This is a genomic window from Streptomyces polyrhachis, assembly GCF_042663125.1.
GTDB classification, from domain to species: domain Bacteria; phylum Actinomycetota; class Actinomycetes; order Streptomycetales; family Streptomycetaceae; genus Streptomyces; species Streptomyces polyrhachii.
Genome location: NZ_JBHSZO010000002.1, coordinates 197,940 through 246,630, shown reverse-complemented (window position 1 = coordinate 246,630; position 48,691 = coordinate 197,940). Strand labels below are relative to the sequence as shown.

Below are 48,691 nucleotides of genomic sequence, written 5' to 3'. Positions count from 1 at the left end.
TCGCCGACCCCGACACCCTGCACCACACCCCCATCGGCGTGCTGCGCTCCGTCGACCGGCCGGCGTACGACGTGCTGATGACCGCGCAACTCGACACCGCCGTGGAGCAGAACGGCAAGGGCGATCTCGCCTCCCTCCTGACCGGCAACGACACCTGGACCGTGGAGGACACCCATGACATACGTCATCACGCAGCCCTGCGTTGATGTGAAGGACAAGGCCTGCGTCGACGAATGCCCCGTCGACTGCATCTACGAAGGCCCCCGCAAGATGTACATCAATCCGGACGAATGCGTGGACTGCGGGGCCTGCGAACCCGTGTGCCCCGTCGAGGCGATCTTCTTCGAGGACGACACCCCGCAGGAGTGGGCGGACTTCCGCACCGCGGACACCGAGTTCTTCACCGAGCTGGGCTCGCCCGGCGGAGCCGCCGTCCTCGGCCCGCTCGCACACGACCACCCCATCGTGGCCGGCGCCCCGTTGCCCACCGCATGAGGGTCTGTACGGCAGGCGGCTACGGCTGTCGGTGACGGCGTCTGGACGGGGGCGCGGGCGCCGGTGCTGTTGGTCCGGTAGTCGAGGACGCGGTTGTGGTCGCAGGCGAACGCGTTGATGTCGATCAGACGGGGTCTTCTGGTTTTCGGGGCGTCAGCCCGGGCGCGGGGGCTCAGGCGTCGTGATCTCGGATGCGGTCCAGCTGGCCAGGACCTGCAGGGCCTGCGCGGTTTCGGAGCCCGGTTCGACGTTGTAGACGCACAGGGTCTGCTCCGGGTCGCCGGGGGCCTGGAAGGACTCGTAGGAGAAGTGCAGGTCGCCGACGAGGGGATGCCGGTAGCGCTTGGCTCCGTGGGTGCGGCGCAGCACGCGGTGGTCGTTCCACCAGCCGGTGAACTCGGGTGACTGGAGGGTGAGTTCGCCGATGAGGTCGGCGAGTTGCCGGTCGCGGGGGTAGCGGCCTGCTTCGAGCCGGAGGATGGCCACCGTCTCTGCGGCGATCCGTTCCCAGTCGCCCACGCGCTCCCGGGCCCGCGGGTCCAGGAGGTAATAGCGGGCCAGACTGCGGCGGGTGGCGGGTAGGGCGTCGAAGTCGGTGAGGACGGCCCTGGCGAGCCGGTTGGAGGCCAGCACGTCGGTGCGGCGGCCCAGGACGAAGGCCGGGACCTGGTCGAGGGTCTCCAGCATCAGGTGCAGCCCCGGGCGGACCCGCTGGGCCCTGGCCGGGGCGCGGCGTATGGTCCGGGTGCCGGACCGCAGCAGGTCGGTGAAGTGTTCGCGTTCGGTCTCGTCAAGGCGCAACGTGCGGGCGATCGCTTCGATGACCTCGGCGGAGGGGTTGCCCGCGCGCCCTTGCTCCAGGCGCGTGTAGTACTCCGTGCTCACGCCGGCCAGGCGGGCCACCTCGTCCCTGCGCAGGCCCGGTACACGGCGTACGCGTCCGTCGGGGGGCAGGCCGGTGTCTTCCGGGGTGATGCCCGCGCGCCGTGAACGTAGAAAGCCGGAGATTTCCCTGGTGCCGTCCATGACTCAAGTGTGACCACCTCAGCGGTGCCGTGCGGCTCCAGGGTGGTTCTGCCGGTACCTGTTTCGGCAGGACCGGTTATGGCGTCCAGCGAGGTTGGCGCGGGTGGTGTTCTAAAGGTGCGGCCGGTAGTCGCCGACCGCGGTCCATCCCCCTCCCTTATCGCTTGGAAGGTGCACATCATGGCCACGAACACCACCTCACGTCCCCTGGCCGGTCGCGTCGCCGTCGTCACCGGTGCCTCCAGTGGCATCGGCGAGGCCTCCGCCGAGGAGCTGGCGTCCCTGGGGGCCCGCGTCGTCGTCCTGGCGCGGCGTGCCGACCGGTTGGCGGACCTGGTCTCCCGGATCGAGAAGGACGGCGGGAGCGCGGTGGCGATTGCCGCCGACGTCACCGACGCCGTCGCGGTGCAACGCGCCGCCGATCGGACGGAGGCCGAGTTCGGCGGTGCCGACCTGCTCCTGAACAATGCCGGAGTCATGCTTCCCGCTCCGGTCGAGGAACTGACAACCGGCCAGTGGAAGCAGCAGATCGACCTGAACATCACCGGTCTGATGAACGCGATCGGCGCCTTCACACCGCAGTTGGTCAAGGCCGCTGCCGAGCACGGTGTAGCCGACCTGATCAACACGTCCTCGATCGCAGCGCAGAACATCTTCCCGAACTTCGCCGTCTACTCCGCCACGAAGGCGTACGTCACCCACCTCTCCCGTCACCTGCGGGCCGAGCTGGGCGCGAAGCACGTCCGCGTCTCGGCGCTCGAGCCGGGCATCGTCGCCACCGAGCTGCAGAGCCACGTCACCGACCAGGGCGCCCGGGAGTGGCTGGCCGGCTCCAGGGACACGGTGGAGTGGCTCACGGCGCAGGACGTCGCGAAGACCGTCGGCTTCGTTGCCTCGCTGCCGCCGCGGGTGAACCTCCAGCAGGTCACCATCATGCCCACCGGTCAGGCTGCCTGACCGGTGCTTCACCGGTGGGGCATCGGCCGCGGGGGACGATCATTCGGCGGACGGGCAGCGATCAAAGGCGGTTCCCCCGATCAGCCGGCCGGGGGCGCTGGTCTTCCTCGTCTCTGCCGGACGGTCCCTGTTCCACTCCCCCAACCACCGTCTTGACCGATCGATACGTGATGATCTTGATCGAACTGGAAGCGCCCGTTCCCGGAGCGCGGCCGGGACGGTACGGATCGAGCAGGTGCCCGATGTCCACGACGCGGCGCTCCGCAGAGCTGAGCCGTCAGGCAGCCGCACAGACCGCTCCGCCCGCCCCGGACGCCACCGCGTCCGGGGCTTTTTATTTGAACAGGCAGGAATTCACGATCCACGGGGCGGGCTGAGGGCGACGCGGCAGGGCCGTCCGCGTCTCCGTCGTACCCCGTACCCTTGACGTGCATGGAGCCACTGCCCTACGTAGACGACCAGGACCGGGTGATCCACGCACCACCGGAGCAGGTGTGGCCCGCGCTCCTCGCCACCGTCCGCCCGAACGGTACCTCGCCGCCGGGGCCGATCGCGCGGGTGATGCGCCCGTTCCCCGCCGCGTACGGCGGGGGCTGGTCACTCCCCGAGGCTGGCGACTCCGTGCCCGGCTTCCAGGTGACAGCGGTCGAGCCGCTGCGGCGCGTCGAACTGCGCGGCGGGCACTGGGTGATCGTGGGGCGCATGCTGCGCGATGTCGAGCGGCGGGTGGCGGCATGATCAGCAGCCCGTTCTCCTGGCACTCGACATCCGCGGAGGAGCGGCGGGCGCTGCCCTGTGACAGCCTCCTGCCGGCGGCGACGGTGCGCGCGCATCGCGCGGTCACCGTCGCCGCGCCGCGGGCGACCGTCTTTCGCTGGCTGTGCCAACTGCGTGCGGCCCCCTACAGCTACGACCTGCTCGACAACCTGGGCCGGCGCAGCCCCCGTACCCTGACGCCGGGGCTGGACGAACTGGAGCGCGGCCAGCGCTTCATGGGAAGCTTCACCCTGGATTCCTTCGAGCGCGACCGCCACCTCACGCTGGCCGCCGACCGGGTCGCCGTCACCTACGCGGTGGACGACACCATCGACGAGCAGGGCGAAGCCGCAACCCGGCTGCTCGTCCGGGTCAGTGCGCGAGTGCCCGCCGCACGGGTGCTCGGGCCCGTACTCGCACTCGGTGATCTGCTGATGATGCGCAAGCAGCTACTGGTGCTCAAAGGACTCGCCGAACGCACCCCCCGCCCCGCATCGCCTTGAGCGGGGCAGGCGTAGAGCGCCGTCAACCGCTCAGGTCTCCCAGCAGGTGGTCCAGGACGGCCTCCTCCTCCACCCGTACGTCCGCTCGTGGAGTGCGGATGCCAGTTCCAGCTCCCCGCTGGTGGGTGTCGGCCTGCCCGGCAAGGGCTGCGCGGACAAGCCCGGTTTGCGGGTGCTCCCCCTCCCACTCGGCCCCGGGCTTGAGCCGGACCGTCAGCGGCCGGCCCGGTGACCTGGACGCGGCGGCCCGGCATCTCGGCTCTTCCTTCGGCCGATGAGTTTCGCGGCGCCCGGCTGTCTACCTCTTCGCAAGCCCGAGGAACCCAGCATCCGCCCCGGAAGGGTGAGGAACATGAAGTACATGATCCAGATCAACGTCCCCGCCGATCAGTGCGACGCCATCATGGCGTCCTACTCCAAGGACGACATGGAAGCCATGTTCGCCCACATGAACGCCCTCAACAACGACCTCCACTCCGCTGGCGAGTGGGTGGACGGACAGGGACTCGCCGGCCCCTCACTGGTCAAGACAGTACGAGCCGCAAGCAACGGACAACCGCAGGTAACCGACGGACCCGCCCGCGAGGGACACATCCTGGTCGGATACTGGGTCGTCGACGTCAAGAACGAGGACCGCGCCCTGGAAATCGCCGCACGCGCCTCGGCATGCCCCGGCCCCGACGGGAAACCCGGCAACGACCCGATCGAAGTACACCCCATCCCCGAGGGCCCGACACCAGCCTGAAACCCAGACCCCGGCGGGCGCGCCCCCGCCCGGCGGAGCACCTCTTGGTCGTCGCACAGGACCCGTGGGCAGATCGGCACCCAGCACCGCCGTGCACAGCCGGCGCCGCCCGTCCATCCGACGGGCGGCGCCAGCACGGTGGTCTGGAATCCGACGCGTCGTGCAGATTACCGATGTCCGAGTTGGGAATCGCGGGACGCACCTGGTAGGTGGTGCCGCTCGGGGAGACCAGGTCAAGGGCGAGGTCACCCGACCTGGGGTGAACGAGGTCGCTCCCATCCGCCGGGCTCTCGCAAGGTCGAATCCCTCTGATTTTTCTGCTGGTCAGTGCGGGATCCGGCACGATGACGGGCAGAAAGGTCGAGTTGCCGATGTGGAGGAGTACGGTCGCGGCGCCGGTGACCAGAGCGGTGAGCAGCAGGTGCGGTAGCCGAGCCGGTCAAGCCACCAGGCGAGCGGAAGTGATCCGACGGCGGCGAACCGTACGAGATCGAGGGGGACCTGGAGGCGGCGGCCCAGTAGCGCCGGAAGCTCGACGCGCTCCAGGAGGAGCTGGGCACCTCCCGCAAGGTGCTGACCGAGCGCCTCGCACACCTGGTGGAAGCGGAAATCCTGGAGAAGGTCCCGTATCAGAGCGGCACGGCCGACCAGGAGAGCGCCAAGGCGCTGCGGGTGGCGGGCCTGGTCGGCGAGCAGTTGCCGCGCCTGGAACTGCCGGGGCACCAGGACGGTGAGCCACTGGACCCGGCGGCCGAGACCGCGGCCACCGTCCTGTTCTGCTACCCGGCGCCCGGCCGTCCGGGCCCGCTGCCGGACGGCTGGGTCGACATCCCGGGCGCCATCGGCCGCACCCTGGAGAACCGGCTGTTCCGGGACGCGTACGACGCCTTCCGCGCGGCGGGCGCCAAGGTACGCGGCGTGAGCACTCAACGCCCGGACAAGCAGCGGGTGTTCGCCCTCAAGGAGGGCATCCCCTTCACCCTCCTCTCAGACGTCGACCTGCGCCTTGCCGCCGCTCTGCGGCTACCGGTCTTCCGCGCCGGACAGGTACTGCGGCTGAAGCGGGCGGTACTGGTCGTGGACCACGAACGCGTGGTGCACCAGGCACGCTTCCCGGTGACGGACATCCCGGGAGCAGTACGCGAAGCACTGGCGGTGGTACGGCAAGTGGCGGCGCCCTGAAGGACGCAGACGCGGCGACAGCCACCCACATGTGACCGGCGCGGCCAGGAGCCCCTTCCCCGGACCTCGCAGGGGCCTGGTCGACGGCCGGACGAAGCGGAGGGGCCGGCCGTCGGAGCCGTAGGGGCAACGTCAACACGCACGTACACGCCCCATCCCTAGCCCCAACCTCATCCTCATCCTCATCCTCATCCTCATCCTCATCCGACGAAGCGTGGAGGGGAAGCAGATGGCATTCGTACGGGGAACAGCGAGGGTCCTGGCGACCGCCCCGGTGAGAGCGCTCGCCGTACTGGGCGCCCCGCGCCATCTGCCCCGCCACGAATCGAAGGAGACAGCAGTGCGGTTGACGAAGAAGCGCCACGACCTCAGCAGCCCCCTCGCACAACCCGCCCGCGGCGAAGGTGAGCAGCGGACGCGGCGTCCCGATGGCGCCTCTGGGCGCGAGGCCCTGTGGGGTCAGGCCGGTTCGGTCTTCTCCAGCGCGGTGCGGACCGTGTCGACCATCAGCCGGGGCCGCTTGGCACGCAGACGGCGGCGAGGCGTCCGAAGAAGATCAGCCGGCACCGGCGGCAGCGCAACGCCCGCCCGGGCAGGGCGCGTTAAGCTCTGGCCCAAACGTGGGCCGAGAGCAAGGTGGGGCTGTGGCGCTGCTGAACGGGGACCCGGAAAGCATCGGCGGCTACCGGTTGTTGGACCGCCTCGGTGCGGGTGGCATGGGCACCGTGTTCCTGGCGCAGGCCGAGTCCGGGCGCCTGGTCGCGGTGAAGGTGGTACACCAGCAGTTCGCCGAGGACTTCGAGTTCCGCACCCGCTTCCGCCAGGAGGTCGCCGCCGCCCGGCAGGTATCGGGCGCCTTCACCGCCCCGGTGGTGGACGCCGACGCCGACGCGCCGCGCCCGTGGATGGCCACCTCGTACGTACCCGCCACCACGCTCGGCGCCCGGGTCCGGCGCGAAGGAGCGCTGACCGAACCGGGCGAACTGCGGCTGCTTGCTGTCGGCTTGGTCGAAGCCCTGCGTGAGCTGCACCGGGCCGGGGTGATCCACCGCGACCTCAAACCCGACAACGTACTGCTCACCGATGATGGCCCGCGGGTCATCGACTTCGGTATCTCCCGCTGCGCCGACCACCAGACCCTCACCGTCACCGGCCGGGTCCTGGGCACCCCGCCGTACATGTCGCCCGAGCAGCTCATCGCCCCGCACCGGGTCACACCGGCCTCGGACGTCTTCTCGCTCGGCGCGGTGCTGGTGTACGCAACGACCGGGCGTGGCCCGTTCGACGCCGAAAGCCCCTACCTGACGGCCTACAACGTCGTCCACGAACCCCCCGCGGTGGCCGCCCTGTCCGGCACCGTACGAGAGATCATCCAGTGGTGCCTGGCCAAGGAGCCTTCCGAGCGGCCCGGAACCGATGCCCTGCTTGCCGCGTTTCGGGCGGCGCCCGAGGCCGAATGGGGGACCCGGCCCGCCGCCGGCCCGGTCCGTGACGACGGCTCGGGCAGTGCCGCCCCGCGCGTCTGGTGGCGCCGGCGCAGCATTGCCCTGCTCACGGTGGCCGCCACCGTCGCTGCCACCGCAGGCGGCACCTGGGGTATGGGACTGTGGGAAGACGAAGGGACCCCACCCCGTTCTCCTAGTTCCCGGTCCGCGGGTCCGGGCAGTGCGCCGTCGCCTACCGCCGCACCGCTGGTCGAGAAGACCGCCGCGCTCCAGCCGGACGGATGGGCGCTGTGGCAGACCAAGCTCACCGGGAAGGACGAGAACCTCCGGTACTGCAATCCGTCGCCGCGAGCATTGGTGTGCGCCTCCAGCAGTAGCACCGGCAAACTGGCAGCCTTTGATCCACGCACCGGCAAGCAACTGTGGAGGCGCCCGGTCAGCTACACCGAGGGGAGCAGCGCACCGGCTCAGGTCGAACTGCTCGGCGTCTCCGGCTCTGGCCGCACGGCCTACTACACGGAGGCGACCGGCCAGGGAGTCGGACGCCTCCGGGCTGTCGACACGGTGACGGGGCGCGCCCTGTGGTCCACTCCCTCCGGGTCGCACCACCCGTATCAGCAAGCGGCGTACCTCGGTTCGGTCATCGTCACGTCTGACCTCAATGAGCTCCATGCCTGGGATGCGGCCTCGGGGCGCCGCCTGTGGGACGCGGAGGCGGGCGGGTTCCTCCATGTCACCCGTAACCAGCTGTATCTGGAAGAGCAGTCGGTGTTCACCGGGAAGACCGAGCTGTACAGGATCGCTCTTGAGAATGGGAAGAAGACGCTGTTCGGGGAATTTGGCGCGGCCCGTCTGGTCGCTTTCGCAAAGAACGTGGTGTTGCTGCGTGAAACCGACGGCACACTCACCCTTGGCAGTCCGAACGGCTCCCGACGTGCAACGAAACTGCCCGACATCTCCTACACCGAATCCGACGGCATCGTCTACGGCCGCGACATCGAAGGCACGATCATCGCGGCCGACACACAAACGGGACAGCGCCGCTGGACCACCAAGACCAATCTCACCACCGATGAGATGGACGGCAAGGTGGCACCGGTCATAGCCGACGGCCGGATCTACCTGTCATCATCCGACGGCCGCATCGCATGCCTCTCCGCCAAGAACGGGGCCCTGCTGTGGCGGAGCGCGCCCCGTAAGCAATACAACGAGCTTGGCAACGTTGCGGTTTCCGTTCGCGACCAGACCATCTACGCGGTCCATAGCCGTCTGGTATACGCACTGCGCCCGCCTGCCTAGTGCGTACGGCGCGGACGAGGTCGACGAAGCCGCCGTGGGCTCGGCCACCCCAGGCGCCGGCCTTCGCCCGGACAGGACTGGGGACGACTTACTGTGGATCATCCCGATGTCCGTCCCGTCGAGGTCATTGCAGTTCGACTGGTCTGCTCGGCGTCGTCGTGCTTGACCTGATGGAGAGGGGGCACTGGCGAAGAAGTCGATATCGGGCCAGGGGTGGGAGTCGTTTCCTGATCGTTCCCCATCGCCGACGCCCCATCCTCCGCGCCCGGAACTCGGGGCCGGATTCGAGCCCGAGAACCCCGGCCTAAGAACCGCTCACGGACCGCCCGGCGCACTCGCCCCCGCGTAGGTCGGCGGGCAGCATCCCGATCAGAACCGGAACCAACACCCACGTAGGGTTTGAGGCATGGGACGTCACATGCGTACACGCCTGTTCGCCTGCGCTGCGGCGTTCTTGACCGTGGCGGCGGGTCTGGGGATCAGGGCCGTCATGACGGGCGACACCGCCAAGTACGCGGGGGACGCGCTCTACACGGTCTTGATCTACGTGCTGGTGGTGCTGATCGCGCCCGCGGTGAAGCCGGTGGTGGCCGCGGGCGTGGCCATGGGCTTCAGCTGCGCGGTGGAACTGCTCCAACTTACCGGCCTCGTCGGTGATCTTGCCGCTCATCATCTCGCCGCCAGGCTCGTCCTGGGCACCACTTTCAACGCGCCCGACCTGATCTGGTACGCGGTCGGCGCCATCCTGTCCGCACTCATCCACTCCGCGGCGCGGCGCCCCGTCCTCACCGCCGTGCGGCCCGTCGAGTGCTCCCGCGGAAGGTGACGGCTGGGGCCCTGGCAGCGGTGCGTGGCGCAACAACGGTGCGACCGCCCGGCCGGGGTCTCACCCGGTCGTCGCCCCGGTCGCGGTCAGGACGAGGCGGTGGAAGTCCTCGGGGCGGCTGACGTTGATGAAGTGGTCGGCCGCCGGGACCACGATCAGGTCGGCGTCCGGGGCGCCGGAAGCGATCCGCTCGGCGCAGTGATGGGTGTACGGCGTGTCGTGGCTTCCTACCAGCACCAGCACAGGTGCCTTGATCTCCGCGAGGTGGGCGATGCCGGGGCGGTTCGGCTCGATCGGTTCGACGGGGCTGCCTTGCAGGAAGGCCGGGGAGTCGGCGTAGATCTCGGCGAGACGGGCCCGCTGCGGCGGGGTGAGGCATGGAGCCCAGACCGCCAGGTCGGCGGCAACGGCGGCCGGAAGGTCACCGCGCTCCACGGCCTCCGAACGCGGCACAAGAGCGGTCAACAGGGCTTCCAGCGCCGCCTGTTCGGCGTGGTCGGGGTGGGGCAGGGCAAGGGCGCACCCGGTCAGGACCAGGCGTTCGACCCGCTCCGGATGCTCCACTGCGAAGTCGAGGGCCTTGCGCCCGCCGTCGGAGGCTCCGACGAGGGTGGCTCGTTCGACACCCCAGTGATCGAGCACCGCCAGCAGGTCCGCGCTGTACGACCACGGCGCGCCGGCCGGCGAGGAGTGCCGCCCGACGTTTCGGTCGTCGTAGCGGATCACCCGGTGGCGGGCCGTCAGCGCGGCCATGTTCGACTCCCACATCCGCAGGTCCGCGGAGCCCGCGTTGAGCAGCACCAGCGCGGTCCCCTCCCCCGCGCACTCGCTGTGCAGGTGCCCGCCCGGTACCTGGATGTCACCCGTTGTGCCAACCATCGCTCAACCCCGTTCCTCTCCTGTCTTGGCCGTCAGCCTGCCAGGCCACCACATCCGGTTGATCGCGATCAACCGAGATCAGTGGGTGCCGGCGTCCCTGTGCTCTGCCAAGGGGGCATCGATTACCGGGCGGTGGGCCCGTCGGAGGCGGCAGTAGTCTCGCCGGATGATCGACATCCTGATACCGGCTCCCTATCAAGTGGATGAGCACGGTCTTCGCCGAGTGGCTGTGGACGAGCTTCTTTCCTGTGTGCTCGACGCGGAGAGTCCTTGGTGGAGGCGCGACCCGTGTGCGGTCGCGCTGATCGGGCGCGTACCAAAGGAGCGTGTTCCCGCACTGATGGAGCGTGTCCGCGACGCGGACTGCGAGCGTGGCATTCGTGCCGCCCTCCTTGAGGTTCTCAGCGACAGGGTGGAACTCCTGCCGTGTCTCGCATCCGGCACTCAGCAGGATGTGCGACACGAACGGGAGGCGACGATCCTCAAGATGCGTGCGTTGCTCGGCGATCGTTCGGCGCTGCCCGCACTGGCGGGCACCGTGGGCAGCTCCGAAGTGCGCGCGGCGCGATTGTGCGGGGCGGGATTGGACGCGCTGGTCGCGCGGTACGGGCTGGACGCGCTCCTCACCGACTTCGACGACCGGCTGCCGCAGGACCGGATCCGTGCTCTTCGGGTACGTCATCGTGCCGGCGAGGATGTGACCGACGCCTTGGCCGACCCGGACAGGGAGGTCGCCCAGGAGGCTGCGCGCACCTGCCGGCTCGACGTGGACCGGCTCCGCGCCTACCTCGATCACGCTCCGACGCCGGAGGCGAAACTCTGGGCCACGTACGCCCTGGCCTGCACCGCCCGGGGCGAGGCGTACGCGGATGAGGTCTACGGTGCCCTGGGGCCGGTGGAGGTCGCCGGCCTTGACGATGAGATCTGCCGTGCCATCGTCCACACGTACGAGGTATGGAGCGGGAGTCGTACGGGCCCTCGGTGGCGGCTTGAGGCCCTGTACAGCGAGCCACCCGCCCCGGTCGACGAGGAGGGGCAGCTGCTTCGGGTGGCGGCAGCGCTGGCGGCGGCGGGGCTGTCACCCCAGCCCCCGTCGTCCGGCGCCCACGACCACGGGGGAGGCGGGCGGGCCACCTACCATGCCATCGGTTTCGCAGACGGCCGCAGTCGCCTTCTCGTCAGCACCCTGGGCCGGTTCGTCACGGGTGAAGACCCTGGCCGTACCGACTCCGCGGTCCGCCGAGCGCTCGAATCAGAGGGATTCCGTTGGATCGACGACGCCACCGGTGCTGTTGCAGTCCCCGACCTTGCCGTCGGCGTCCTCGACCACCATCCGGATCTCAGCGTGCGTGACGTGCTGTTCTTCTGGACCGGGTGCGAGCCGTCCTGCTGGTGAGGCCGGGTCGGCGAGGGGGGTGCCCACGGGAACCAGGCTCCTGCGCAAACCGCTTGTCCGAAGGCCGCCGACCGAAGATGATCATCGAGCACGGGTGGAGGTTTCTTCCAGGGGAGGTTGCCGGTGAGGGCGACGACAAGAGCCGGCCGTACGGACAGTTTCGACACGGGCGCCTTGGAGGAGACCGTCGCCAAGGCGGCGGCCTGCGAAGGGTTCTCCGGTACGGTCCGCGTGACGCAGAGCGGGGAGGCGCTGTTCACCCGGGCGTTCGGGTCGGCGTCACGGCGATGGGGCGTGGCGAACACACCCGGCACGCGTTTTCGGGTGGCGTCGGTGTCCAAGATGTTCACGGCGGTGGCCGTCCTGCAACTCGTCGAGCGCCGGCAAATCCGCCTGGACGACGCGCTGGTGGACCATGTCAGGGAGCACGTACCGCAGCTGGATCCGCGGGTCACAGTCCATCACGCCCTGACGATGACCTCGGGTATCGGGGACTGGTTCGAGGAGGGCGGCGGGGACTGGGAGGCGCAGTGGGCCGCGTTGATCGCGGCCCATCCGCTGTACCTGCTGCGTGGCAACAAGGACTACGTGCCCCTGTTCGCCGACAAGAAGCCCCACTTCCCGCCCGGCGAGCGCCACCTCTACAACGGCGCCGGCTACATCCTGCTCGGCCTGCTCGTCGAAGCCGTGACCAGCCGTTCCTTCGAGGAGGTCGTCACCGACGAGGTCTTCGCCCGCGCCGGCATGAGCACGGCGGGCTTCCCGGCCCTGGACGAGTTGGGACCCGGCGTCGCCGAGGGGTACCTCACCGCCGCCGACGGCCCCGCCCCGTACCGGACCAACCACTACGCGACCACGCCCCGCGCAGCGGCCGACGGAGGGGCCACCTGCGCGGCCGCCGACCTGACGGCCTTCGCCCACGCCCTGCGCCACGGTCGGCTGCTGGGCGAGGAGACCACGCGCCTGGCGCTGACCCCGCAGGTCGCCGAGCGCGAGGAGAAGGTCCGCGGCTACCGGTGGATGTACGGCTTCGGCCTCACCCACCTCCTCGACGACGAGTCGGGCATCGTCCGATGGGGCCACACGGGCGAAGAGGACGGGGTCAGTGCACGCCTCTACCACTATCCGCGGCACGACCTGGACGTGGCCGTCCTGGCGAACGTGAGCTGGTCGGCCGGGAGCATGGGCTGGGCTGTTCACGACACCATCGTCGGTGCCTGAGGCGAGGCAGCCGAGCGGCATCCCGGCGTCGTTTCAGGAGCGGAGTGGAAGGCCCCGGTCCGGTGCAGCCGGCGGTGCGAAGCCGCCAGCGACCCGCGGGGCGCCCGCCGGGAGGCAGGGCTTCGGCGGACCCGGGTCGAGGGCTCCGGCCGGTGGCGTACTGCCGTACCGGCGCGATGGCCGTCATATTCAAGAGAGCCGACAGCAGACCGACCGCCACATCCGATCACCCGACGACGGCCGTGTGCACGGATCATCCGCCGCCGGCACGGCCTACCCCTCTTGGAGGTTTCGTGACCGACCCGTCGACCGCCACGACCGACTCCGCCGGCGCCGCCCGCGCTTACTACCGTGCCCACCCCGCGCCACTGGTCACCGCGACCGCCCTCGTCCTGGACGAGCGGCACCGGCTCCTCGTCCTCACCCCGACCTACAAGGATCACCTCGAACTGCCCGGCGGTCTGCTGGAGGACGGGGAGATGCCGGAGGAAGCCCTGGCGCGCGAGTTGGCCGAGGAGATCGATCTGCGGGTGCCGGTCGGCCGGCTCCTCGCGGTGGACTCGCTGCCTGCGCAGCGGCACGGCCGGGTGGTCATCGCGCACATCCACGCCGTGGGCCCGCTCCCCGAGGCCCGTACCCGCGAGATCTCCTTCCCCGACGGGGAGATCGGCGCCGCGCGCTGGATGACGGCCGACGAAACGACGGCGGTGCTGCCGCCGGTGCTGGCGCGCCGGGTACGGGCCGCGCTGGCCGCCTGGTACGCGGGCGGGGTGGCGCATCTGGTCGCCGGCGTGCCGCAGACCGGTTCCTCGGCCGCGTTCCCGCCCGAACGGCGCTCCGCGCTGGAGGCGGCGCACGCGCTGGACCCCTCCTCCTTCGTCGCGGGCCGGCCGAAGGTGGTGATCGGGGCGACGGTCCTGTGTACCCACGCCGACGGGCGCGTGCTGCTCGTACGGCCGGGTTACCGCGACGACGGCCTGTGGCGGTTGCCCGGCGGCTGCGTCGACAGCGACACCGGCGAGACCCCGCGCACCGCGGCCCGCCGCGAACTCCTGGAGGAGCTGGGCTGGTGCCCTCCCCTGGGACGCCTCCTCGCCGTCAACTGGCGCACCAACGCCCCTTACCCGGCGGGCATTCACTACGTCTACGACGGCGGCACCGTCACGGAAGACCAGGTCGCCCGTCTCACCCCGGATCCCTCGGAGATCGCCGAGGCCGCTCTGATCGACCCGCGGTCGGCAGGCGCGCGCCTTGGGCCGGACCTGCGCGCGGGCCTGGGCACGGTCGTGGCCGCTCAGCGCGACGGCGTGGCAGCCCTGGAGTTCTACGACGGGCGCCCCGCGATCGCCGGCTGAGAGGATGCCTACGCTCTATCGGAATCGGCGGCAGCCGGACGCCGCACTCCGAGCCGTTGAGGACGCCGTTGCCGGACTCTTTCACCGAATGCCGTCAACGCGAACACGAAGCAGAGGAGCGGCCACGCTCCAAGGAGCAGCATGAGCCGCCCCTGTGCAGCAGCTTCGTAGCCGCTCAGCGCCATGACAAGCATCGCCATGATCGTCCCCTGGCACTGGCGACTCCATCGGGCGGTGTCGTGCTCGGAGCTGGTCGGGTCCGCCCGCGAAGGGGCACCGCTCGAAGCCACCGAAGCTCCCGCCGGTGAGAACGTCGTCGTCACCGTCGAGTGGATCGACCGCTCCGACCTCCACCCGCGACCGCCGGCTCACCACCCGGGTGCGGCCGAGCCGGCCATCAGGTCTACGAACCCCTGGCCGACTGCGACTGCGCGGGTCGTCGGCGCCCTCCCGCGTGCGGAATTCGCAGACGCCGTCCGCCGCGCCCGGCGTGGCAGGAGGGGTGGTGCGTGCTCTAGCCGTACGGGTTGAGGGCCCGCAATCGGACGGTGTCGCTGCGGCGGTCGAACCACAGGCTGGTGGAGTGCTCTCCGCTGTCACGGTCGAGCTCGCGGGAGCGGATCCACTGCGGGGTCTCCGGCCCTTCGCCCTTGAGCGGCTTCTCGAACCACGAGGAGAAGTCCTCGGGCGGCCCCTCGGAGACGAAGGGGTGTGCGGCCGTCAGTTCGGCGAGCTTCCCCGGTGCCAGTCGCGCGAAGCCCGAGATCGCCAGATCCGGTGACGGGAGGAGTCGTTCGTCGTCCCGGCTGCTGACCCACTGGGCGTCGGAGAGCGCCCCGAGCATGGGGAACGCCTGCTCCAGCGGGGCGGTGTCGGTGTGCCAGTCCCCCTTGGCCCCGTCCTGCCCCCTACGCGGGCCGCACCCGGCGCCGAGGACCGTCAGCCCCGCCGCGATCGCTATCAGCTTCCGTCGCTCCACGGTGATCCACCCGCCCCTGATCTCCCGACGCCCCCGCTGGGGCGACCCTCCCACCCCGATCCCCGCAAGTCGCTACGCACCCCGGCCACCGCAGCGAGGGCGCAGGGCACGCAGGAGGCCCGGGACTCCGCCGCGTCCACCCCGCTCAGAGCCGACTCCACAGCCACCGCGTCCCGCAGGCCAGGGAACGAGGACGTTTGACCTGGAGCGCACTCCAGGTTCTATGGTTCCTGCATGGCCAGTGGAACACAACTCCCCCAGGACGGGCGGACCTTCACGATCGCCGAGGTCTCCGAACAAACCGGGCTGTCTCCTGACACCTTGCGCTACTACGAACGGGCCGGCCTGATCGAAGGGGTCGGCCGTACCACGGGCAACCAGCGCCGCTACGCAGCCGCCGACCTGGACTGGCTGGCGTTCCTGCTGAGGCTGCGGGAGACCGGCATGCCGATCGCCGGCATGCAGCGTTTCGCCCGGCTCCGCGGCGCCGGAGAACGGACCGTGGCCGACCGGCTGGCCATGCTGCGCAAGCACCGCGGCTCGCTGGAGGAGCACATCCGGCACCTGCGGCGCAACGCCAGGGCACTGGACGACAAGATCAACCACTATGAGCGGCTGCTCGACGGGCAGCAGGAAACGGAGCACCCATGACCGAGGCCGCCGCCAGCGCGCAGACCCGCCAGGACCGCTTCGAGCGGGGCATGCGGGTACTCACCGAGATCGACGGCGAAAGCGGCCGGAAGGTGATCGATTCGCTCGCCGACATCTCGCCCGAGCTTGGCCACCAGATCGTCGCCTGGGCCTTCGGCGACATCTACCGCCGCCCCGGCCTCGCCCCCCGGGACCGCCAACTGGTCACCCTCGGCATGCTGACCGCCCTCGGCGGTTGCGAACCCCAGCTGGATGTCCACATCAACGCCGCCCTGAACGTCGGCCTCACCCCGCACGAGATCACTGAGGCGCTCCTGCACTCCGCGGTCTACTGCGGTATGCCCAAGGCCCTGAACGCCACCTTCGTCGCGAAGAAGGTCTTCGCCGAGCGCAACCTGCTCCCGGTCGACTCCGCGTAGGGGCATCGGAGCGCTCCCTCACGTCCCGTCGCCCAGCATGGCCGCCGCTACGGCGCGTGCTTCCGCGGCCGGGGCGGGCGTGCGCTCCCGCAGTGCGGTGACGATCGCCCCGTCCATCAGCAGGACGAACCGTCGTGCGAGCACCTCGGCGTCCTCGCGGCCGCTGCCGGCGAGCAGATCCGCGACGTACGCGGTGACGCGCTCTTTGTGCCCGGCCGCGACCCGGTACGCGGGGCTGGCCGTGTCGGCGGTTCCGGCTTCGCCTGCGTAGCGCGTACTCTCCGCCCTGGACGAAACCGCCGTGGAGCCTCTGCCAGTGAGCGGCCACGAAGTTCCCGGGCAGGGCCTGGGACGACTTACCGGGAGCCATCTAGATGTTCGTCCCGCGAAGGTCATTTCCTGGCGGGAAATGCCTCGTCGAGCGTGGGGACGACGAGGTGGCCGCACGACAGTGCGTTGCGGACGTCGCCGACAGGCAGATACCGACCCTGCTGGATCACCGGCGTGATCCTTTCGATCGTGTCGATCTCGCTGAGGTAGAAGACCGTCCACGGCTTTCGGGATGCGTCCAACGTCTCGCCGTCGCGCACGATGCTCCGGGTCGCCCAAGACGCTTCCCGGGTTCCGGGGACCTTCTGGTGGATGGTCTCCACCGCAGTGACGTCGAAGACCCGGCCCCGGCCGCCCTGCCGGTACATCACGAGGAGCCGGGGGCGGGCGAGTCCCACGTGGCTGCTGCTGAGCGGGCAGAAGTAGGCGCTGTACCTGGCGAGTTCCTTCTCAGCCAGGTCATGGGCGGGCACGACCACCGCGTGCTCGTGCAGTGTGCGAAACCAGTCCATCGCGGGCTGCTCCTCCCAGACGAACTTCCCGCGGTTGCGGTGGGTCGGATCCGCGATGAGCCCACGGCCGGCCATCAGCTCGATACTGCGCGGTTCACGCCCCACCGCGGAGGCGAAGTCGGACCGGGTGAGGACTTCCGGCAGGCTCTCAGACCACGACATACAACTGACCTCGCATGAAGCAACGTTGGGGTTCCTGACTCTCCCAGCCACCATAGAGAATTCGGAAACGGGCATCCGATTTTCGGGAACTTCATCCGTCGAAAGTGTTCACGGCAGGCATATGCGTGTTCCGTCTTGCATCACCGGCCGGTCGGGATCGATAACCCGACGACAGCCAAGCACGTCGGCGGCCAACTGCTGGCACTACCAGGCCGTTGACACACGTGGCGACCATCCCGTCCAGCGGCTGGCAGGTCAGATCCGCCGGGAGCGCACACGGTCGGCGGCCGCGTAGACGTCGCTCTTGCCTGCGAGGATGTCGCGGACGAGGTCGACCAGGGTGTGCAAGAGCGCCGCTGCCCGCCAGGCGGCGTCGAGGGCCGAGTAGTCGCGGGTGGGCAAGCGGGGAGGGGCGGGTGGACAACTCGGATGGCCTGAGCGCAGTTCGCTGCCGACTCCGTACGGACCACCCGCGCGACTCCGGCGTCCGCTGGGGATTCTCACGCCTCCTCGACCCCGAGTCCATGTCCCGCAGCGGCGACGCGTTTGCCGAGGCGGCCTGCGCGGCCGATCCCGATGTGGTGCCCAGGAGGAGTCTGGCGGCGAGATGGTGAGCTGCTAGATCACCGGCCATGTCGGTAAGTTGGAGCAGTTCCACCGCGCAGCTGAAGCCCAGGGTCACGCCCGCGGCCGCCATCGGCTTCACCGGGGGCGCGATCAGCACCACCAGCACGTAGATCAAGACCGTGTAGAGCGCGCCCCCGCGTACTTGGCGGTGCCGCCCGTCATGACGGCCCTGATCCCCAGGCCCGCCGCCGTGCAGAGCGCGATCAGGTCGGGTTTCGGGCTCTTCGGCCGCACTGTCATGGGGTTTCTCGCTACTCCACCGCGCGGCCGATGAGTTTACGGCTTCCGGCCGGTCCAAACTCGTGACAGCCCAGGAAAGGACACCGTCATGTCGGAGCTCCTCGTCGACTTCATCACCTCCCTCGACGGCTACGCATCAGGAGAGGGCTGGCCCGGCTTCTGGGGGCTCGAAGGCCCCGAGTACCTCGCCTGGCTCGGCGAGCAGCCCCAGGCCACCTACCTGATGGGAGCCAACACCTACCGCCTCATGTCGGGCTTCGCCACAGGCAGACTGCCCGATGGGCAAGACGAGTTCCGGCCCGAAGAGGAAGCATCCGTCGACGAACTCACCCAAGCCACCAAGATCGTCTTCTCCTCCACACTTCCAGCCCCCCTGACGTGGGCCAACTCAACCCTCGTCCGCGACGACGCCATCGAAGCAGTCCGCGCCATGAAAGCCAGCGGTACGGGGCTCCTCAGCACGATCGGCAGCCTGTCCCTGGCCCGCTCCCTGCTCCAGGCCGGACTCGTCGACCGCTTCCGCGTCGTGATGTTCCCCGTCATCACCGGCGCCACCGGCGAAGAACGCATCTACGACGGCTACCCCGACATCGCCCTCGACATGACCGACCACCGTACCTTCGACGGCCGCCTCCAACTGGTCGAATACACACCCCGGGTCCTCAAGCACCCGCCCCTCGCCACCCCCGCCTGAAGCCGGGGCCCTGTTGCCCGGCATCCCCCTGGGGGCGGGAAACGTGGCGGTGGTGACGTCACTGATGGTCGCGGCCTTCGTGGTGATGCTTCTCACCCAGCTCATCTACATCGGCCCGTCCGGTCGTGTTCCGGCTCTGATGCTCCTGGCGTTCGGTGGGGCCGGATTCGTACAGGACTCACTCATCTGGTGGCTGCTCTCCTGGCTGGGCGGGCGGCTCTCCGAGCTTGAGGTCGAGGGCTTCGCCACGATTGTGCTCGCGGGGCTGGTAACGCGTGCCGCGATCCTCGCGTTCGCCCTGATCGGCACCAGGTCGACAGCAGAACCGATTGCGGAGCCGGCTGCGGACTGACGCCCTGAGCAGCACCAGCATGAACCAGGCGAGGGCGGCGGCGTGTCCTCAGTCGCAGTGCTTCTGGTCCAGGGGGCCGGCGCCGGCCCCGATGACTTCCGCGAAGGGGTCGGTCAGGAGGGGGGCAGTGGTCCGGGAAGGATCGAGCTGACGTGTGCCTTCATGTCTTATCTCCTTGTCAAGGGGCGGTCATGTGGTGCGTGGGTGGTTGTGCGTCAGGTCGGGTGGCCCGGTCGGGCCCGGACGCTGCCGTGGCGCGGGTGTTCGCCGGTGCAACCGGTCGTGAGCGTGGTGTTCAGTGGTCGGCGAACCACGTGCCGTCGGTCATGAGGTCGCGGCCGGTGAGTTCGTTCGCCTCGCGCCAGGCCCGTACCTGGCGCGGGGCGAGGCGGAAGTAGGGGTAGGCGCTGCGTTGTTCGCGGGGGTCGAAGCCGGTTTTGGCGGCGAAGGCGTCGCCGGTCTCGTCCGGTATGTCGGCGGTGGGGATCGTCTCGCGGAGTTCGGCGTCGATGAGGACGACGTCGCGGGTGTGGCCGAGCGCGATCTTGATCGTGCCGGTCGCTTCCAGGAAGCGGGCGGTGGGGTTGGTTCGGGCGGTGGAGATGAGCAGGGTGTGGCCGTCCCACAGGAACGACAGCGGCATGAGGTACGGCAGGCCGGTCGGGTCGGCGGTGGCGAACCAGGCATCGATGTCGTGTTCGAGCCGGTCCAGGGTGTCGCGTGTCCGCTGGGCCTGGGGGCGGGCCGGGGGGTGGGTCATGCTCAGCTCCGTAAGTGGAAGGAAGGGGGCGGGCGTTGGGCTGGCGGGTTCACCGGGTGGAGCGGTGGGTGTCCTCCCAGGTGAACCCGTCCGGGTCGATGAAGGCGTCGGTGTCGGCGTCGATGGTGAGCCGGTGCGATCCGGTTCCCTCGATGGGAACGCCGGCCTCCTTGGCGGCGGCGCGGCGGCTGTAGAGGGCCAGCGTGACGGGCGCGGTGGCGAACTCGACGTACTTGCGACCGAAGCTCCTGGTTACCGGCAGGCCGCGCTCGACGTAGAAGCGCTTGGTGGCGGCTACGTCGTCGACGCCCAGCAGGAGCACGATGTCGTCGATGTCGCGGGTGGCGGGTCCGGTGTCCTTCTTTTCCGACGTGGCGATCTTCCAGAGTGCGCCGTACGGGTCGCGCAGGACACCGCTGTACCCCCAGAAGCTCTTCGCGGGTGGCTTCAGGGTGGTCGCGCCGCCCTGGAGGGCGGTGTCGAAGAGGCTGTCCACTGTGCTCGGTTGGGATACCACCAGTGACATGAGGTATCCGCGAAAGCCGGTCGTGGGCGCTTGCGCGGCGCGGGTGAGCACGTGGGCTCCCGTGCCGAAGGCAGTGGCGTAGAAGTCGTCGGCGGCCGCGGTGTCGGGGACGTCGAAGGTGATGGAGTGAATGGAGGTCATTGTCTTTTTCCTTTTCCGGTCAGTCCTGGATGAGGCCGAGGACGTTGCCGTCGGGGTCGGTGAAAGTGGCCACCATGCGGCCGCCGCCGACGTCGTGCGCCGCCTCGTGCACCGTGGCCCCCGCGGCGGTCACGGCGGCGAGCCTCGCCTCGATGTCCGGTACGTGCCAGTAGGTCACCGGGGCGGTCATGCCCTGGGGTCCGCCGTTGGGTACCAGCCCGATGTGCTGGCCGCCGGCCTCGAAGCCGACGTAGTAGGGGGTGTCGTTCTCGGGGGGAAGGCCGAGGAGGGCTGCGTAGACCTCCTTGGCCTTGGTCAGGTCGGACACGGGGTGCAGCACGGTCTTGATCACGATTGCTCCTGTGGGTGCGCTCTGTTGTGTCCCCAGCTTGCGTCCGGGCCCGGTCGGTGGGCATCCGTGGTGACCACGGAACGGACCACGGAGACAGCCACGGAAGCGACCACGGAAGCGACCACGGATCGCCGGCCCGGAGGGGGCCGCGGAGTGGATGCGACAGAATGCGGTCATGGCGAAAGACGGCGGTATCTCCCCAAGGGAGGCTGAGGTGTTGGCGCTCCTCGGCTCCCACTTCAGCAACGCGGAGATCGCGGCGCGGCTGTTCCTCTCGGTACGTACCGTCGAGAGTCACGTCTCCTCGCTGCTGCGCAAGTTGGACGTGCCGGATCGGCGGGCCCTCGCCCAGCGCGCAGTCGTCGATCGGCCTCGCCAGGAACCACTCCCCCTGCCGGCCCCGCTGACCTCGTTCGTCGGCCGGGCCCAGGAGCGGGCAGAGTTGGCTGAGCTGATCGCGGTGCATCGTCAGGTGAGCGCGGTCGGTCCCGGCGGCGTGGGCAAGACCCGGCTCGTCTTGGCGGTGGCGGCGGAGGTCGCCGACCGGTATGCCGACGGTGTGTGGTTCGTCGACCTGATCCCGGTCACCGATCCCGGCCTGCTCGCAACCGCGCTCGCTGGTGCGCTGGGGCTCGGCGAGCAGCCCGGCCGCGACCTGGGCGAGTCGGTGCTCGCCGCGCTGGCGGAGCGGCAGGCGTTGCTGGTGTTCGACAACTGCGAGCATGTGGTGGATGCGGTGGCGCTGTTTCTCGAGCGGCTGCTCGCGGCCTGTCCCCGCGTGCGTGTGCTGGCGACCAGTCAGGCCCGGTTGATGGTGCCGTTCGAACGGGTCTACCAGGTCCCGCCGTTGTCGCTGGCCGGCGAGTCGGACGCGGTCGCGCTGTTCGTGGAGCGGGCGCAGGCGGCCGGCTGGTCGCTGGAGTCGCCCCAGCACGACCAGGTCGCCGCGATCTGTGCGCGCCTGGACGGTATGGCGCTGGCGATCGAGCTGGCCGCGGCCCGCTTCGCGACGCTCGGTCTTGACGGCATCACCGCCGCGGTGTCCCACCCGCTGCGGATGCTCACCGGCGGCTCCCGCGCCGATAAGCGCCACCGCTCGGTGCGGGCGGTGCTGGACTGGAGTCACGCCCTGCTGGAGCCGGTCGACCAGGAGCTCCTGCACCGGGTGTCCGTCTTCGTGGCGCCCTTCACCGCATCGGCAGCGGCTGAGGTCGCCGGGGCCGACGCGGGCCTGGTCGCGGACGGGCTGGCCCGGCTTGCCGAGCAGAGCCTGCTGGGGGTGAGCGCATCCCCGACGGGCACCCGTTACCGGGCCTTGGAGACCATCCGCCAGTACGGTACGGAACGGCTCGACCAGCGCGGTGAGTTGGCCGACGCCCGGGCCCGGCACCTGCGCTGGTGCCTCACCCAGGCCGTCGACCTGGCGGTGGCCGGGCCGGGCTGGCGGGCCCGCTTCGACGCGGTCGCCGATGACCTGCGCGCCTCGCTGAGATGGGCGGCCGACGAGCCCGAGCAGCGCGCGGACGCCTACCGTCTGGCCCGACATGTGGCCGAGCTGACGTTCACCCGCCATCTGCTCGGGGAGTCGCAGCAGCGCTACGAGCAGGCGTCCGTGCTCGCCGACGACCCCGCTGCCACCGCCGCCATGCTCCGGCAGGCCGCGGGGGTGGCCGGCTGCCGTACGCGCGGCGATGACACGTACCGCCTCTACCGCGCCGCCGCGGCTGCCGCCCGCCGTAGCGGGGACCGGGCCGGCGCCGCCGTGGACCTGGCCACCGCCGCCACCGTCGCCTACCGCTTCTCGAGTACGTTCGCGCAGACGCCGCCCGAGGAGGAGGCGATCGCGCTGGTCGGCGAAGCTCGGGAACTGGGGAGCGGGGATCGGGCCGCCGAGGCGGCGGTGGCGCTGGCGGAGGCGGGGGTGCTCAGCGATGCGTTCGGCGCGGTTCAGGGCCCGGCCGACAACGCCGTACCGCAGACGCTTGCGCGCGCCGAACGCGCGGTCGAGCTGGCCGGCCGTACCGGCGACCCGCTCGCACAGTCCGCGGCGCTCGACGCGCTCACCGCGGCGCACGCCTGGGCCGGTGACACGTTCGCCTGCGCGGCCACCGCCGGGCGCCGGATCACGCTGCTCTCCTCCACGGACAACCGGCTGGAGACGCCGGGCGGTATCCACGAACTGATCGACGGGCTCGGCATGGCCGCACAGACAAGCCTCGGCGTGGGGAACCTGCCCGGCGCCCTGCGCAGCGGACGCCAGTTGGCCGACCATCCGGCGCTGGCCGAGGTGGGCCATCGGGCCACGAGTTGGCTGCTGGTCGCCGACGCGCTGGCGGGCAATGTCGAGGAACTGCTCGGCGCCGGCACCCGCTTCCTCGATGCGTGGCGGCGGGCGGGGAGCCCGGCCATAGCGGCCCTGGGTCCGGCGGCTGCTGCGGTGGCGATGATCCACGACCTCCGCGGCGACCAGGACGCCGAGCGCGAATGGCAGGCGGTCTGGGATCGACTCGGCGACTCGGCCGAGCGCACGTACGGCTACGGGGCGCTTTTCGACGCGATGCGGATGCTCCACCACGGGCGCGCCGAGGAGGCCATGGAACGGATGGCGCCCGAGCCCGGCGAGGTGTGGAAGTGGGTGACCTGGATCTGGCTCCACTGGTACGTGGCGATACGTGCCGAGGCCGCCGTCCTCGCGGGAAGCCCCCTGGCACGCGAGCGCCTGGCCGACGCCCGTACCCTCACTGCCGGCAACCCGGTCGCCGGCGCCCTCGTGGAACGGGCGCAGTCCCTCCTCGACCAGGACCACGAGCGCCTGCTCGCCACCGCGGACGTGTTCGAGGCGGCCGGCTGCCGCTACCAGGCAGCGCGGACGTTGGTGCTGGCCGGCGGCGAGCACGCCGCCCGTGGCGCTGCCGCCCTGGCCGCTCTCCTGGACCCCGGTGAGACGGGACGCGGCCTGCCCCCGTCGCCGGTGGCCTCAGCGGTATAGCCGGGGTTTCAGTCCCGGGCCGCGGGTGCGAAGAGGGTTTTGGCGAGGGTGGCCACGCCGTCCTGCGGCGCCTCGGGGAGCGGGACGTAGCCCTGTTCCTTGTAGAAGGCGAGGTTTCGGCTGCTGGCGGCGCCGGTGTGCAGGACGGCGCGCCGGCAGCCCTCCCCCGCGCTCTCGGCCGTACGCAGCAGCCATCGGCCCAGGCCCAGTCCGCGCAGGTCGGGGACGACGCCGAGCCGCCCCACCCGCAGGTCGGCGCCGTCGCGGCGCGTCCGTACCATCCCCAGGAGCCGTCCGTCGCGCCACAGGCCCGTCGCGTCCCAGTCGGCCAGCCAGGCACGCACCTGGTCGGGCGACTCGTGCAGGGCCGGGATCGTCAGGACGTCGTTGACGAGGGCCTCCTCGGTCCAGCAGCAGCGCTGCAGCACCGTCACCTCGGGCGCGTCGCCTGGGGTGAGGCGGCGGGCGTACGAGCCGGCGAGGGGTCCCGTGAGCGCGTCCGCGTGCGCGCGCTCGCGCAGCGGTGCCAGGGCGTGGGCGACGCGTACCAGTTCCGCGAGCATCCCCTCGGCCGCGTCGGCGAGGCGCGCGGCGGGCTGGAAGCGGCCTTCCCGCATCGCGTCCGCGATGCGGATCGCGACGGTCGAGCCGAGGGGGACCAGGCGCAGGGTGGTCACCACCTGCTTGGCATGCTGGACCGCCCGGGTGCCGGCCGAGGTGTTGCCGTAACTGACGAAGCCGACCGGCTTCCAGGCCCACTCGGGTCCCAGGTAGTCGAGGGCGTTCTTCAGGGTCGCGGGCATCCCGTAGTTGTACTCCGGCGTCACGACGATGAAGCCGTCGGCCTCTCCGGCGAGCGCGCTCCAGCGCCGCGTGTGCTCGTGGTGGTAGATGCCGCTCGAAGGGTGCTCCTCCTCGTCCAGGAAGGGCAGGTGCAGATCGCCGAGGGCCAGCGATACGAGCTCCGCGTCCAGCGTGCGGGCGCTGGACGCGAGCGTCTCGGTCAGCCACTCGCCGACGGCCGGGCCGAGCGCGTGGGGGCGGGTGCTGCAGATCAGGACGAGGATGCGCGCCTTTTTCGTTGTCATGGAAACGAAGCTAGCTGGTAGATTGATTACATGTCAACGAAAAAGTCGGGTGAGACGGTCCGCTGGCTGGAACCCGAGGAGGAACGCGCCTGGCGGGCGTACCGCCGCATGGTCATCGCCGTACAGGCCCGCACCGCACAGGACCTGGCCGAACTCGGCCTCTCCGAAGCCGACTACGAGGTGCTCAGCACCCTGTCCGAACGCACCGGCACCACCAGCACCCTGCACGAGCAGGCCGCCAAGATGGAGTGGTCGCGAAGCCGCCTGTCCCGCCACGCCACCCGCATGGAGGCCCGCGGACTCATCCGCCGCGCACCCGACCCCGCCGACGGAAGAGGCTGCCTCCTGATCCTCACCGAGGAGGGAATGGACACCCTCCGACAAGCCGCTCCCGTCCATGTCGCCTCGGTACGACGCCACTTCGTCGACCGCCTCGACCCCCGCGAACTCGCCGCGCTCGGCCGCACCGCGGCCAGGATCGCCGAACCCGGGAGCTCACCCGGTACCTAGAGCAGACCGCGTCAGCAGGAACCTCCGAACACCGCGGCCTGTTGCACTGACGCGAAGACGCCCGGGGCCCGCGCCACGATCACCTGCGGGCGGGTGGCACCGGATCGCGAAAGCCCCGGCGTCGAGCCGCGCCGGGACGGCAGCGCAGCAGGCGTCCCGGGATCAGTCGACCGCCACGCAGGGCACCATGGCGGTGGAGCGCCCGCACCGCGTAGGTGGAGCAGCTCGGGGTGCCGGAGCAGCCGCGGCACGGCTGGGAACCGGGAACTCCTCGTGCGCACAGGTTCATTGGCGGAGGATCCGCAGCAGGTCCGTCCGTACCGGCCCGCCGGGCGCCAGGGCGGTGTCGCGGAGAAGAGCCGACGGATGGCGCCGCCGGAGCAGAGGAGTCCTCGAACGGCGAAAATGATGATGCTGCCGCGGAGGATGCCGTCCGTTGTCCGATGGCGCCTGCCCCGTACGCCCGTACCCTTGGCGTACATGGAGCCGCTGCCCTACGTAGACGACCAGGACCGGGTGATCCACGCATCGCCGGAGCAGGTGTGGCCCGCACTCCTCGCCACCGCCCGCGCGAACGGCACCTCGCCACCGGGGCCGATCGCGCGGGCGATGCGTCTGGCGCCCGCCGTGCGCGGCGGGGACTGGTCGCTCCCCCAGGTCGGCGACTCGGTGCCCGGCTTCCAGGTGACGGCCATCGAGCCGCTGCGGCGCGTCGAACTGCGCGGCGGGCACCGCTTCTCCACCTACCGCCTGGACTTCACCCTCGACGACCTCGACGGGCACGTACGCCTCCACGCGACGACCTGGGCCGCGTTCCCCGGGGTCGGCGGGCGGATCTACCGGGCGCTCGTGATCGGCAGCGGCGGGCACCGCATGATCGTGGGGCGGATGCTGCGCGATGTCGAGCAGCGGGTGGCGGCATGATCAGCCCGTTCTCCTGGCACTCGACACCCGCGGAGGAGCGGCGGGCGCTGCCCTGTGACAGCCTCCTGCCGGCGGCGACGGTGCGCGCGCACCGCGCGGTCACCGTCGCCGCGCCGCGGGCGATCGTCTTTCGCTGGCTGTGCCAACTGCGTACGGCCCCCTACAGCTACGACCTGCTCGACAACCTGGGCCGGCGCAGCCCCCGTACCCTGACGCCGGGGCTGGACGAACTGGAGCGCGGCCAGCGCTTCATGGGAAGCTTCACCCTGGATTCCTTCGAGCGCGACCGCCACCTCACGCTGGCCGCCGACCGGGTCGCCGTCACCTACGCGGTGGACGACACCATCGACGAGCAGGGCAGGACCGCAACCCGGCTGCTCGTCCGGGTCAGTGCGCGCGTGCCTGCCGCGCGGGTGCTCGGGCCCGTACTCGCACTCGGTGATCTGCTGATGATGCGCAAGCAACTACTGGTACTCAAAGGACTCGCCGAACGCACCCCCCGCCCCGCATCGCCCTGGGCATAGCACGTCAGCGGACGTGCACCGAACCGGCGTGCGTATCCGCCTCGCGCTGAGGCGAAGAACGGCTCCCCCGTCACCTGGTAGACGCCAGTGGCGGCGTCGGGGTCGGTGACGGTGGTGACCTCGGCAAGGGTGCGGGTAGCCACGACGCGCACCACGGTGGCGGGTGGCATGACGGCGGCGACGTGGGCGCTGCTGCTCCTCCCGTGATGCTCAGGAACTCCCCGGGCGGGTCTTCTTTCCGTCCAGCCAGAGCGTGTCGGACTCGTCCCGGTGCGTACCGCTCGAACCGACGTGCTTCGAGTCGATCTTCGCGCCGTTCCTGAAGACGTGCACCAGCGCCATCCCATGCCCGCGGCCCAGGCCGTAGTCCTGCTTGAGCCACTCCAAAACCGGCCCTGCCTTGACGGCCGGGTCGTCGTAGCCGCGCTCGTGCGCGAGCGCGATGAACTCCCGCGGCGTCAGGCCGGTCTTGTCCTCGATGGTGTCCAAGTACGCCTGAAACGACATGTGTTCCTCCCTCTCCCAGGGCCGTATCGCCCGTTCGGTTCTCGAAAGGTAGACCGCACCCGGGTGTGAAACTCATCGCTCCCTGCCTGAGGCCTTCGCGTGCACGCTGCGCGAGGTTCTTGACGCCGCGAGTTGACGCCCCACGGGCGAGGACGTCAGGGAGCGGCTCGGCAGAGGCGACCGACCGGTGGTCCGGGCCGCCGGGCACGCCGAAGTGGCCAGGGGTTTCGGTCGGCGCCTGCGCGCCTTGTGTGCCGGCCGGGCCGTGGTCATGGATCGTCATGCGCCTGCCGCCGCGCTGCCCGGTGCGTCGGCGAACTCGCGGGCGGTCGCCCAGGGTGCACGGCGGGCGATCATGGCCCGGTATTTCATGATCTTCCGGGGTTGGTTGAGTGTCAGTGCCCCGACGACGCGGTCGCCCCGCCGGTAGAGGGCCGCCCAAAAGTCGCTCTGCGGGTCGCCTGCGACGGCGTCAGACCTCGCTTCCGGCAAGGGGAGGGCGTGCGCCGCAGCGCTGCCGGCGCGTGCGGCGGGACTGCGGCTCGGTGCGGGGCGGTCGCGTCGATGCGCCGGTACGGGGAGCCCAGCGGCGGGCGTGGATCGGGCTCGCCCTTGTTCGGCCACAGCGACATCGCCCGTTCGGCCTGCGCGGTGATCGTCAGGGACGGGTTGACGCCGAGGTCGGCGGAGATCGTCGACCCGTCGACGATGTGGAGTCCGGTGGAGTGCCAGAGGCGGTGGTACGGGTCGATGACGCCGTGGGCGGGATCGTCGGAGATCGCGCAGCCGCCGATGAAGTGCGCCGTCATCGGGATATCGCGTTGCTGCCCCTGCCGTAGCGGACCGGCTCGATGTGCGTGTGCTCGTCGGGGTGGATCGACGAGGTGACGGCCACGCCGCGGGTGAAGTCGACGTCCTTGCGCGAGGACTTCGCGCCGGGAATCGACTCGGAGTTCGTACGCGTCAAGTGGCCCAGGCTCGCCGGGAGTTGCGGCAGTGATCCCGTGGCGCGGGCCTGGTGCAGCTGCGTACGGCGCGGACCGGCCTCCAGCACCACGACCCGGTGGCCCTTCTCCGCCGGCCTCAGCGCGCTCACCGAGCCGCCGAACCCCGATCCGATGACGAGGACGTCGGCGTCGGACCCGTCCTCTCCGGCCGTCTCCGGCGCCGTCGCCGCGGGGGCGGGAGCGGGGGCGCTGTCGGGCATGCGGTCCTCCGGGGGGTCGTCGCGAAGAAGTCCGGGCGTGTACGCACGCACCCGCGACCGCAAGTCTTCGCCGCACTCCCCGACGGGTTATCGGTCTGCGGAACGGATCCGCCGGACACGGCTGTTCCGCAGCACAGGCAGCGCGCTCGACCGCTGCCCTATCGACAGGCCCGGGGCGTCTGGCTGCGGTGGGAGTGGCCGCGTTCCGGACCGAGTCCGAAGTAGTGGCGGAAGTTGTAGATCAGCGGGCTCCACGCGGCGGGGTCGATGTGGTCGGTGCCGGGGACGACGATGCGGGCGTCGGCATGGACCGTGCATACGGCCGCCTCGACGATGACGAACTCCCCGGAGACATCCGGTCCCACCCGCTGCGCGCGGGCCTCCAACTGGATCGGGCACTCGGCGACGCGAGGCGGCCGCACCAGGTGGGACGGTGCGCCGGTCAGGCCGGCCGCGGCGAACTTGTCCGGCTCGAAGCGGTAGCCCTCGGCCTTGGCCAAGGGCACTGGATCGCGGCCGGTCAGCGGCGCCAGCCTCTCCACCGCCGGCCACTGGGCGGGGGCCGGCAGGCTGATCACCAACTCGGGGCGGCGGGCGAGGTTGTACGCGGTCTGCCCCTCGCGGCCCAGCCCGATCACGACCGTCTGCCCGAGCGCCCAGGCGGACGATATCGGGGCGAGGTTGAACGAGCCGTCCTGGTTCTCCGTCGACAGGAGTGCCACCGGCGTCCCGAAGTACAGGATGCTCGGCTCGATCTCCAGGTGCGTGGCGCCAGGCCCCGCGGACAGGGTGCTGGGAAGTGTGGTGTGCATGGCGGGGAGCCTAGGATCGCGATACTTCGGCGGCGGCCGAAGTATCGCGGGCGACAATGGACCGCATGGACCTACGGCGCACACCCGGGGCCGGCCCCGATCTGGCCTCCGTGGCCAAGCTCCTGGCCGACGGCACCCGCGCGGCCTTCTGCCTGGCCCTGCTGGACGGCCGGGCGTGGACGGCAGCGGAACTGGCGCGCCATGCGGGGGTGGCGCCCCCGACCGCGACCGAGCACCTGCACGCGCTCGTACGCGGAAACCTCCTCGCCGAGGAACGGCAGGGCCGCCACCGCTACGTACGCCTGGCCGGCCCGTACGTAGCCGAACTGATCGAGAGCCTCGCCGCGTTGGCGCCCGACCGCTCCCCCGCCCCCCGCTCCCTGTCGGCGGCCGGCCGCCGGCAGGCGCTCGCCCACGCCCGCACCTGCTACGACCACCTTGCCGGAACCGTCGGGGTCGCGATCACCGACGCCATGACCGGGGAAGGGCTGCTGGACCTCGGGCACGGCCTCCGGCTCACCAGCGCCGGAGCGGCGTGGCTGGAACACCTCGGCGTCACCGTCCCGACCGGCACGCGCCGACCGTCCGTGCGCTCGTGCCTGGACTGGACCGAACGCCGCCCGCACCTGGCCGGCGCTGTCGGCGCCGCCCTGTGCCGCCACGCCTTCGACGCGGGTTGGATCACCCCCATCGGCACCACGCGCGCCGTGGCCGTCACCGCCGCCGGCCGGCAGGCACTGCGCCGCCATCTCGGCCTGCCCGAGGATCTCCTTGCCGGCCTGTAACAATCCGCTCCCCCGCACCATTACCCCCTGACAGCAGCAACCCGAGGGGACGGAGGTACGGGCGTGGCCGATGCCACGAGGCGTTTTACCCAGATGTACGACGCGCACCGACAGCAGGTGTGGGCCTACGCGGTCAGCAGGGCCGGACGGCAGGTGGCCGACGAGGTGGTCAGCGAGACCTTCGCGATCGCCTGGCGGCGCCTGGACGACATACCCGCGCCGGCGCTGCCCTGGCTGCTCGGCGTCGCCCGCAACGTGCTGCGCGACAGCGTCCGCGCCGAGGTGCGGCGCGCCTCTCTCGCGGCGGAGACCCGGTCGTGGGCCCGCCATCCGGCCGGTGAGGCGGTCGGCGACGTCGCCGAGGACGTGGCGGAACGGCTGGCGCTGCTGGCCGCACTGGCCGCGCTCTCCGACGCCGACCGCGAGGTGCTGACGCTCACCGCCTGGCAGGGGCTGGCCCCCGCCGAGGCCGCCCGGGTCGTGGGCTGCACCACCGCGGCGCTGCGGGTACGCCTGCACCGGGCGCGGCGCCGGCTGGAACGGGCGCTGGGCGAGGACGGGGGCTCTCCGGTACGGACCCCGCCGCCGCCCTCCACTGCGGTACGGACCGCAGCGGCGCCCCGTACGTCCGTACCTTCCGCTCCATCCGCCCCTGAAAGTCCCGTACTTCTCCGAAAGGAAGCGACATGACCCACGACATCCTGCGGCGTCTCGCCGACGCCCGACCCGACCACCTCGACCCCGCAGCGGCGCCCGACGACACCGTCCGCGCCCTCGAACTCGCCACCGCTATGAGGGAGTTGCCCCCCGTGGAGGCCCGTACGGCGTCCCGCCGCCCGCGCCGCCCGCGCTCGGTCTGGGCGCTCGACCTGGCCGCCGGGGCCGCCGCGGCGGCGCTCGCCGTCGCGACGACCGCGACCGGTCCGGACGCCGGGCCCGGCGGCGGCCCGACCGCGGGCGGACAGGCGCTCTCCGCCCGCGACATGCTCCTCGCCGCCGCGACCACCCTGGAGAAGCAGCCGCAGCCCGGCGGCGCGTACTCCTACCAGGAGGTGCGCATCGGCTCGATGCTGCCGGTCCCCGGCAAGGACTACGTCGTCGACCGGCGCCACACCCTGCGCGTGTGGCAGTCCGCCACCGCCCGCCAGCGCTGGACCACCGGCACCGACACCGGCACCCGTCCCGCGAGCGCCGCCGACGAGGCTGCATGGAAGGCGGACGGCTCGCCGCGCACCTTCGACTTCTCGGCTCCGCACGCCCCGGGGGGCGACATCGCCCACTACGAGGGCGCCGGCCTCGTCTACCAGGACGCGCCCGGCGGGAGGTCGGGCCTCGGCACGATCGGCGAGCTCAGCGTCCGCGAGCTGCTCGCGCTGCCCGCCGAGAAGCACCGACTGGCCGATGCGCTCGCCGAGTTGATCGACCGGAAGTACAACGCGTCGGCGCCGGAGCTGCGCAAGATGGTTGTCGAGACCGCGCAGGAGGTGGCGTTCTCGATGTCCTCGCCGCCGAGGGTGCGCGCGGCGGCGTACCGGATGCTCGCCGACGAGCCGGGGGTGCGGGCGCTGCGTACCGCGCGCGACCACGACGGGCGCGCCGGCTACGGGATCGCCATGCCGCGGACCTTCCCGGGGTCGCCGACCGAGGTGCGCTACGTCTTCGACCGCGGGACGGGGATGCCGCTGGGCAGTGTCACCGTCGCGGCGAAGGCGTTCGACACCTGGGAGAAGGGCGACACGCTCTCGTACAGCACGGTGGTGGACACGCGCTGGACCGACGAGGCGCCGGGGTTCACGAAGGACGCGGCGCCGGGGGCCCCGAAGGCACCGGGCCGGCGGTGACGCCCGCGCGTCAACCGGCGCCCTGCTGCGGCGGGATGCAGGGCGGGGCGTGCAAGTGGCGCGTAAGGAGCGGGACAAGTAGTGGGAAGGGCCCGGGGGTTCGGGCGGCGAGGGCCGCCCGGACCCCCGTGTGGCGGTGGGTGGCAGGGCGACGGGACGGCATCGAGAACTCCCAAGTCCTCGTCGTCACCGCCGTGTTCGACCTCGGCGGCTACCGGTGCCGCCTACCGGGTTGCCGACTCTCGACCGAACCGACAATTCACATCATCACCCCAGTGGGCCGCCTCAATGGTTGGTGCACATAAAGAATCGAGGCCAACATCAGCCCCAGTTGTCCCATTTAATGCGCTATTCCCTTATGGTGATCACCGCTTGTGCAGACAGCCTTCTGCCGAACAAGCGGCAGGAACCGGAAAGGAAGAACCGATGCGCGTCTCGCTTTCCCGTCGACTGCGGGTGACCGCCACCCTCGCCTCCGTGTTCGCCATGGCCCTGGGTGGAGCGGCGCAGGGCGCCGCACCCTCGGGGCCAACCGCACCGACGCGGGCGGCGGCACCCCCGATCGAGGGCAAGCAGCTGGTGTTCGCGGAGGAGTTCGACGCGCCGATCGTGTGGGGCGAGCGGTGGAACGGCACCGGGACCGCCGCCTACAAGTACTGGGACCACAACGACTGGTACATGGTCGACTGGATCACCCGCGACGCCATCAGCGTCCACGACGGCATCGTCACCTTCACCGCCACCCCTTCCGAGAAGTACCTGGAGGACGGCACCCAGGCCTGGGACACCGGCCTCCTCAGCACCGAGCACACCAGGGAGAACTTCCTCGTGCGCACGGGCGACTACATGGAGACCCGCGTCCAACTCCCCACCCAGATGGGCGCCTGGCCCGCGCTGTGGACCTGGACGGTGGGGCGGCAGGACTTCCGCGGCAACAGCGAGGTCGACACCTTCGAGTACCACCCCAACGGCGTTGACGACCTCGAATTCACCAACCACGTCCGCTACTCGAACTACATCTACTCCAACTACAACGACATCGGCCCGGGCAGGTGGATCACCGTCGGCAGCCACTACCGCACCCAGTCGATCGACTGGTACGTCAACGGGAAGAAGGTCTACGGCGACGGCAAGGGCGTGCCGGGGGCATGGCGGGGCAACCCGATCCTGAACCTGTCAATCGTCGACGGTACCTACCACCCCGTGCCCACCGACCCCTCCATCACCTTCAACGCCGACTACGTGCGCGTCTTCCGACCCGTCAAATAGCCGCACCGCCCCACCGTCGGTACGCCGACCACACGTCCGACCGCCCCCCACCCCAGCCCCCCTCGACAAATCAAGGCCGGACGGTGATGGTGCAGAGCCGCTTGGTGGCCCGGGTCAGCGCTACGTACAGGTCCCTTTCCCCGCCGGGGCGGGCCGTGCTGATCTCCTCGGGGTCCATGACGACGACCCCGTCGAACTCCAGGCCCCGCGCCTCGGACGCCGGCACGATGCGTGCGTGGTGGGCGACGCCCCGGGCCGCCAGCTCTCCCACCCTGGCGTCCGCGCAGATCACCCCCAGCAGCTCGCCCGGGTGCGCGGTGCTCTGGGCGCCGAGTTCCCGAACGACCGCGGCGGCCAGGCCGTCCACCGGCGCGGTCACGGTGCGAGGGCGCTCACCGCTTCGCAGCGACCGCGTGGGCCTGTGGTCCGGAGCGATCCGCGCGAGCAGGTCCCGGACGCTCTCCAGGATCTCCTGGGTGGTGCGGTAACTGACGGTCAGATGGTGCAGTCTGAACCGCGCTCCGACGTGGGGGCCCAGTGCCTCCTTCCAGTCGCGTGCCGTCGCGACCGGGCCTGCCTGGGCGAAGTCACCCACCAGTGTCATCGCCCGTGCCGGGCAGCGGCGGACGATCATCCGCCACTGCATGGCGGTCAGCTCCTGCGCCTCGTCGACGACCACGTGCCCGTACGTCCGCTCGGGGGGCCCGTCGACCAGGTACGCCGCCTCGTCCAGCAACGGCGCATCGGCGTCGCTCCACGGGCTGTCCGCACCGCGCAGCAGAAGGGACCGCTCCTGCGCGCTCAGGCGGGGCAGGTGCTCGGCGAGAGCGTCGGCGTCCGTCAGGAGCGCCTGCACGAGGTCATCGGGGGTCAGTCGCGGCCACAGCACCTCGACCGCCCGGTCCACGCCGGCGTCGTCGAGGAGGTCGGCTCGGACGGCGTCCAGGTCCACCTCGTGGGCCGGACCCGCATCGGGCGTGCCTTCGGTACGGCGCTGGGCGACTCCCGTGAACCGGTCGAGGTCCAGGCCCGTCATCATGGCGCTCTCGGCGTCGATCCGCTCCAGGAGGTCGCCCATGTCCCGCCGCATCGCGTCGGTGACGGCGTCGATCAGGAGCTCTTTGAACACCCGGCGCGCGGGGTTGTGCCCCGCCGCGGCCGCCACGGCTGCGTCGCGTGCCGCGGCGACCTCCTCGCCGGGCAGGCGCACCGCTTCCCGTCCGACCCGCACGGTGAAGTCGCCGGCGGGGGCCTGGTGGCGGCGCAGCAGGCCGGCCAAGGCGTCGGCGAGGTCATCGCCGCCCTTGAGTCGCGCCGTCTCGAAGGAATCCACCGCCTCCGTGGACACGTTGGCCAACTCCCGGCAGGTCGCCAGAGCGACGTCGTTCTCCCCGAGCGAGGGAAGGACCTGGGAGATGTAGTCGAGGAAGCGGGCGTTGGGGCCCACCACCAGGACGCCCTCCTGCGCGGCGCGCGGGAACGCGTACAGGACATAGGCCGCCCGGTGCAGGGCGACCACCGTCTTGCCGGTGCCGGGGCCGCCCTGCACCACGGTCACCCCGCGGTGGGCGGAGCGGACGATCTCGTCCTGCTCGGCCTGCAGGGTCGCGACGGCCGCGTGCATCCTGCCCGTACGCCGCGCCGACAGGGCCTCCGTCAACGGGCCGTCCCCCACGACGTCCTCGTCGGTCGGGGCGCTCCCGTCCAGCAGTTCGTCACTCACCGAGACGACCGTGCGCTGCTCCAGGCGCAGGTGCCGGCGGCGGCGCAGGCCCATCGGGTGGACCGGCGTCGCCTCGTAGAAGGGTCGCGCCGCGTTCGCGCGCCAGTCCACGAGCAGCGGCAGGTCGTCCTGCTGGGTGTGCAGGCCGATCCGCCCGATGCGCAGGGCCATGCCGTCCGCCCGGTCGATACGCCCGAAGACCAGCCCTCTTTCGGCGCTCTCCAGGCGGCCGATCTCCTTGGCCAGACGCTCGGCGGTGTTCTCCCTCTCGTATGCCTCACCGGCGTTTTCCGCCGGGGCTCTCAGCACACTCGCGCGGTGTGCTCGCGCCTCGGAAATCCGTTCGGTGAGCAACTCGTACACGGAGGACACATAATCCCGTTCCGCGTCAACAGCGCGTCCGGTCGGGTCATTTACATTCGACACCAGGGGGCTCCTTCGATTCGAGCCACACCATATGGTCAAAGTCCTTCAAAGGTAAGTCTTGACTTACCTGGCAGGCCATGACCCTACGACTGACCGAGGCCGCTCTTCCCCTCTTCCGCCGGATACGCCGTTCAGGAACGCTCCACCGTCAATTCGAGCCATTCGGCCAGTGCGTCCACCTCCGCGTCGACGGCCGATGCCATCTCCTTATCGAAAGCCTCGTCCTCATGAACGGCATTGACCCGCAGGACGCCCTTCTTCCGGTCCGCGGACGCATCGAGCTTTCCGACCAGGCGGTCGTGGAACAGAATCGGGAGCGCAAAATATCCCCAACGGCGTTTCGCCGCGGGCTTGTACATCTCGACTCCGTATTCGAAATCAAAGAGCTCCACCGCACGCTTACGGTCATGGATCAGGCGGTCGAAGGGGGACAGCAGCGCGACCCGCCCCTCGAACGGCTGCCCCAGATACGCGGGGTCGACCCGCCACTCGCCTTTGATCCCCTCCACGACGGCCGCCTCGCCCGCCGCGCCGACGTCATAGGGCTCGATGGGCACCTTGGTCGACTTGGCGCGCGCGATCCCCAACGCCCCCAGCCTGCGCTCGTCGCGTATCCGCAGCGCCTCCCGCGGATCCGGCACCGGAGCTTCCGGATATACCCGGTCGGCCAGGTCCCACAGCCGGTGGCGGCCCCGGCGCCCCGCGATCGCCACCTCCCCCAGATCGGCCATGATCCCCAGCAGTCGGATCACGTTCTGGTCGTTCGTCCACCCTGTGGACTTCCACGGGAGCACGCACGTGTCCGGGATATCGCGAGAAAGCAGCGGACCGCCGGCCTCCAGCCGGGAAAGAACGTCCCGGCGGCATGCGTCATTGGCCTTGAGCCAGTCGTGAAATCTTTTCTCCCAGGCGGCCTCGGGTACGCGATCCCGCATTTCGGTCATGTCGGCCCGGAAAAGCACCGCGTCCTCGATCGGCCGGACAGTCGCCCCGATCTCGACGAGTTGGCGATTCCTGAGCGCCTCGACCAGGAGTGCGGGCGCATAGGCCGCACCGAGCCTGCTCCACGACACCAGATCCGCAGCCGGCGCGATAGCCGCGGTCGGATCCAACTGCAACAGCGTCAGGTGCCGAACCACATCGGCCAGCTCCGTCGGCCGCTCCCCGTGCAGGAGTTGCGCACGAATCGCGATCCGCCGTGCATCCACACGACTGAGCGTATGAACGTTCATCTGTCCTCCTCCGGTTCGGGCAGCGAAAAGCTTGGCATGTCCTTGCAGCCAGGGCCTCGGCATCCGCGAGGGCGACGTGCGTGAGGACGCCTGGCTTCAGGTGCGGGGCGCCGTGTCCAGGAAGCGGTGGAGGGAGGCCGCCATGCCGGTCACGAAGTCCTCGCGGGTGCGCTCGGCGACCAGGTCGAGGGACAGGTAGGGGTTGAGGTCCTCCAACTCGACCAGGAGCAGCTCGCCTTGCGCGGTGCGGCAGGCGTCCACGCGCTGGATACCGTGGTCGAGGGTGTTCCAGTCGATGAAGCGGCGAGCGAAGGAGATGTCGGCCTCGGTGGGCTCGTACGGCTCAAGGACCCAGCGCCGCTCGGGGTCGGGGGCGTAAAGGGCGTACTGGAAGAGGTCGTCGACGTAGTAGAAGGACACCTCGTAGCGGAAGTCTATGCGCGGCTGGACCAGGAGGTCGCCGTATGCCAGGCGGCCGAGTTCCTCCTTGGGTACGAAGGCCAGGCCGATGGAGTCCGCGCCGGCCTTCGGCTTGACCGCGTAGCTCTCGGCCTCCGGCAGCAGACGCAGATCCCGGGGGCGGTCGATGGTGGGGATGACCGGGTAGCCGGCGGTCGTCAGATCCAGCAGGTACTGCTTGCCGGCCATGTCGCCGCGCCCCGACAGCGGGTTGTAGACCCGGGTGCCCCGGGCGGCGGCCCGTTCCCGGAAGGCGTCGTAGTCCTTCTGGTAGTGCAGTACGGGGCCGCTGTTGCGGACCACGACCGCGTCGAAGGCGTCCATCAGCGCCGCGGCGTCCAGCGGGTGGCACAGGGCGAGGTCGAAGGTGTCGCGCAGTCGGGAGGTCAGGAAGACGTCCTCGTCGCCGTAGCGCCGCCCCCGAGCCCGGTAGGCGAGGTCCGTCACGAACAGGAGGCTGGGACGAGTGGACACGGGGCGTCTCCTTACACGGGAGCCGCCAGCCTAAACGCACACGCGTGCCATCGGCCACGCGGTTTTGGCGCCGTCGCGGCTTCCGCGCATCCCACCGGAGTCGTCCTTTGCGACGCAGGGGCCGGGGGTCGTCCGAACGCACCGACGCCCGCACCCGCCCGGCGGATGCGGGCGGATGCGAGGGGGTGTGGCTGCGTGGTCAGTAACGGTCAAGGATCAGCTGGGTCTTGAGGATGTCCCCGTGGTAGAGCCACCCCTTGGACTCCGCCAGCGCGATCGCGTCCGTGTGCAGCTTCGCCGCGTCGGCGTAGCTGTCGGTCTTGAACGACAGCTCGACCACGTACTCCGTGCCCGTGCCCGCGGCGTTCACCACGGGGAGGACCTCCACGCTCGCGTCGTCGGACACGCTCCACGCGCCGCCGTAGACCTTCGACGTCACCGGTCCGTGGGCGCGGGAGGCCGACAGGGTCGTCTTGCCCCAGCCGGTGGAGCGCCAGTCCTGGAGCTTGCCGGGGATGTCGTTGACGAGCCAGGTGCGGCCGGTGGAGGACGAGGGCATGGAGGTGCCTGAGTAGCCCGAGGCGCTGTGGGACTTCTCGTTGGAGAAGCTGAGGGTCTGCTTGGCGTAGCCCCAGTCCACCTCGGCGTCGTAGTTGGTGTCCGAGCTGTCGAAGCCGGCCGCGTTCGCCGCCGCCAGGGCGCCGTTGATGTCCCCGTTGCTGACGGGGAAGCGCTTCTTGTAGGTCTCCTCGAACGAGGAGCCGTCCTTGTGCCGCAGCCGTACGCTCCAGCCCTCGGCGTCCAGCGCCAGGGTGTCGGTGTCGTAGTAGCTGTACGAGCGCGACTTGGCCGAACCGGTGATGCCGAACGCGGACTTCACCGCCGCCGTCGGGTTGTGGGAGGCGTCCAGCGCCGCCGCGGTGAGGTTGATCTTCACCTCGTACGTCGGCACGGCGTTCGCGTCCGCGTGGGCGGGCGTCGCGGTGGGGACGAGGAGGCCGGCGGCGAGGCACGCCGCGGTGAGGATCGAGCGCGGGGCTCGGAACGTGAGGCTCATGCCGTTGATCATCGGCAGGTCGGGTGACGTAAAGGTGGGAACGCGTTGAACCCGGGGGGCCGTCTCGGGGAACGCCGGGCGCCGGTGCAGGGAGCCCCGGCCACCTGGCGCTGTCGGCCAGGTGGCCGGGGTGGGCGTTCGTGGGCGCCTCCGTGCGGCTGCTTTACGCGGTGGCCGCCGCCTTGACCGCCGCCTCCACCTTGTGGCGGGGGTGGCCCGTCTGCTGGGCGTGGGCGGTGAGGGCGTCCTGGGCCCTGCTGACCGCTGCTCCGTAGGCGAGGTACGCCTGCTGCCAGGCCGCGTGGTGTTCCGCGAGCCATTCGGCGGGGGTGGCGGGGAGGCTCGCGCGCAGTTCGTCGCGTGCGGTGCGTGTGGTGTGGACGGCTGCTTCGAGCGCGACCAGTTCTTCTGTTGCCAGTTCGACCGAGGGGTTCACGGATACGGGAGGATTCGTGGGCATATGGTGATGTTACGGGGCTGGGTGGGCCGTTGTGGTCGCCATGCCGTGCGCGGTCGGGCCGCAGGCCGGGCGCGGAATTGACGGCGCTCCTCAAATCTCCCACCTCCGTTCGAAGATGGAACGGACTTGCCGGCCATCGCCACCCTTCCTCCCCCGCGCGGTTGGAACGAGAACGCGGAGGCGTGCGGTGCCCGTGTTCACCGCGGTGATCGCGCACCTGGGCGGCGTGCTTGACTGGGTGTTATGAGCAATCAACTGCCTTGGAACATAGCGGTGCTCGGTCCCGGCGGGATCGGCGGTCTGCTGGCCGCCCTGTTCGCCCGGGCCGGGCACCGCGTCGTCTGCCTGGCCGGCGAGGAGACCGCCGCGGCGCTGCGGTCGGGAGGGATCTCGGTACGCAGCGGGCAGTTCGGCGACTTCACCGCGTCGGTCGACGCCGATACGCGGCTGCGCACGCCGGTGGACCTGTGCGTCGTCGCCGTCAAGGCCACCGCCCTGCCGCAGGCCCTGGACCGTGTGCCCGCCGAGGTCCTCGGGGAGGGGCTGCTGCTGCCGCTGCTCAACGGTGTCGAGCACATGGCGGTGCTGCGCTCGCGCTACTCCCCCGGCCAGGTGGTGGCCGGCACGATCAAGGTGGAGTCCACGCGCACCGCGCCGGGTGTGATCGAGCAGGGTTCGCCCTTCGCCGAGGTGGAGCTGGCGAGCGACACGGCGCCCGCCGCGCGGGTGGCCGCGCTGGCCGAGGTCATCGCCAAGGCCGGCCCCGGGGTTGCCGTCGGGGACGAACGGACGGCGCTGTGGACCAAGATGGCGTTCCTGGCGCCGATGGCGCTGGCCACCACCCGCTACCGGGCGCCGGTGGGTGTCGTACGCACCGAGCACCGGGCGGACCTGCTGGCGCTCCTCGCGGAGGCCGCCGCGGTGGCCGCAGCCGCGGGGGCGGCGGTGGACGCGGATCGGGTGCGCGCGGTGTACGACTCCTTCCCCGAGACCACCAAGTCCTCGATGCTGCGCGACGCGGAGGCCGGCCGCCCGCTCGAACTGGACGCGATCGGCGGCGCACTGCTGCGGGGCGCGCAGCGCGGGGGTGTGGAGGTGCCCACGGCGGCGCGGCTGGTGTCGGAGCTGCGGGCTCTCGACGCGTCCGGTGAATGATCAAGGAGTCGAAAGCAGGCATCCGGCCGCGGCGAACGGGACCGCTCAGGGTTCGATGAGGCCGGCGCGGATGGCGTAGCGGGTGAGTTCCAGGCGGTCCTTGAGGCCGAGTTTCTGGAGGAGGTTGGCGCGGTGGCGTTCCACGGTTTTGGCGCTGATGACGAGCAGTTGCGCGATCTCCTTGGAGGTGTGGCCCTCGGCGACCAGTTTGAGGACCTCCTCCTCGCGGTCGGTGATGGCCCTGGCGGGCAGGGGGCCGCCTTCGCGGGCGCGATCGAGGTAGTCGCGGATCAGGGTGGTGACCACGCCGGGATAGACGAACGGCTCGCCCCGCATGGCGGCCCGGCAGGCTTCCACCAGATCGCGGTCGGCGACGGACTTCAGCACGTAGCCGCTGGCGCCGACCTTCAGGGCCTCGAAGAAGTACTGCTCGTTGTCGTACATCGTGAGCATGAGGATGCGCAGGTCCGGTTGCAGGCGGGCGAGTTCCCGGGCCGCCTGCAGTCCGGTCGTGCGGGGCATGGCGATGTCGAGGATGGCCAGGTCGATCTGCTCGGTGCGGGCCGCGGCGACGGCCTGTGCGCCGTCGTCGGCCTCGGCGACGACGGTGAGGTCGGGTTCGCTGTCGAGGATCAGGCGTACGCCGCGGCGTACCAGGGCGTGGTCGTCGGCGAGCAGGATGCGGGTCGTGGCCGGCGTGTTCATCGGGCCTCTCGCGGGCTGGGGGGCACCCGCAGGCGCAGGACGGTTCCCCGCGGTGCGGCGGGTTCGAGGGTCAGTGCGGCGCCGATGAGCAGGGCGCGTTCGCGCATGCCGCGGATGCCGGCTCCCTCCGGGGCCTGACCGATGCCCTTGCCGTTGTCGCGGACCGTCAGCTCGACGCCGCCGGCGGCGGTGGGGCTCAGGAGGATCACGGCCTCGTCGGCGCCGGCGTGGCGGGCGATGTTGGTCATGCCCTCCTGCGCGACCCGGTACAGCACGAGTTCGGCTTCCTCGCCCAGGGCGGGCAGGCCGGCGGCGAACCGGTGGCGGACGGTCATGCCGGAGCCGGTGAACTCGGCGGCCAGCGACCGCAGGGCGCTGTGCAGGCCGAGCTCTTCCAGCACGCCGGGGCGCAGTCGGCGGGCGATGCGGCGGATCTCGTCCAGGCTGGAGCGGGTGGTCTCCTGCGCCTGGCGCAGGTCGTGGCGCAGTTCGGCGGGGGCCTGGTCGGCGGCGTGTTTGAGTTGGAGGAGTACGGCGGTGAGGGTCTGCCCGATCTCGTCGTGCAGTTCCTGGGCGATGCGTTGGCGTTCGGCTTCCTGCGCGGACAGTACGCGGGCGCTGCTGGCGGCGCGTTCGGCCTCCATGCGCTCCAGCATGGAGATGAACGTCTCCGTCAGTTCGGCCACCTCCGCCGGTCCGCCGATCACGGGGCGCGCTCCGGGGCGTAGCAGGTCGGCCGTGGTCATGGCCCGGGTGAGCTGCCCCAGGGGGGCGAGGGCGATACGCAGGATCACCGCGTTGGCGATGAGCATCGCGACCAGGCCGGCCCCGATGACCAGTGCCTGCCCGGGCAGCACCGGGGTGGAGACGGTGACCGGGCCCAGCAGCAGCACGGCGGCGGCGATCAGGACGACGGCGTTCAGCAGGAAGATCCGCCAGTGCAGCGACATGGTGCGTCTCCCCGTTTCCACCTCCCGCGCCTCCCGGCCTGCGGTAAGTCCGATCCCGCCCCCATCCTGACGGGCGGTTTCGGGCGCTGTCCATCCGTGCTGACACCCATATCCCCGCGCCGGGCGGCCATGGCACCATAACGGCCGGGCGGCGGCCCGAGCGGCGCAGCTCACCGAACCGCCCGATGACCTCGGCCAAGGAACGACAGGGGGGACGGGCCGTGCCCGCACCACGCATGAGCACCACACCGCTGCCCGGTATCGGTGTCCAGTACGACCTGACGACCCGCGAACGCCGCCACCTGTCGGTGATCGCGCACCGCGACGGCACCCGCACCGTGAACGTCTACCGCAGCGACGACCCGGACGCCTGCGCCCAGTCGCTGCACCTGACCGGGGCGGAGACGGCCTCGCTGATCGACGCGCTGATGCCCGCGCACCACAGCCCGAACGTGCTGCACACCACCGATCTCGGCCTGGTCGCGGAGCGGATCGAGTTGGCCGCCGTCTCGTACTGGAACGGCCGGCTGCTGGGTGAGACGGGGATGCGCACCCGGACCGGGACCTCGATCGTGGCCGTGCTGCGCCGCTCCACCGCCATTCCCTCGCCGGCCCCGGACTTCCGCCTGGCCGGCGGGGACACCCTCATCGTCATCGGCACCCGCGAGGGCGTCGACGCCGCCGCGGCCATACTCGGACAGGAGTGAGGGGGCGTGCACAACACCGCGATCTTCCTGATCGAGTTCGGTGCGATCATCCTCGGGCTGGGCATTCTGGGCCGGTTCGCCGGCCGGCTGCGGTTCTCCCCCATCCCGCTGTATTTGCTGGCCGGGCTGGCCTTCGGTGAGGGCGGCATCCTGCCGCTGGGCGCCAGTGAGGAGTTCGTGGCCATCGGCGCCGAGATCGGCGTCATCCTGCTGCTGCTCATGCTGGGTCTGGAGTACACCGCCAGCGATCTGGTGACGAACCTCAAGACGCACTACCCCGCCGGGTTGGTCGACTGCGCGCTCAACGCGCTGCCCGGTGCCGCGGCCGCGCTGCTCCTGGGCTGGGGTCCGGTGGCGGCGGTGGTCCTTGCCGGGGTCACCTGGATCTCCAGCTCCGGCGTCATCGCCAAGGTCCTGGGCGACCTGGGCCGGCTCGGCAACCGGGAGACCCCGGTGATCCTGAGCATCCTGGTCCTGGAGGACCTGGCGATGGCCGTGTACCTGCCGATCGTCACCGCGCTCCTGGCCGGGGTGAGCCTGGCGACGGGCAGCGTGACGCTGGCCATCGCGCTCGGCGCGGCCGGGGCCGTGCTCTTCGTCGCCGTCCGCTACGGCCGGGTCATCTCCCGGTTCGTCTCCAGCGACGACCCCGAGAAGCTGCTGCTGGTCGTACTCGGCCTCACCCTGCTCGTCGCCGGCCTGGCCCAGCAGCTCCAGGTCTCCGCGGCCGTCGGGGCGTTCCTGGTGGGCATCGCCCTGTCCGGGGAGGTCGCGGAGGGCACGCACACCCTCCTCAGCCCGCTGCGCGACCTGTTCGCCGCCGTGTTCTTCGTCTTCTTCGGCCTGCACACCGATCCGGCCAGCATCCCGCCCGTACTCCTCCCGGCGCTGGCCCTGGCCCTGACCACGGCGGCGACGAAGATCGCGAGCGGCTACTGGGCGGCGAAACGCGCGGGGATCGGCGCCAAGGGGCGCTGGCGGGCCGGCGGCACGCTGGTCGCCCGCGGCGAGTTCTCCATCGTCATCGCCGGCCTTGCCGTCGCCGCCGGCCTCGAACCCGAACTCGGGCCCCTGGCCACGGCCTACGTGCTGATCCTCGTCCTCCTCGGCCCGCTCACCGCCCGCTACACCGAACCGCTGGCGCAGCGGTTGACACGGCGGCGGCCCCTGGACGTGGGTGCCTCGGATACGCCTCAGCCGGCGGGCACGGTGAGCGGCCCGGGTGAGAGGCGGTCCCTCTGAGCGCTCGTCCGCGCTCGTTCGGCGACCGGTCGCCTGCCCCTGCCCTGCCCTGCCCTGACTGCGGATATCACGACCGCGGATATGGGTGTCAGCACGGATGGACGCCGCCTCGGCGTGGCGACACGCTGTCGTAGACCCGCCCGGTGTCCATCCGGTTCACCACCACCGGACCGCCCGTCACCTCTCACTGACACCCCGGCATTTCCAGCAGTATCGAGGAGGACCTCGCGATGAAGCGCAGCAGCGTCGGTTCGGTGATGACGGACGACGTCGTACAGGCGGGGTACGACACGTCGTTCAAGGAGGTCACCCAGCTCCTCGTCCAGCACCGCATCGGCGGGGTGCCGGTCGTCGACGCCGATCGCAAAGTGCTCGGCGTGGTCTGCGGGAGCGACCTGCTGGCCCGCCAGGTCGAGGCCGACGATCCGTCCCGGCCACCGCACCGGTTCGCGTGGCCGCGACTGGGCAGCGCCGCTCGGCGCCGGCGGGGAAAGGCCCGGGCCCGGACAGCCGGCCAGCTCATGTCCTGTCCCGCGGTCACCGTATCGACCGACGCCACCCTCGCCGATGCCGCCCGCACGATGGCCAGGCACCGCATCGACCGGCTGCCCGTCGTCGACGCGCGGCAGCACCTGGTGGGCATCGTCACCCGCCACGACCTGATCCGGATCTATCTGCGCCCGGACGGCGAGATCCACGACGAGATCATCAGCGAGATCGCCGTCGGCGCCCTCAGCCTGGCCCCCCTGGCCCTCGGCGTCAGCGTGCACGGCGGCGTGGTCGTCCTGAACGGCCAGCTCGAACGCCGCAGCGACATCGGCGTGGCCGTGCGCATGGTCGGCCAGATCGACGGCGTGGTCGCCGTCACCGACCAGCTCACCTTCCGACTCGACGACGCGCACGTCAAACCCGACGAGAAGGCCGTGCGCGGAGTGGCCGATGACTGGCTCCGACGGCCCTGAACGACCGCATGCCGCCCAGCACCGGGGCCCCGCACCCCTCGGCCCCGGCCCAGCCGAGCACGGACAGCGTCCACGCGATCCAGGAGGCCGTCCTCGAAGTCCGGTGTCGCGCCGACCTCTTGGCCCGGCTGCTTCGCCTGGGCCCGGACGAACCGCGCACCGCGCACCGCGGATGAGCCGGCCCGCTCGGCCCCGCTTCAGCCCTGATCGACTCAGCCCTTCCAGCCGCGGAGCTTGTCGGGATTGCGCACCGCCCAGATACGCGTGATCCGGCCGTTCGCGACGTCGAGCGCCATCGCCGCAGTGGGCCCGCGAAGGCCGGCGCCGGGGTACGGGTGTGCGGGACTACTGCGTGCGCGGTAGTCGGCCGATCGTCCGCGGGCATGACTCGCGCCCGCAGGTACCCGGTTAGGGTGCGGATATGGGTACAGGGCTGTCCGGTGTGTGGGCCCGGGTCGGGAACTGGGTGGTCGCGGTCGGTGTGGCGGGGGCTCTGCTGAGCACCGCGCTGTCCGAGGACCATCGCACCGCGGATCTCGACGTGCTGGGTTACGTCCTGGTGGCGGCGAGCGGCCTGGCCCTGGCCGCCGGGCGCCGCGCTCCCGTTGCCGTCCTCGCCGTCACGGCCCTGTGTGCGGTGGGCTACAACAGCGCCGGCTTCGAAGTCCCGGCCGTCGCGTTCCTGTTCGCGGTGTACGGGGCCGTGCGGGCGGGGCATCGGATCGCCGCGCTGGTGGCCAGCGTGGCCCTGGTCGCCGCCCTCCCGTTCGCGATCATGGCGTCCCCGGCGGAGGCGGTCGTGAAGGAGGCGCTCGCCCAGTCGCGGGGCGTCCTGGAGCTGGCCTGGCTGATCGCCGCCGCCGCCGCGGGTGAGGCGCTGCGGCAGGCCGAGCGCCGTGCGGACGAGGCCGAGCGCACCCGCGAGGAGGCCGCGCGACTGCGCGCCAGCCAGGAGCGGCTGCACATCGCGCGGGAGCTCCACGATTCGCTCACCCACCAGATCTCGATCATCAAGGTGCAGGCGGAGGTCGCGGTCCACCTGGCCCGCAAGCGCGGCCAGGAGGTACCGGACTCGCTCCTGGCCATCCAGGCGGCCGGCCGTGAGGCGACCAAGGAGCTGCGCGCCACCCTGGAGACACTGCGCGACGCCGGGCAGTCCCCGTCGTACGGCCTGGACCACCTCCCGGAACTGCTCGCCCGCGCCCACGGAATAGGGCTGAAGACGACGCTGACGATCGAGGGGGAGCGCCAGGACGTGCCGGACGCCGTGGACCGCACCGCCTACCGGATCGTCCAGGAGTCACTCACCAACACCGCCCGCCACGCCACGGCGGCCACCGCGTCGATCCGGATCGACTACCGCGCAAACGCCGTCGCCGTCCGGGTCGACGACGACGGGACCGCGAGGCCCGGCTGCGTCCCGGTGCCGGGGGTGGGGCTGCTGGGGATGAACGAACGCGTCACCGCCCTGGGCGGCCGGCTGCGCGCGGAAGCGCGGAGCGAAGGCGGTTTCACCGTCCACGCCGAGCTCCCGGTGGCGCGCATCCCATGATCCGCGTGATGCTGCTCGACGACCAGCCGCTCCTGCGCAGCGGGTTTCGCGCGCTGCTCGACACCGAGGACGACATCGAGGTGGTCGCGGAGGGCGGCAACGGCCAGGAGGGCCTGGTGCTCGCCCGCAAGCATCTGCCCGACCTCGCTCTCGTGGACATCCAGATGCCGGTCATGGACGGCATCGAGACGACCCGGCGGATCGCCGCGGATCCGACCCTGACCGGCATGCGGGTGGTCATCCTGACCAACTACGGCCTCGACGAGTACGTGTTCAACGCGCTGCGCGCCGGCGCCGCCGGCTTCCTGGTCAAGGACATCGTTCCGGAGGACCTGCTGCACTCCGTGCGCGTCGCCGTGCGCGGGGACGCGCTGCTGGCGCCGTCGATCACCAGGATGCTGATCGGCAAGTACGTCGCCCAGCCGCTGCGTCCGCAGGCCGGCACGGAGCTTGCGGGGCTGACCAACCGGGAGCGCGAGGCCGTCGCGCTGGCGGCGCAGGGGCTGTCCAACGACGAGATCGCCGAGCGCATGGTGATCAGCCCGCTGACGGCGAAGACCCATGTCAACCGGGCCATGACCAAGCTGCAGGCCCGCGACCGCGCCCAACTGGTGGTCTTCGCCTACGAGTCCGGTCTGGTGGTCCCCCGGGACCGCTGATCCGGGTGGGCGGGAGCGTCCGCGCCCGGTGCCCCGACTGGGTGCGCATGCTGCGGCTGCGGTATGCGGCTGCTGCAACGGCAGACACTGCCCGGGCCGGTACCGCCCCGGCGGTAGGAGCGGTGGCGACTTCAGCATGACGCCCTGTGACCAGGCATGTTCCTACGCTGAGGTCCGTAACCGCCATTCAGCCGAAGGGGATTCCCGATGTCCGTCCGACACTTCCTCACCGCCGCCTCAGCCGCCCTGCTCGGGGTGTTCGTGCTTGCCGCACCGGCTGCCGCACAGGTCTCGGTCGCCGCCGACGACGGCGGCGGCGGATCGGGGCGTACCGCGTCCACGGTGGCCCTCGCGGTGGCGCTGATCGGTGTGGCGGTCGGCGTGTGGGCGCTGCGCGCCGCCGGCCGTGGCGGCGCCGCATCCGGCAGTGCGCGCGGCGGCGCCTTCGCCGCGCTGGGGGCGGCGCTGGTCGGCGCGGTACTCGGCGCGGTGGCGCTGGCCGGTTCCAGCGACGGCGTGGGTACCGGCAACGGGCGCGGCGGCGCGCTGGTGGCGCTGCTGCTGGCAGTGGCCGGCCTGGTCCTCGGCACCCTGGCCCTGTCCCGCTCCCGCCGCACCACCTGAGCCGGACGTCCGCGATCAGGACCGCTCAGCCGCCCAGGGCTCGCCACTCCCGCGCCAGCACCGACCAGACCTCGGCGTCGTGGCGGACGCCGCCCACGAGGGTGCCGTCGAGCCAGATGCCGTACAGCCGGCCGGTGTCCGAGGCCGCCTTGTCGGCGTAGCGCTGGAGGTAGTTGCGGGCGGAGTCGAGGTCGGCGGCGAGGTCCGGCAGCTCCATGTGCTCACCGACGAAGTCCCGGCCCCGTTCCATGTGCGCGAGGAACTCCTCGGCCCGCCACGGCTCCAGTGGTCGCAGCTCGGCCCCGTCTCCCAGGGAGATCGCGAACATAGTCGTCCTTCGACGTGCGCTTGTCCGACTGCTGGATCTTCGCATGCGCGCCCGGCCGTCCGCTACGGGCGGCGGCGGGGCTTCCCCGTCCAACCCGGACGAAGCCGCCGGCAGAGACGGACTCAACGCTCTCCAGAAGATCGGTCCTCAGGGCTGGGGCCGACCAGCAGGGCGGCCAACTCCCCTCGATCGACGGCCGGATGCAGGTCACTGACCTGGCCGTCACCGACTTCGACGACCCGCCACACCCCGTCCGAGCGCAGGGCCACGTCCGTGGTGACGAACCGGCATCCCAGGCGCCGTACCGCCGGCTGGATACGGTCGAGATCAGGGCGCGGCCCGTGCTCGAACGGGCTGTCCGGATGGGGCGTGAGCAGCCTGGGCTCGCCGTCCAGCCACCACACGCGCGCTTCGGCCGCCACGGACTCCGGCCGGGAGAACGCCTCGAAGCTCCGCAGCACGACGCCGCCCGCGAGGAACTCCTCCTGCAGTTCCACGAAGCGCCGCACGACCCGCGCCAGCCCCACCGTGTCGGCAAGGTCGGGAACGAAGCACGCCTGCTCCCACTCGTGCTTGCGGGATTTGACGTAGTCCTTCACGATCCCCGCGCCCGGCGGCAGCGACTCGGCGAGTACAGCCAGGTCTTCGCCGGCCAGCGTCTCACCGGGCTTGGTGGGGCGCCACACGCTC

52 protein-coding genes and 5 pseudogenes (1 of these 57 running past the window's edge) are annotated in these 48,691 nt (G+C 71.0%); 31 read left to right on the top strand and 26 right to left on the bottom strand.

What is annotated here, in order from left to right:
- Together ACFQLX_RS02280 and fdxA are read left to right on the top strand one after the other, a co-directional pair.
- Positions 1-206: pseudogene (locus ACFQLX_RS02280) on the top strand (hypothetical protein); the annotation flags it as partial.
- On the top strand, positions 175-495 hold the full coding sequence (gene fdxA / locus ACFQLX_RS02275; RefSeq protein ID WP_386411266.1) for a ferredoxin: 321 nt from the start codon (positions 175-177) through the stop codon (positions 493-495). The pseudogene ACFQLX_RS02280 and the gene fdxA, both read left to right, overlap by 32 nt.
- Positions 496-648: 153 nt before the next feature.
- On the opposite strand, the gene ACFQLX_RS02270 is transcribed toward fdxA, so the two are convergent.
- Positions 649-1,521, bottom strand: coding sequence for a helix-turn-helix transcriptional regulator (locus ACFQLX_RS02270; protein WP_386411263.1), 873 nt, complete (start codon positions 1,519-1,521; stop codon positions 649-651).
- A gap of 180 nt (positions 1,522-1,701) precedes the next feature.
- Between ACFQLX_RS02270 and ACFQLX_RS02265 the strand changes: the two genes are divergently transcribed.
- The 7 genes from ACFQLX_RS02265 to ACFQLX_RS02235 all read left to right on the top strand — a co-directional run bounded on the left by ACFQLX_RS02265 (position 1,702) and on the right by ACFQLX_RS02235 (position 9,234).
- Positions 1,702-2,478 carry an SDR family oxidoreductase gene (locus tag ACFQLX_RS02265; protein WP_386411260.1) on the top strand — a complete coding sequence of 259 codons (777 nt, stop codon included), beginning with the start codon at positions 1,702-1,704 and terminating at the stop codon, positions 2,476-2,478.
- 432 nt (positions 2,479-2,910) lie between these two features.
- Entirely contained in the window at positions 2,911-3,216 is a 306-nt protein-coding gene (locus tag ACFQLX_RS02260) for a hypothetical protein (protein WP_386411257.1), read from the top strand.
- Positions 3,213-3,737 (top strand): hypothetical protein, encoded by a 525-nt coding sequence (locus tag ACFQLX_RS02255; RefSeq protein ID WP_386411254.1) that lies wholly within the window; start codon positions 3,213-3,215, stop codon positions 3,735-3,737. Before ACFQLX_RS02260 ends, ACFQLX_RS02255 begins: the two co-directional genes overlap by 4 nt.
- A gap of 352 nt (positions 3,738-4,089) precedes the next feature.
- Complete coding sequence (locus ACFQLX_RS02250) at positions 4,090-4,482, top strand: YciI family protein (RefSeq protein WP_386411251.1); 393 nt, start codon at positions 4,090-4,092, stop codon at positions 4,480-4,482.
- A 570-nt stretch (positions 4,483-5,052) separates the two neighbouring features.
- Positions 5,053-5,664: a redoxin domain-containing protein gene (locus ACFQLX_RS02245; RefSeq protein WP_386411248.1), complete on the top strand. Its 612-nt coding sequence runs from the start codon at positions 5,053-5,055 to the stop codon at positions 5,662-5,664.
- Between the two features lie 644 nt (positions 5,665-6,308).
- Complete coding sequence (locus ACFQLX_RS02240) at positions 6,309-8,408, top strand: protein kinase domain-containing protein (RefSeq protein ID WP_386411245.1); 2,100 nt, start codon at positions 6,309-6,311, stop codon at positions 8,406-8,408.
- 418 nt (positions 8,409-8,826) lie between these two features.
- A complete protein-coding gene (locus ACFQLX_RS02235) occupies positions 8,827-9,234 on the top strand; it encodes a ribosomal maturation YjgA family protein (RefSeq protein WP_386411242.1) in 408 nt (135 codons plus the stop codon).
- A 60-nt stretch (positions 9,235-9,294) separates the two neighbouring features.
- On the opposite strand, the gene ACFQLX_RS02230 is transcribed toward ACFQLX_RS02235, so the two are convergent.
- A complete protein-coding gene (locus tag ACFQLX_RS02230) occupies positions 9,295-10,113 on the bottom strand; it encodes an alpha/beta fold hydrolase (protein WP_386411239.1) in 819 nt (272 codons plus the stop codon).
- 166 nt (positions 10,114-10,279) lie between these two features.
- Between ACFQLX_RS02230 and ACFQLX_RS02225 the strand changes: the two genes are divergently transcribed.
- The 3 genes from ACFQLX_RS02225 to ACFQLX_RS02215 all read left to right on the top strand — a co-directional run bounded on the left by ACFQLX_RS02225 (position 10,280) and on the right by ACFQLX_RS02215 (position 14,085).
- On the top strand, positions 10,280-11,509 hold the full coding sequence (locus ACFQLX_RS02225; RefSeq protein WP_386411236.1) for a hypothetical protein: 1,230 nt from the start codon (positions 10,280-10,282) through the stop codon (positions 11,507-11,509).
- A gap of 123 nt (positions 11,510-11,632) precedes the next feature.
- Complete coding sequence (locus ACFQLX_RS02220; protein WP_386411233.1) at positions 11,633-12,730, top strand: serine hydrolase domain-containing protein; 1,098 nt, start codon at positions 11,633-11,635, stop codon at positions 12,728-12,730.
- Positions 12,731-13,023: 293 nt separating this feature from the next.
- Positions 13,024-14,085, top strand: coding sequence for an NUDIX domain-containing protein (locus ACFQLX_RS02215; protein ID WP_386411230.1), 1,062 nt, complete (start codon positions 13,024-13,026; stop codon positions 14,083-14,085).
- Between the two features lie 514 nt (positions 14,086-14,599).
- Here the strand turns inward: ACFQLX_RS02215 and ACFQLX_RS02210 are convergent.
- Positions 14,600-15,064 (bottom strand): hypothetical protein, encoded by a 465-nt coding sequence (locus ACFQLX_RS02210; protein WP_386411227.1) that lies wholly within the window; start codon positions 15,062-15,064, stop codon positions 14,600-14,602.
- 234 nt (positions 15,065-15,298) lie between these two features.
- Here ACFQLX_RS02210 and ACFQLX_RS02205 point away from each other — a divergent pair, with 234 nt between their 5' ends.
- Both ACFQLX_RS02205 and ACFQLX_RS02200 read left to right on the top strand, forming a co-directional pair.
- A complete protein-coding gene (locus ACFQLX_RS02205; RefSeq protein WP_386411224.1) occupies positions 15,299-15,715 on the top strand; it encodes a MerR family transcriptional regulator in 417 nt (138 codons plus the stop codon).
- A complete protein-coding gene (locus tag ACFQLX_RS02200) occupies positions 15,712-16,134 on the top strand; it encodes a carboxymuconolactone decarboxylase family protein (protein ID WP_386411221.1) in 423 nt (140 codons plus the stop codon). Before ACFQLX_RS02205 ends, ACFQLX_RS02200 begins: the two co-directional genes overlap by 4 nt.
- Positions 16,135-16,152: 18 nt before the next feature.
- Here the strand turns inward: ACFQLX_RS02200 and ACFQLX_RS02195 are convergent, their stop codons facing one another.
- From ACFQLX_RS02195 to ACFQLX_RS02175, 5 genes and pseudogenes are all read right to left on the bottom strand, one after another.
- Positions 16,153-16,278 (bottom strand): hypothetical protein, encoded by a 126-nt coding sequence (locus tag ACFQLX_RS02195; protein ID WP_386411218.1) that lies wholly within the window; start codon positions 16,276-16,278, stop codon positions 16,153-16,155.
- Positions 16,279-16,526: 248 nt separating this feature from the next.
- Positions 16,527-17,138, bottom strand: coding sequence for a hypothetical protein (locus ACFQLX_RS02190; protein ID WP_386411215.1), 612 nt, complete (start codon positions 17,136-17,138; stop codon positions 16,527-16,529).
- 255 nt (positions 17,139-17,393) lie between these two features.
- Positions 17,394-17,549 (bottom strand): annotated as a pseudogene (locus ACFQLX_RS02185) (toxin Doc); the annotation flags it as partial.
- Between the two features lie 226 nt (positions 17,550-17,775).
- A pseudogene (locus tag ACFQLX_RS02180) lies at positions 17,776-17,862 on the bottom strand (DUF2809 domain-containing protein); the annotation flags it as partial.
- A gap of 14 nt (positions 17,863-17,876) precedes the next feature.
- Positions 17,877-18,005: a hypothetical protein gene (locus ACFQLX_RS02175; protein WP_386411212.1), complete on the bottom strand. Its 129-nt coding sequence runs from the start codon at positions 18,003-18,005 to the stop codon at positions 17,877-17,879.
- Between the two features lie 88 nt (positions 18,006-18,093).
- Here ACFQLX_RS02175 and ACFQLX_RS02170 point away from each other — a divergent pair, with 88 nt between their 5' ends.
- Together ACFQLX_RS02170 and ACFQLX_RS02165 are read left to right on the top strand one after the other, a co-directional pair.
- Positions 18,094-18,699: a dihydrofolate reductase family protein gene (locus ACFQLX_RS02170; RefSeq protein WP_386411209.1), complete on the top strand. Its 606-nt coding sequence runs from the start codon at positions 18,094-18,096 to the stop codon at positions 18,697-18,699.
- 52 nt (positions 18,700-18,751) lie between these two features.
- Positions 18,752-19,051 carry a hypothetical protein gene (locus ACFQLX_RS02165; protein ID WP_386411206.1) on the top strand — a complete coding sequence of 100 codons (300 nt, stop codon included), beginning with the start codon at positions 18,752-18,754 and terminating at the stop codon, positions 19,049-19,051.
- A gap of 295 nt (positions 19,052-19,346) precedes the next feature.
- Here the strand turns inward: ACFQLX_RS02165 and ACFQLX_RS02160 are convergent, their stop codons facing one another.
- From ACFQLX_RS02160 to ACFQLX_RS02150, 3 genes are read right to left on the bottom strand one after another with little or no spacing between them, the layout of a single operon-like run.
- Positions 19,347-19,811 carry a pyridoxamine 5'-phosphate oxidase family protein gene (locus ACFQLX_RS02160; protein ID WP_386411203.1) on the bottom strand — a complete coding sequence of 155 codons (465 nt, stop codon included), beginning with the start codon at positions 19,809-19,811 and terminating at the stop codon, positions 19,347-19,349.
- 49 nt (positions 19,812-19,860) lie between these two features.
- Positions 19,861-20,478, bottom strand: coding sequence for a glyoxalase (locus tag ACFQLX_RS02155; protein WP_386411201.1), 618 nt, complete (start codon positions 20,476-20,478; stop codon positions 19,861-19,863).
- 19 nt (positions 20,479-20,497) lie between these two features.
- Positions 20,498-20,830 carry a VOC family protein gene (locus tag ACFQLX_RS02150; protein WP_386411198.1) on the bottom strand — a complete coding sequence of 111 codons (333 nt, stop codon included), beginning with the start codon at positions 20,828-20,830 and terminating at the stop codon, positions 20,498-20,500.
- Positions 20,831-21,005: 175 nt separating this feature from the next.
- Here ACFQLX_RS02150 and ACFQLX_RS02145 point away from each other — a divergent pair, with 175 nt between their 5' ends.
- Entirely contained in the window at positions 21,006-23,819 is a 2,814-nt protein-coding gene (locus tag ACFQLX_RS02145) for an ATP-binding protein (RefSeq protein WP_386411195.1), read from the top strand.
- A gap of 8 nt (positions 23,820-23,827) precedes the next feature.
- Here the strand turns inward: ACFQLX_RS02145 and ACFQLX_RS02140 are convergent, their stop codons facing one another.
- The gene (locus tag ACFQLX_RS02140; RefSeq protein ID WP_386411192.1) at positions 23,828-24,907 is read right to left on the bottom strand and encodes a GNAT family N-acetyltransferase; all 1,080 of its coding nucleotides are present in this window, start codon (positions 24,905-24,907) and stop codon (positions 23,828-23,830) included.
- A 30-nt stretch (positions 24,908-24,937) separates the two neighbouring features.
- On the opposite strand from ACFQLX_RS02140, the gene ACFQLX_RS02135 reads away from it, so the two are divergent.
- The gene (locus ACFQLX_RS02135) at positions 24,938-25,417 is read left to right on the top strand and encodes a MarR family winged helix-turn-helix transcriptional regulator (protein ID WP_386411190.1); all 480 of its coding nucleotides are present in this window, start codon (positions 24,938-24,940) and stop codon (positions 25,415-25,417) included.
- 79 nt (positions 25,418-25,496) lie between these two features.
- Here the strand turns inward: ACFQLX_RS02135 and yidD are convergent, their stop codons facing one another.
- Positions 25,497-25,706 carry a membrane protein insertion efficiency factor YidD gene (gene yidD, locus ACFQLX_RS02130; RefSeq protein ID WP_386411187.1) on the bottom strand — a complete coding sequence of 70 codons (210 nt, stop codon included), beginning with the start codon at positions 25,704-25,706 and terminating at the stop codon, positions 25,497-25,499.
- A 191-nt stretch (positions 25,707-25,897) separates the two neighbouring features.
- Here yidD and ACFQLX_RS02125 point away from each other — a divergent pair, with 191 nt between their 5' ends.
- Together ACFQLX_RS02125 and ACFQLX_RS02120 are read left to right on the top strand one after the other, a co-directional pair.
- Positions 25,898-26,341, top strand: coding sequence for an SRPBCC family protein (locus ACFQLX_RS02125; RefSeq protein WP_386411185.1), 444 nt, complete (start codon positions 25,898-25,900; stop codon positions 26,339-26,341).
- The gene (locus ACFQLX_RS02120) at positions 26,338-26,865 is read left to right on the top strand and encodes a hypothetical protein (protein ID WP_386411182.1); all 528 of its coding nucleotides are present in this window, start codon (positions 26,338-26,340) and stop codon (positions 26,863-26,865) included. Before ACFQLX_RS02125 ends, ACFQLX_RS02120 begins: the two co-directional genes overlap by 4 nt.
- Positions 26,866-27,075: 210 nt before the next feature.
- On the opposite strand, the gene ACFQLX_RS02115 is transcribed toward ACFQLX_RS02120, so the two are convergent.
- From ACFQLX_RS02115 to ACFQLX_RS02100, 4 genes and pseudogenes are all read right to left on the bottom strand, one after another.
- Complete coding sequence (locus tag ACFQLX_RS02115; RefSeq protein ID WP_386411180.1) at positions 27,076-27,372, bottom strand: DUF4287 domain-containing protein; 297 nt, start codon at positions 27,370-27,372, stop codon at positions 27,076-27,078.
- Between the two features lie 279 nt (positions 27,373-27,651).
- The gene (locus tag ACFQLX_RS02110) at positions 27,652-27,864 is read right to left on the bottom strand and encodes an oxidoreductase C-terminal domain-containing protein (RefSeq protein WP_386411177.1); all 213 of its coding nucleotides are present in this window, start codon (positions 27,862-27,864) and stop codon (positions 27,652-27,654) included.
- Positions 27,768-28,456 (bottom strand): annotated as a pseudogene (locus ACFQLX_RS02105) (GMC oxidoreductase); the annotation flags it as partial. The pseudogene ACFQLX_RS02105 and the gene ACFQLX_RS02110, both read right to left, overlap by 97 nt.
- A 281-nt stretch (positions 28,457-28,737) precedes the next feature.
- A complete protein-coding gene (locus ACFQLX_RS02100; RefSeq protein ID WP_386411174.1) occupies positions 28,738-29,391 on the bottom strand; it encodes a flavin reductase family protein in 654 nt (217 codons plus the stop codon).
- A gap of 56 nt (positions 29,392-29,447) precedes the next feature.
- Between ACFQLX_RS02100 and ACFQLX_RS02095 the strand changes: the two genes are divergently transcribed.
- The 4 genes from ACFQLX_RS02095 (at position 29,448) to ACFQLX_RS02080 (ending at position 33,286) form a co-directional block, all read left to right on the top strand.
- Positions 29,448-30,176, top strand: coding sequence for an ArsR/SmtB family transcription factor (locus ACFQLX_RS02095; protein WP_386411171.1), 729 nt, complete (start codon positions 29,448-29,450; stop codon positions 30,174-30,176).
- 63 nt (positions 30,177-30,239) lie between these two features.
- The gene (locus ACFQLX_RS02090; RefSeq protein ID WP_386411168.1) at positions 30,240-30,866 is read left to right on the top strand and encodes an RNA polymerase sigma factor; all 627 of its coding nucleotides are present in this window, start codon (positions 30,240-30,242) and stop codon (positions 30,864-30,866) included.
- Positions 30,863-32,017 (top strand): CU044_5270 family protein, encoded by a 1,155-nt coding sequence (locus ACFQLX_RS02085; protein WP_386411165.1) that lies wholly within the window; start codon positions 30,863-30,865, stop codon positions 32,015-32,017. Before ACFQLX_RS02090 ends, ACFQLX_RS02085 begins: the two co-directional genes overlap by 4 nt.
- A gap of 426 nt (positions 32,018-32,443) precedes the next feature.
- On the top strand, positions 32,444-33,286 hold the full coding sequence (locus tag ACFQLX_RS02080) for a glycoside hydrolase family 16 protein (protein ID WP_386411162.1): 843 nt from the start codon (positions 32,444-32,446) through the stop codon (positions 33,284-33,286).
- Between the two features lie 70 nt (positions 33,287-33,356).
- On the opposite strand, the gene ACFQLX_RS02075 is transcribed toward ACFQLX_RS02080, so the two are convergent.
- From ACFQLX_RS02075 to ACFQLX_RS02055, 5 genes are all read right to left on the bottom strand, one after another.
- Positions 33,357-35,381: a HelD family protein gene (locus ACFQLX_RS02075; protein ID WP_386411159.1), complete on the bottom strand. Its 2,025-nt coding sequence runs from the start codon at positions 35,379-35,381 to the stop codon at positions 33,357-33,359.
- A gap of 185 nt (positions 35,382-35,566) precedes the next feature.
- Positions 35,567-36,643, bottom strand: coding sequence for a DNA glycosylase AlkZ-like family protein (locus tag ACFQLX_RS02070; protein WP_386411156.1), 1,077 nt, complete (start codon positions 36,641-36,643; stop codon positions 35,567-35,569).
- Positions 36,644-36,763: 120 nt separating this feature from the next.
- Positions 36,764-37,600, bottom strand: coding sequence for an ATP-grasp domain-containing protein (locus ACFQLX_RS02065; RefSeq protein WP_386411153.1), 837 nt, complete (start codon positions 37,598-37,600; stop codon positions 36,764-36,766).
- A gap of 199 nt (positions 37,601-37,799) precedes the next feature.
- The gene (locus tag ACFQLX_RS02060; RefSeq protein ID WP_386411151.1) at positions 37,800-38,657 is read right to left on the bottom strand and encodes a hypothetical protein; all 858 of its coding nucleotides are present in this window, start codon (positions 38,655-38,657) and stop codon (positions 37,800-37,802) included.
- A gap of 163 nt (positions 38,658-38,820) precedes the next feature.
- Positions 38,821-39,117 (bottom strand): hypothetical protein, encoded by a 297-nt coding sequence (locus tag ACFQLX_RS02055; protein ID WP_386411148.1) that lies wholly within the window; start codon positions 39,115-39,117, stop codon positions 38,821-38,823.
- 243 nt (positions 39,118-39,360) lie between these two features.
- On the opposite strand from ACFQLX_RS02055, the gene ACFQLX_RS02050 reads away from it, so the two are divergent.
- Positions 39,361-40,272: a ketopantoate reductase family protein gene (locus tag ACFQLX_RS02050; RefSeq protein WP_386411146.1), complete on the top strand. Its 912-nt coding sequence runs from the start codon at positions 39,361-39,363 to the stop codon at positions 40,270-40,272.
- A 45-nt stretch (positions 40,273-40,317) separates the two neighbouring features.
- On the opposite strand, the gene ACFQLX_RS02045 is transcribed toward ACFQLX_RS02050, so the two are convergent.
- Complete coding sequence (locus tag ACFQLX_RS02045; RefSeq protein WP_386411143.1) at positions 40,318-40,977, bottom strand: response regulator; 660 nt, start codon at positions 40,975-40,977, stop codon at positions 40,318-40,320.
- Complete coding sequence (locus ACFQLX_RS02040) at positions 40,974-41,927, bottom strand: sensor histidine kinase (protein WP_386411140.1); 954 nt, start codon at positions 41,925-41,927, stop codon at positions 40,974-40,976. Before ACFQLX_RS02040 ends, ACFQLX_RS02045 begins: the two co-directional genes overlap by 4 nt.
- A 236-nt stretch (positions 41,928-42,163) precedes the next feature.
- Between ACFQLX_RS02040 and ACFQLX_RS02035 the strand changes: the two genes are divergently transcribed.
- The 6 genes from ACFQLX_RS02035 to ACFQLX_RS02010 all read left to right on the top strand — a co-directional run bounded on the left by ACFQLX_RS02035 (position 42,164) and on the right by ACFQLX_RS02010 (position 47,673).
- Positions 42,164-42,634, top strand: a complete 471-nt coding sequence (locus tag ACFQLX_RS02035; protein WP_386411137.1) for a cation:proton antiporter regulatory subunit — start codon at positions 42,164-42,166, stop codon at positions 42,632-42,634.
- Between the two features lie 6 nt (positions 42,635-42,640).
- The gene (locus ACFQLX_RS02030) at positions 42,641-43,876 is read left to right on the top strand and encodes a cation:proton antiporter (RefSeq protein WP_386411134.1); all 1,236 of its coding nucleotides are present in this window, start codon (positions 42,641-42,643) and stop codon (positions 43,874-43,876) included.
- Positions 43,877-44,106: 230 nt separating this feature from the next.
- Positions 44,107-44,838 (top strand): CBS domain-containing protein, encoded by a 732-nt coding sequence (locus ACFQLX_RS02025; protein WP_386411131.1) that lies wholly within the window; start codon positions 44,107-44,109, stop codon positions 44,836-44,838.
- 421 nt (positions 44,839-45,259) lie between these two features.
- Positions 45,260-46,390: a sensor histidine kinase gene (locus ACFQLX_RS02020; protein WP_386411128.1), complete on the top strand. Its 1,131-nt coding sequence runs from the start codon at positions 45,260-45,262 to the stop codon at positions 46,388-46,390.
- Entirely contained in the window at positions 46,387-47,049 is a 663-nt protein-coding gene (locus tag ACFQLX_RS02015) for a response regulator (protein WP_386411125.1), read from the top strand. Before ACFQLX_RS02020 ends, ACFQLX_RS02015 begins: the two co-directional genes overlap by 4 nt.
- A gap of 207 nt (positions 47,050-47,256) precedes the next feature.
- The gene (locus ACFQLX_RS02010; RefSeq protein ID WP_386411122.1) at positions 47,257-47,673 is read left to right on the top strand and encodes a DUF6223 family protein; all 417 of its coding nucleotides are present in this window, start codon (positions 47,257-47,259) and stop codon (positions 47,671-47,673) included.
- A gap of 85 nt (positions 47,674-47,758) precedes the next feature.
- Here the strand turns inward: ACFQLX_RS02010 and ACFQLX_RS02005 are convergent.
- Both ACFQLX_RS02005 and ACFQLX_RS02000 read right to left on the bottom strand, forming a co-directional pair.
- Positions 47,759-48,001, bottom strand: a pseudogene (locus ACFQLX_RS02005) (GNAT family N-acetyltransferase); the annotation flags it as partial.
- 122 nt (positions 48,002-48,123) lie between these two features.
- A protein-coding gene (locus ACFQLX_RS02000) for an ATP-grasp domain-containing protein (protein ID WP_386411119.1) crosses the window boundary here: on the bottom strand, positions 48,124-48,691 show its 3' portion. 341 nt of this gene lie beyond the right edge of the window; 568 of the gene's 909 nt are visible here — the last part of the coding sequence; the start codon falls outside the window, past its right edge; it ends in the stop codon at positions 48,124-48,126.

Excerpts from the sequence above, each read along its gene's own strand:
- ACFQLX_RS02035 (WP_386411137.1), top strand. The coding sequence starts at position 42,164 with ATGAGCACCACACCGCTGCCCGGTATCGGTGTCCAGTACGACCTGACG.
- ACFQLX_RS02265 (WP_386411260.1), top strand. The coding sequence starts at position 1,702 with ATGGCCACGAACACCACCTCACGTCCCCTGGCCGGTCGCGTCGCCGTC.
- ACFQLX_RS02155 (WP_386411201.1), bottom strand. The coding sequence starts at position 20,478 with ATGACCTCCATTCACTCCATCACCTTCGACGTCCCCGACACCGCGGCC.
- ACFQLX_RS02135 (WP_386411190.1), top strand. The coding sequence starts at position 24,938 with ATGTCAACGAAAAAGTCGGGTGAGACGGTCCGCTGGCTGGAACCCGAG.
- yidD (WP_386411187.1), bottom strand. The coding sequence starts at position 25,706 with ATGAACCTGTGCGCACGAGGAGTTCCCGGTTCCCAGCCGTGCCGCGGC.
- ACFQLX_RS02255 (WP_386411254.1), top strand. The coding sequence starts at position 3,213 with ATGATCAGCAGCCCGTTCTCCTGGCACTCGACATCCGCGGAGGAGCGG.
- ACFQLX_RS02260 (WP_386411257.1), top strand. The coding sequence starts at position 2,911 with ATGGAGCCACTGCCCTACGTAGACGACCAGGACCGGGTGATCCACGCA.
- ACFQLX_RS02145 (WP_386411195.1), top strand. The coding sequence starts at position 21,006 with ATGGCGAAAGACGGCGGTATCTCCCCAAGGGAGGCTGAGGTGTTGGCG.
- ACFQLX_RS02060 (WP_386411151.1), bottom strand. The coding sequence starts at position 38,657 with ATGAGCCTCACGTTCCGAGCCCCGCGCTCGATCCTCACCGCGGCGTGC.
- ACFQLX_RS02270 (WP_386411263.1), bottom strand. The coding sequence starts at position 1,521 with ATGGACGGCACCAGGGAAATCTCCGGCTTTCTACGTTCACGGCGCGCG.
- ACFQLX_RS02200 (WP_386411221.1), top strand. The coding sequence starts at position 15,712 with ATGACCGAGGCCGCCGCCAGCGCGCAGACCCGCCAGGACCGCTTCGAG.
- ACFQLX_RS02040 (WP_386411140.1), bottom strand. The coding sequence starts at position 41,927 with ATGTCGCTGCACTGGCGGATCTTCCTGCTGAACGCCGTCGTCCTGATC.
- ACFQLX_RS02050 (WP_386411146.1), top strand. The coding sequence starts at position 39,361 with ATGAGCAATCAACTGCCTTGGAACATAGCGGTGCTCGGTCCCGGCGGG.
- ACFQLX_RS02160 (WP_386411203.1), bottom strand. The coding sequence starts at position 19,811 with ATGACCCACCCCCCGGCCCGCCCCCAGGCCCAGCGGACACGCGACACC.
- ACFQLX_RS02230 (WP_386411239.1), bottom strand. The coding sequence starts at position 10,113 with ATGGTTGGCACAACGGGTGACATCCAGGTACCGGGCGGGCACCTGCAC.
- ACFQLX_RS02235 (WP_386411242.1), top strand. The coding sequence starts at position 8,827 with ATGCGTACACGCCTGTTCGCCTGCGCTGCGGCGTTCTTGACCGTGGCG.
- ACFQLX_RS02020 (WP_386411128.1), top strand. The coding sequence starts at position 45,260 with ATGGGTACAGGGCTGTCCGGTGTGTGGGCCCGGGTCGGGAACTGGGTG.
- ACFQLX_RS02170 (WP_386411209.1), top strand. The coding sequence starts at position 18,094 with ATGTCGGAGCTCCTCGTCGACTTCATCACCTCCCTCGACGGCTACGCA.
- ACFQLX_RS02120 (WP_386411182.1), top strand. The coding sequence starts at position 26,338 with ATGATCAGCCCGTTCTCCTGGCACTCGACACCCGCGGAGGAGCGGCGG.
- ACFQLX_RS02025 (WP_386411131.1), top strand. The coding sequence starts at position 44,107 with ATGAAGCGCAGCAGCGTCGGTTCGGTGATGACGGACGACGTCGTACAG.
- ACFQLX_RS02225 (WP_386411236.1), top strand. The coding sequence starts at position 10,280 with ATGATCGACATCCTGATACCGGCTCCCTATCAAGTGGATGAGCACGGT.
- ACFQLX_RS02045 (WP_386411143.1), bottom strand. The coding sequence starts at position 40,977 with ATGAACACGCCGGCCACGACCCGCATCCTGCTCGCCGACGACCACGCC.
- ACFQLX_RS02250 (WP_386411251.1), top strand. The coding sequence starts at position 4,090 with ATGAAGTACATGATCCAGATCAACGTCCCCGCCGATCAGTGCGACGCC.
- ACFQLX_RS02095 (WP_386411171.1), top strand. The coding sequence starts at position 29,448 with ATGGACCGCATGGACCTACGGCGCACACCCGGGGCCGGCCCCGATCTG.
- ACFQLX_RS02085 (WP_386411165.1), top strand. The coding sequence starts at position 30,863 with ATGACCCACGACATCCTGCGGCGTCTCGCCGACGCCCGACCCGACCAC.
- ACFQLX_RS02080 (WP_386411162.1), top strand. The coding sequence starts at position 32,444 with ATGCGCGTCTCGCTTTCCCGTCGACTGCGGGTGACCGCCACCCTCGCC.
- ACFQLX_RS02115 (WP_386411180.1), bottom strand. The coding sequence starts at position 27,372 with ATGTCGTTTCAGGCGTACTTGGACACCATCGAGGACAAGACCGGCCTG.
- ACFQLX_RS02205 (WP_386411224.1), top strand. The coding sequence starts at position 15,299 with ATGGCCAGTGGAACACAACTCCCCCAGGACGGGCGGACCTTCACGATC.
- ACFQLX_RS02140 (WP_386411192.1), bottom strand. The coding sequence starts at position 24,907 with ATGACAACGAAAAAGGCGCGCATCCTCGTCCTGATCTGCAGCACCCGC.
- ACFQLX_RS02055 (WP_386411148.1), bottom strand. The coding sequence starts at position 39,117 with ATGCCCACGAATCCTCCCGTATCCGTGAACCCCTCGGTCGAACTGGCA.
- ACFQLX_RS02190 (WP_386411215.1), bottom strand. The coding sequence starts at position 17,138 with ATGTCGTGGTCTGAGAGCCTGCCGGAAGTCCTCACCCGGTCCGACTTC.
- ACFQLX_RS02125 (WP_386411185.1), top strand. The coding sequence starts at position 25,898 with ATGGAGCCGCTGCCCTACGTAGACGACCAGGACCGGGTGATCCACGCA.
- ACFQLX_RS02015 (WP_386411125.1), top strand. The coding sequence starts at position 46,387 with ATGATCCGCGTGATGCTGCTCGACGACCAGCCGCTCCTGCGCAGCGGG.
- fdxA (WP_386411266.1), top strand. The coding sequence starts at position 175 with ATGACATACGTCATCACGCAGCCCTGCGTTGATGTGAAGGACAAGGCC.
- ACFQLX_RS02175 (WP_386411212.1), bottom strand. The coding sequence starts at position 18,005 with ATGACAGTGCGGCCGAAGAGCCCGAAACCCGACCTGATCGCGCTCTGC.
- ACFQLX_RS02100 (WP_386411174.1), bottom strand. The coding sequence starts at position 29,391 with ATGCACACCACACTTCCCAGCACCCTGTCCGCGGGGCCTGGCGCCACG.
- ACFQLX_RS02010 (WP_386411122.1), top strand. The coding sequence starts at position 47,257 with ATGTCCGTCCGACACTTCCTCACCGCCGCCTCAGCCGCCCTGCTCGGG.